This is a genomic window from Streptococcus sp. Marseille-Q8145 (assembly GCF_965112035.1).
Window position 1 is genome coordinate 173,015 of sequence record NZ_CBCOPQ010000001.1, and the last position, 57,671, is coordinate 230,685.

The 57,671-nt window shown below is 40.2% G+C and carries 52 protein-coding genes, 1 pseudogene, 1 CRISPR repeat array, 1 riboswitch and 1 other annotated feature (2 of these 56 running past the window's edge); of the genes and pseudogenes, 4 read left to right on the forward strand and 49 right to left on the reverse strand.

Going from position 1 to position 57,671, the window contains the following annotated elements; all coding sequences use genetic code 11:
• Positions 1-656, forward strand: partial view of an LTA synthase family protein gene (locus ACWPVL_RS00930; protein ID WP_454386270.1) — the end only. The gene continues 1,546 nt to the left of window position 1, outside the view; the window shows 656 of its 2,202 coding nt (coding positions 1,547-2,202); the start codon falls outside the window, past its left edge; its stop codon occupies positions 654-656.
• A gap of 135 nt (positions 657-791) precedes the next feature.
• Here ACWPVL_RS00930 and pulA read toward each other — a convergent pair whose 3' ends face one another.
• The 5 genes from pulA to ACWPVL_RS00955 all read right to left on the reverse strand — a co-directional run bounded on the left by pulA (position 792) and on the right by ACWPVL_RS00955 (position 8,204).
• The gene (gene pulA / locus ACWPVL_RS00935) at positions 792-3,089 is read right to left on the reverse strand and encodes a type I pullulanase (RefSeq protein WP_454386272.1); all 2,298 of its coding nucleotides are present in this window, start codon (positions 3,087-3,089) and stop codon (positions 792-794) included.
• A gap of 14 nt (positions 3,090-3,103) precedes the next feature.
• On the reverse strand, positions 3,104-4,063 hold the full coding sequence (locus tag ACWPVL_RS00940; protein WP_045499540.1) for a diacylglycerol kinase family lipid kinase: 960 nt from the start codon (positions 4,061-4,063) through the stop codon (positions 3,104-3,106).
• 8 nt (positions 4,064-4,071) lie between these two features.
• Positions 4,072-6,030 (reverse strand): NAD-dependent DNA ligase LigA, encoded by a 1,959-nt coding sequence (gene ligA / locus ACWPVL_RS00945; protein ID WP_454386274.1) that lies wholly within the window; start codon positions 6,028-6,030, stop codon positions 4,072-4,074.
• Positions 6,031-6,320: 290 nt separating this feature from the next.
• Complete coding sequence (locus ACWPVL_RS00950) at positions 6,321-7,076, reverse strand: hypothetical protein (RefSeq protein ID WP_454386276.1); 756 nt, start codon at positions 7,074-7,076, stop codon at positions 6,321-6,323.
• Positions 7,077-7,688: 612 nt separating this feature from the next.
• Complete coding sequence (locus ACWPVL_RS00955; protein ID WP_148888481.1) at positions 7,689-8,204, reverse strand: QueT transporter family protein; 516 nt, start codon at positions 8,202-8,204, stop codon at positions 7,689-7,691.
• Positions 8,202-8,324, reverse strand: a riboswitch (PreQ1 riboswitch). (Overlaps the previous gene by 3 nt.)
• Positions 8,325-8,352: 28 nt before the next feature.
• Here ACWPVL_RS00955 and ACWPVL_RS00960 point away from each other — a divergent pair.
• Complete coding sequence (locus ACWPVL_RS00960) at positions 8,353-8,793, forward strand: GtrA family protein (RefSeq protein ID WP_454386809.1); 441 nt, start codon at positions 8,353-8,355, stop codon at positions 8,791-8,793.
• A 186-nt stretch (positions 8,794-8,979) separates the two neighbouring features.
• Here the strand turns inward: ACWPVL_RS00960 and ACWPVL_RS00965 are convergent, their stop codons facing one another.
• The 14 genes from ACWPVL_RS00965 to ACWPVL_RS01030 form a co-directional block, all read right to left on the reverse strand.
• Entirely contained in the window at positions 8,980-9,783 is an 804-nt protein-coding gene (locus ACWPVL_RS00965) for a hypothetical protein (protein ID WP_454386278.1), read from the reverse strand.
• Between the two features lie 82 nt (positions 9,784-9,865).
• A complete protein-coding gene (locus ACWPVL_RS00970; RefSeq protein WP_454386280.1) occupies positions 9,866-10,714 on the reverse strand; it encodes a hypothetical protein in 849 nt (282 codons plus the stop codon).
• 10 nt (positions 10,715-10,724) lie between these two features.
• Positions 10,725-11,645 (reverse strand): YihY/virulence factor BrkB family protein, encoded by a 921-nt coding sequence (locus tag ACWPVL_RS00975; RefSeq protein ID WP_454386282.1) that lies wholly within the window; start codon positions 11,643-11,645, stop codon positions 10,725-10,727.
• A gap of 45 nt (positions 11,646-11,690) precedes the next feature.
• Positions 11,691-12,548: a methionyl aminopeptidase gene (locus tag ACWPVL_RS00980; protein WP_314043450.1), complete on the reverse strand. Its 858-nt coding sequence runs from the start codon at positions 12,546-12,548 to the stop codon at positions 11,691-11,693.
• Positions 12,549-12,562: 14 nt separating this feature from the next.
• A complete protein-coding gene (gene spxR / locus ACWPVL_RS00985; RefSeq protein ID WP_454386285.1) occupies positions 12,563-13,840 on the reverse strand; it encodes a CBS-HotDog domain-containing transcription factor SpxR in 1,278 nt (425 codons plus the stop codon).
• On the reverse strand, positions 13,833-14,384 hold the full coding sequence (locus ACWPVL_RS00990) for a GNAT family N-acetyltransferase (protein ID WP_045499509.1): 552 nt from the start codon (positions 14,382-14,384) through the stop codon (positions 13,833-13,835). Before ACWPVL_RS00990 ends, spxR begins: the two co-directional genes overlap by 8 nt.
• Positions 14,385-14,417: 33 nt before the next feature.
• Complete coding sequence (locus ACWPVL_RS00995) at positions 14,418-15,677, reverse strand: UDP-N-acetylglucosamine 1-carboxyvinyltransferase (RefSeq protein ID WP_454386288.1); 1,260 nt, start codon at positions 15,675-15,677, stop codon at positions 14,418-14,420.
• A gap of 103 nt (positions 15,678-15,780) precedes the next feature.
• Positions 15,781-16,971, reverse strand: coding sequence for a methionine adenosyltransferase (gene metK, locus ACWPVL_RS01000; RefSeq protein WP_454386290.1), 1,191 nt, complete (start codon positions 16,969-16,971; stop codon positions 15,781-15,783).
• Positions 16,972-17,355: 384 nt separating this feature from the next.
• On the reverse strand, positions 17,356-17,823 hold the full coding sequence (locus tag ACWPVL_RS01005; protein WP_454386811.1) for a deoxycytidylate deaminase: 468 nt from the start codon (positions 17,821-17,823) through the stop codon (positions 17,356-17,358).
• A 102-nt stretch (positions 17,824-17,925) separates the two neighbouring features.
• Positions 17,926-18,285 carry a 50S ribosomal protein L20 gene (rplT, locus tag ACWPVL_RS01010; protein WP_005590588.1) on the reverse strand — a complete coding sequence of 120 codons (360 nt, stop codon included), beginning with the start codon at positions 18,283-18,285 and terminating at the stop codon, positions 17,926-17,928.
• Between the two features lie 46 nt (positions 18,286-18,331).
• Positions 18,332-18,532 (reverse strand): 50S ribosomal protein L35, encoded by a 201-nt coding sequence (gene rpmI, locus ACWPVL_RS01015; RefSeq protein WP_015604488.1) that lies wholly within the window; start codon positions 18,530-18,532, stop codon positions 18,332-18,334.
• A 33-nt stretch (positions 18,533-18,565) separates the two neighbouring features.
• Positions 18,566-19,096 carry a translation initiation factor IF-3 gene (gene infC / locus ACWPVL_RS01020; protein ID WP_015604487.1) on the reverse strand — a complete coding sequence of 177 codons (531 nt, stop codon included), beginning with the start codon at positions 19,094-19,096 and terminating at the stop codon, positions 18,566-18,568.
• A 16-nt stretch (positions 19,097-19,112) separates the two neighbouring features.
• Positions 19,113-19,243, reverse strand: a sequence feature (ribosomal protein L20 leader region).
• Positions 19,244-19,269: 26 nt separating this feature from the next.
• A complete protein-coding gene (gene cmk / locus ACWPVL_RS01025) occupies positions 19,270-19,947 on the reverse strand; it encodes a (d)CMP kinase (RefSeq protein WP_454386293.1) in 678 nt (225 codons plus the stop codon).
• Positions 19,948-19,956: 9 nt separating this feature from the next.
• The gene (locus ACWPVL_RS01030; protein WP_045499497.1) at positions 19,957-20,415 is read right to left on the reverse strand and encodes an SAG1386/EF1546 family surface-associated protein; all 459 of its coding nucleotides are present in this window, start codon (positions 20,413-20,415) and stop codon (positions 19,957-19,959) included.
• Positions 20,416-20,460: 45 nt separating this feature from the next.
• Between ACWPVL_RS01030 and ACWPVL_RS01035 the strand changes: the two genes are divergently transcribed.
• The gene (locus tag ACWPVL_RS01035; protein ID WP_015604484.1) at positions 20,461-20,658 is read left to right on the forward strand and encodes a ferredoxin; all 198 of its coding nucleotides are present in this window, start codon (positions 20,461-20,463) and stop codon (positions 20,656-20,658) included.
• Here the strand turns inward: ACWPVL_RS01035 and ACWPVL_RS01040 are convergent.
• From ACWPVL_RS01040 to pcrA, 22 genes and pseudogenes are all read right to left on the reverse strand, one after another.
• Positions 20,655-21,143, reverse strand: coding sequence for an EbsA family protein (locus tag ACWPVL_RS01040; protein WP_454386295.1), 489 nt, complete (start codon positions 21,141-21,143; stop codon positions 20,655-20,657). The genes ACWPVL_RS01035 and ACWPVL_RS01040 overlap by 4 nt on opposite strands.
• Before the next feature lie 70 nt (positions 21,144-21,213).
• Complete coding sequence (locus ACWPVL_RS01045; protein WP_454386297.1) at positions 21,214-23,682, reverse strand: LTA synthase family protein; 2,469 nt, start codon at positions 23,680-23,682, stop codon at positions 21,214-21,216.
• A 24-nt stretch (positions 23,683-23,706) separates the two neighbouring features.
• Positions 23,707-25,353 (reverse strand): rhamnan synthesis F family protein, encoded by a 1,647-nt coding sequence (locus ACWPVL_RS01050; protein WP_454386299.1) that lies wholly within the window; start codon positions 25,351-25,353, stop codon positions 23,707-23,709.
• Positions 25,354-25,370: 17 nt separating this feature from the next.
• A complete protein-coding gene (locus ACWPVL_RS01055; protein WP_454386301.1) occupies positions 25,371-26,579 on the reverse strand; it encodes an ABC transporter ATP-binding protein in 1,209 nt (402 codons plus the stop codon).
• Positions 26,579-27,388, reverse strand: coding sequence for an ABC transporter permease (locus tag ACWPVL_RS01060; protein WP_268735271.1), 810 nt, complete (start codon positions 27,386-27,388; stop codon positions 26,579-26,581). The genes ACWPVL_RS01055 and ACWPVL_RS01060 overlap by 1 nt, the downstream gene beginning before the upstream one ends.
• Positions 27,389-27,393: 5 nt before the next feature.
• On the reverse strand, positions 27,394-28,329 hold the full coding sequence (locus tag ACWPVL_RS01065) for a glycosyltransferase family 2 protein (RefSeq protein ID WP_314481503.1): 936 nt from the start codon (positions 28,327-28,329) through the stop codon (positions 27,394-27,396).
• Positions 28,326-29,474, reverse strand: coding sequence for a beta 1-4 rhamnosyltransferase Cps2T (gene cps2T / locus ACWPVL_RS01070; RefSeq protein ID WP_454386304.1), 1,149 nt, complete (start codon positions 29,472-29,474; stop codon positions 28,326-28,328). Before cps2T ends, ACWPVL_RS01065 begins: the two co-directional genes overlap by 4 nt.
• 171 nt (positions 29,475-29,645) lie before the next feature.
• Positions 29,646-30,890 carry a glycosyltransferase family 4 protein gene (locus ACWPVL_RS01075; protein WP_454386306.1) on the reverse strand — a complete coding sequence of 415 codons (1,245 nt, stop codon included), beginning with the start codon at positions 30,888-30,890 and terminating at the stop codon, positions 29,646-29,648.
• Between the two features lie 9 nt (positions 30,891-30,899).
• Entirely contained in the window at positions 30,900-32,201 is a 1,302-nt protein-coding gene (locus tag ACWPVL_RS01080; protein ID WP_454386813.1) for a DUF2142 domain-containing protein, read from the reverse strand.
• The gene (locus tag ACWPVL_RS01085) at positions 32,188-35,121 is read right to left on the reverse strand and encodes a rhamnan synthesis F family protein (RefSeq protein WP_454386308.1); all 2,934 of its coding nucleotides are present in this window, start codon (positions 35,119-35,121) and stop codon (positions 32,188-32,190) included. The genes ACWPVL_RS01080 and ACWPVL_RS01085 overlap by 14 nt, the downstream gene beginning before the upstream one ends.
• Positions 35,122-35,145: 24 nt before the next feature.
• A complete protein-coding gene (locus tag ACWPVL_RS01090; protein ID WP_045499465.1) occupies positions 35,146-35,925 on the reverse strand; it encodes a glycosyltransferase family 2 protein in 780 nt (259 codons plus the stop codon).
• Complete coding sequence (locus tag ACWPVL_RS01095; protein WP_454386310.1) at positions 35,915-36,274, reverse strand: DUF2304 domain-containing protein; 360 nt, start codon at positions 36,272-36,274, stop codon at positions 35,915-35,917. Before ACWPVL_RS01095 ends, ACWPVL_RS01090 begins: the two co-directional genes overlap by 11 nt.
• On the reverse strand, positions 36,274-36,990 hold the full coding sequence (locus ACWPVL_RS01100) for a glycosyltransferase family 2 protein (protein ID WP_045499460.1): 717 nt from the start codon (positions 36,988-36,990) through the stop codon (positions 36,274-36,276). The genes ACWPVL_RS01095 and ACWPVL_RS01100 overlap by 1 nt, the downstream gene beginning before the upstream one ends.
• Complete coding sequence (locus tag ACWPVL_RS01105) at positions 36,987-37,958, reverse strand: glycosyltransferase family 2 protein (RefSeq protein WP_454386312.1); 972 nt, start codon at positions 37,956-37,958, stop codon at positions 36,987-36,989. Before ACWPVL_RS01105 ends, ACWPVL_RS01100 begins: the two co-directional genes overlap by 4 nt.
• A 26-nt stretch (positions 37,959-37,984) precedes the next feature.
• The gene (locus ACWPVL_RS01110) at positions 37,985-38,932 is read right to left on the reverse strand and encodes a glycosyltransferase family 2 protein (RefSeq protein ID WP_454386314.1); all 948 of its coding nucleotides are present in this window, start codon (positions 38,930-38,932) and stop codon (positions 37,985-37,987) included.
• A gap of 7 nt (positions 38,933-38,939) precedes the next feature.
• Positions 38,940-40,214, reverse strand: coding sequence for a lipopolysaccharide biosynthesis protein (locus ACWPVL_RS01115; RefSeq protein ID WP_454386815.1), 1,275 nt, complete (start codon positions 40,212-40,214; stop codon positions 38,940-38,942).
• Between the two features lie 71 nt (positions 40,215-40,285).
• Positions 40,286-41,140, reverse strand: coding sequence for a dTDP-4-dehydrorhamnose reductase (rfbD, locus tag ACWPVL_RS01120; RefSeq protein ID WP_454386316.1), 855 nt, complete (start codon positions 41,138-41,140; stop codon positions 40,286-40,288).
• A 276-nt stretch (positions 41,141-41,416) separates the two neighbouring features.
• A pseudogene (locus ACWPVL_RS01125) lies at positions 41,417-42,899 on the reverse strand (glucosyltransferase domain-containing protein).
• Positions 42,896-43,822: a glycosyltransferase family 2 protein gene (locus ACWPVL_RS01130; RefSeq protein ID WP_454386318.1), complete on the reverse strand. Its 927-nt coding sequence runs from the start codon at positions 43,820-43,822 to the stop codon at positions 42,896-42,898. The pseudogene ACWPVL_RS01125 and the gene ACWPVL_RS01130 overlap by 4 nt, the downstream one beginning before the upstream one ends.
• Before the next feature lie 98 nt (positions 43,823-43,920).
• Positions 43,921-45,201 (reverse strand): O-acetylhomoserine aminocarboxypropyltransferase/cysteine synthase family protein, encoded by a 1,281-nt coding sequence (locus ACWPVL_RS01135; RefSeq protein WP_454386320.1) that lies wholly within the window; start codon positions 45,199-45,201, stop codon positions 43,921-43,923.
• Positions 45,202-45,299: 98 nt separating this feature from the next.
• Positions 45,300-45,698, reverse strand: a complete 399-nt coding sequence (locus tag ACWPVL_RS01140; protein ID WP_454386322.1) for an NUDIX hydrolase — start codon at positions 45,696-45,698, stop codon at positions 45,300-45,302.
• Positions 45,695-47,983, reverse strand: coding sequence for a DNA helicase PcrA (gene pcrA / locus ACWPVL_RS01145; protein ID WP_454386324.1), 2,289 nt, complete (start codon positions 47,981-47,983; stop codon positions 45,695-45,697). The genes ACWPVL_RS01140 and pcrA overlap by 4 nt, the downstream gene beginning before the upstream one ends.
• A gap of 146 nt (positions 47,984-48,129) precedes the next feature.
• On the opposite strand from pcrA, the gene ACWPVL_RS01150 reads away from it, so the two are divergent.
• A complete protein-coding gene (locus ACWPVL_RS01150) occupies positions 48,130-49,320 on the forward strand; it encodes a cation diffusion facilitator family transporter (RefSeq protein WP_454386326.1) in 1,191 nt (396 codons plus the stop codon).
• 7 nt (positions 49,321-49,327) lie between these two features.
• Here the strand turns inward: ACWPVL_RS01150 and ACWPVL_RS01155 are convergent, their stop codons facing one another.
• The 8 genes from ACWPVL_RS01155 to cas8c form a co-directional block, all read right to left on the reverse strand.
• Positions 49,328-50,176, reverse strand: coding sequence for an amino acid ABC transporter substrate-binding protein (locus ACWPVL_RS01155; protein WP_454386328.1), 849 nt, complete (start codon positions 50,174-50,176; stop codon positions 49,328-49,330).
• 11 nt (positions 50,177-50,187) lie between these two features.
• A complete protein-coding gene (locus ACWPVL_RS01160) occupies positions 50,188-50,817 on the reverse strand; it encodes an amino acid ABC transporter ATP-binding protein (RefSeq protein ID WP_454386330.1) in 630 nt (209 codons plus the stop codon).
• Positions 50,818-50,825: 8 nt separating this feature from the next.
• On the reverse strand, positions 50,826-51,467 hold the full coding sequence (locus ACWPVL_RS01165) for an amino acid ABC transporter permease (RefSeq protein WP_125447566.1): 642 nt from the start codon (positions 51,465-51,467) through the stop codon (positions 50,826-50,828).
• 310 nt (positions 51,468-51,777) lie between these two features.
• A CRISPR array of direct repeats spans positions 51,778-54,243; the repeat unit is 32 nt; unit sequence ATTTCAATCCACGCCCCCGTGAAGGGAGCGAC.
• A gap of 146 nt (positions 54,244-54,389) precedes the next feature.
• On the reverse strand, positions 54,390-54,683 hold the full coding sequence (gene cas2 / locus ACWPVL_RS01170) for a CRISPR-associated endonuclease Cas2 (RefSeq protein WP_002930608.1): 294 nt from the start codon (positions 54,681-54,683) through the stop codon (positions 54,390-54,392).
• Positions 54,684-54,693: 10 nt separating this feature from the next.
• Positions 54,694-55,719, reverse strand: a complete 1,026-nt coding sequence (gene cas1c / locus ACWPVL_RS01175; protein WP_125387664.1) for a type I-C CRISPR-associated endonuclease Cas1c — start codon at positions 55,717-55,719, stop codon at positions 54,694-54,696.
• Positions 55,716-56,387 carry a CRISPR-associated protein Cas4 gene (gene cas4, locus ACWPVL_RS01180; protein WP_454386334.1) on the reverse strand — a complete coding sequence of 224 codons (672 nt, stop codon included), beginning with the start codon at positions 56,385-56,387 and terminating at the stop codon, positions 55,716-55,718. Before cas4 ends, cas1c begins: the two co-directional genes overlap by 4 nt.
• A gap of 1 nt (position 56,388) precedes the next feature.
• On the reverse strand, positions 56,389-57,240 hold the full coding sequence (gene cas7c / locus ACWPVL_RS01185; RefSeq protein ID WP_148887572.1) for a type I-C CRISPR-associated protein Cas7/Csd2: 852 nt from the start codon (positions 57,238-57,240) through the stop codon (positions 56,389-56,391).
• A gap of 3 nt (positions 57,241-57,243) precedes the next feature.
• A protein-coding gene (gene cas8c / locus ACWPVL_RS01190) for a type I-C CRISPR-associated protein Cas8c/Csd1 (protein ID WP_454386336.1) crosses the window boundary here: on the reverse strand, positions 57,244-57,671 show its end. 1,474 nt of this gene lie beyond the right edge of the window; the window shows 428 of its 1,902 coding nt (coding positions 1,475-1,902); its start codon lies off the right edge, out of view — the gene reads right to left on this strand; it ends in the stop codon at positions 57,244-57,246.

The following is a 57,671-nucleotide window of genomic DNA, read 5'->3' on the forward strand; positions in this document are numbered from 1 at the left end:
ACAATGCCATGTTGCAGAGAGTGCCATACATGGTCGTGATACCTGGAATGGAAAAGGGAAAAATCATCGATACCTTTGGCGGACAAATCGATATGCTGCCAACCTTGGAGCATTTATTGGGGATTGACTCCAAAAATTACCTTCAAGTCGGGCAAGACCTCCTCTCACCTCAGCACCAGCAAATCGTGGCCTTCCGCTCAACCAATAACTTTGTAACACCAAAATACACAAGTTATAGCGGCCGCATTTACAACACACAAACTGGTGAGGAGATCACTCTGCCAGACGAATCAACAACAGCTGAACTAGAAGCTATCCGAACAGCCGCAAATACACAACTGAAAATGAGCGATGCTATTCAGACAGGGGACCTATTCCGCTTTTACACAGGCAATAATCTAGGAAAAGTCAATCCTGACGATTACAATTACATCAACTCTTTGAAAGCCCTCAAGGCCATTGAGAAAGAAAAAGGCGACCAATCAACCAGTCTTTATTCAAAACGTGGCGGTGTATCTTCTGTGGATCTCTTTAATTCACCAAGTTATCGAGTACTTCACCCAGAACAATTTCACTCTAGCACTAGCAGCGAAGAGGGAACTAGCGGAGAGTCCTCCAGCTCTTCTAGCTCCTCCAGTTCAAGTGCCAGTCCCTAATCTATGAGGCTACTCAACTCTTCCTAAAACATTGAAAAATGTTGAGGGAGAGTTTTTTTATTTTTGAAGCACAAAAAAAGATTGAAGACTTAAGCTGCAAAGCCTGTCTTCAACCTTTTCTTATTTTTATTCATATTATGCAATCACTTCAAAAACGGAAGCGGTCAGATTCTCCACATAGAAGGGTCTCTTATGACGACTATTTCCGACCAACAAACGCAGGTGATCCGCATTCTCAAGGTAATATGGCAGTCCACTTGCATTAAAAATGATTTCATAATGTTTTTCATCTTTAATCTCAAAAATGACGATACCACTGCCGGCAAAGGCTTCTTTTACAAAGACATGTTTGTAAATCTCTTCATAGGTTTGATAAGAAAATTCCTTCTGACTTGTCTTTAAGCGAAGGATTTGCTTGATATAGTCAATACTCTCCTGATGTTGGCTGATCAATTCCCAATTCACTTGATTGATAGCATCGGGAGCATTGTAGCTGTTCATTGCTCTGTCACGGTCGCTAGGCAGGACTTGGCCCTCTTCGCCTGTTCCTACTAGTTTCGTGCGGGAAAATTCTTGGCCCAATTCCATAAATGCCATACCCTGCATAAGCAAGTTCATAGCTGTTGCCAGCTCAATTCTTTTGGTCCGAGTGACCTCATCATCTTCTGGGTGCAAGTCAACCAGCAAATCATGCAGGTTGAAATTATCATGCGCCTCCACATAATTAAGAACCTGAGTTGGTGTCAAATAGGAGCCTAACTCACTGCTACCCAGAATGGCTTTGGCTATGATATCTTCCGTCGCTTGTCCGCTCACATAACCAGCTTTCAGACCACCGTAGACTTCAGCACCCTTTATCGCATCGCGCTGAGTATCATTAAAGAAGCCAATTCGCGGCAGTTGATATGCATTGTCTTTCTTAGCCTTGTCCTCTGGCATCAGGCCTGTTCCCATATCCCAACCTTCACCATAAAGCAAAATCCGTGGATCAATTTTATCCATTTCTTCTCGGATGATATTCATGGTGGTGACATCATGGATTCCCATCAGATCAAAACGGAAGCCATCCACATTGAATTCTTCTACCCAATAGCGAAGTGAATCAATCATGAATTTGCGGAACATTTCATGCTCACTGGCCGTCTCGCTGCCAACTCCGGTACCGTTTTGGAAAGAACCGTTGGGATTCATCCTGTAGTAATAATCGGGAACCGTTGACTGAAAGGCTGAGTCGAAGGTCGAATAAATATGATTGTAAACCACATCTAAGGTCACAGAAATCCCTGCATCATGATAAGCCTGAATCATGGTTTTCAAATCTCGGATGGCCTGACCCGGATCATTCGGATTAGAAGAAAAACTAGTTTCTGGTGCATTGTAGTTCTGTGGATCATAGCCCCAGTTATAAGTAACTTGGCCATTTTCGTCATAGTCCTTGTGTCGGTCAGAAACCGGCTGGAGCTGCACGACATTGATACCTAGATTGCGAATGTAATCAAAAGTAGTCTGATCTCCCTGACTATTTCTAGTGCCTCCTTGACAAGCACCTAAAAAAGTCCCTCGCAAATGCTCTGCGACACCGGAACTAGGCGATTTACTAATATCGCGGATATGCATCTCATAAATGACCGCTTGATTCGGATTATCTAAACGCCAAGTTGCCTCCTTGCCTTGACATACCTTAAAACCAGCAACAGTCTTGTCCTGTTCAGCAACAATAGCTGAGCGCTTGCCATCAGGACAGGTGGCGATTGTATAAGGATCGCGCGTCAAAAAATGCTGGTTTTCAAAATGAACATGATACTGGTAGCCCTTGCCAGCTAAATCTTCTGGCACTTCCACCGACCAAACTCCGATTGTATTTTTAGCATGATCGTGCGAGTAAATCTCTCCCTTTTCCATAGAGAATTCTTTATAAACAGCTGCTTGATTATCCGAAGTTTCATAGACTAGCAATTCAACTTTTTTGGCTGTCGGAGCCCAAACTTTAAACTCATTTACTTGCCCCCGCAGACGATGCCCAAGCCAACCTTGGTAGCCCCAGCATTCATCAAAATAATCCGACCGCATGGCCACATCGAAATTATGAGGACGTCGCCGCGAATATTGGTGGCTCGTCGTCGCCGCTTGCAAGGAATAGTAGACCTGGTGATCTCCTTCAATCAACCACACCTCTGTAGGCAAATGAACTGGCAATAAGTCAATGTGGTAGTCGCAAGATTGGCTGGACCAGTCTGAACGCTTGACAATCACATGAGCCTGACTAAGAGGCTCCCAACTTTTAAAAGATAGTTCTCCCTGGATACCAAAATAATCTAGTTTAGAAAAAGGTGCTTCTTTTCCCCACTGATCTGTCTGCCACTGCCACAAATCATAAGAAAAGTAATCTCCCTTAGGATTGTGGTAATGGACAATGACTTTATAGTCTAGCATTTTCATTTATCTCTTCATTCTAATTTTTCTAAGGAAAGAGCGCTCTCATCGATTTCATCTATATTGGCGAAAAACTCCAGATGATTGTGCAAAACTTCCAATTCTACTGGTGTATCTCCTCCGTACTCACCGTCTAGATTCAACATAAAGGGAGCTTTTTTATCTAATACTTCTAGCTTCAATTTGCTGGTTTTCAGATATTCAACATTAGCATCCGTCACATGTTGGCCACCATTAATTGCTTGTATGATGAGACTAAGCATATCAAACAACTTGGCCGTTTTTACAAGAATCAAGGTGAAATTTCCATCGTCCAGTTTTGTATCTGGCGCTAGTTTTTCAAAGCCTCCGATAGAATTAGTCAAGGCTGCAAAGACAAGCGAAATCTTGCCCTCAAAAACACCATGGTCATGCTCAATCCGTACCTTACGCGATTTGGAGCGTGGCAGCATTTTGGCTCCTTCGGCTACATAAGCCAGATAGCCTAGACGGGTCTTGACTTCACTAGGGACACTGTAAGTCAGCTCTGTCAGAGTGCCTGCCGCCGCAATGTTGATAAAGTATTTACTACCATAAGCCCGGCCGATATCCATCTGAATCGTCTGGTTTTTCTCGATAATACGAGCTGCAGCCACTGGATCTCCCATGGGAATTTTCAAGGCACGCGCATAATCATTGGTCGTACCAGTTGGAATGAAAGCCAGCTTGGGGCGCACATCTAAGCCTGCAACTCCATTCACTACTTCATTGATAGTCCCATCTCCACCGGCTGCTATAACCAAATCAAAACCTGCTCTTGCTGCTCTTTCAGCTTCTCGCTGAGCAGAGAAAGGCTCTGGAGTCGTCTGGTAGGCACTGGTCTCATAGCCAACATCTTCCAAGACATCCAAGACTTCGGCAATATTTTTTTTGATAATTTCCTGCCCAGAAGTTGGGTTATAAATTAATCTTGCTTTTTTTATTTTATTTTCCATACTCAGCCTCACAAGCTATCTAGCCAGTCCTCGTCTCGAATCTCGATCCCAAGTTCTTGAGCTTTGGTTAATTTGCTGCCTGCATCGCTACCTGCCACCACCAAATCAGTCTTTTTAGACACACTTCCAGCGACATTTGCACCCAAGCTCAGCAACTTTTCTTTAGCTTGATTCCGTGTTAATTTTTGTAATTTTCCGGTCAATACGACTGTTTTGCCAGCGAGAGCGGCATCAGCTGCCACTTTCTCCCCTAGATAGTCTAGGTTGACGCCAGCTTCTTGTAATTCTTGCAGCAGAAGCTGACTGCCTTCCTGCTCAAAGTAAGAATGCAGACTCTGAGCGATAACTGTCCCTAGGCTGTCAATGGAAGATATTTCCTCTTGACTTGCCTGAGACAGCTTGATCATATCGTGGAATTTCTCCATCAAAATCCGACTAGCCTTGCTTCCCACGTGACGGATTCCCAGACCAAAGAGCAATTTCTCTGCTGAGTTTTCCTTGGAAGCTTGAATAGCAGTATACAATTTATTCGCTGATTTTTCCTTAAAGCCGTCCAAGGTCAGCAAATCTTCTACAGAAAGTCGATAAATTCCAGCCACATCCTTGACCAAGTTCTTATCAAAGACCTTTTCGACCACTGCTGGACCAAGGCCAGTAATATTCATAGCATCCCGGCTGGCAAAGTGAATCAAGCCTTCCTTGATCTGGGCTGGACAGAGCGGATTGATACAACGCAGAGCCACTTCGTCCTCGAAATGCACCAGCTCACTCTCACAGCTCGGACAGTGACTTGGTATTTCCAAAGCCTCCTCTGAGACCCGCTTAGACTCCACCACGCGCAAAACAGCAGGAATAATATCCCCCGCTTTATAGACGATAACGGTGTCTTTCTGACGAATATCCTTCTCTGCAATATAGTCCACATTGTGCAAGGTTGCTCGGCTAACAGTCGTCCCCGCTAGCTGAACTGGCGTCAAGTTCGCCGTTGGAGTCACAACTCCCGTCCGGCCGACTGTCCAGTCAACAGACAGAAGCTGGGCTTCCTTTTCCTCAGCTGGAAACTTATAAGCGATGGCCCACTTAGGTGCCTTGACCGTAAAGCCAAGTTCTTCTTGCACCGCCAGGTCATTGACCTTGATGACAATACCGTCAATCTCATAAGGAAGACTATCCCGCTCCTGAGCAATCTTTTCAATAAACTCCCAAACGGCATCAATCGAATCCGCTAGAAAATGAATCGGATTAACTGAAAAGTCCAAAGACGCCAGCTTGTTTAAGACGGCTTCCTGGCTTCTAGCCTCAGTCGGACTGGCTTCTTGGTAGAGGAAGGTTGCTAGATTGCGCTTGGCCACAACCGCTGTATCCAACTGGCGCAAGGTTCCTGCTGCCGCATTGCGGGGATTGGCAAACTCAGGCTCACCGTTCTCCTGCCGCAGCTGATTGACCGCATCAAAGGAAGCCTTGGGCATGTAGCACTCTCCACGAACCGTAATATCCAGCGGTTCTTTCAAAGTCAGGGGAATATCCTTGACCCGCTTGAGGTTTTCCGTGATATTTTCACCAACAGAGCCATCTCCCCGAGTCGCCCCTGCTACCAAGATTCCCTTTTCATAGGTCAGGGAAATAGAAAGCCCATCAATCTTGAGCTCACAAATATAGGAAACCTGGGGAAATTCCTTGCGAATCCGCTGGTCAAAAGCCATTAATTCTTCACGTGAAAAAGCATCCTGCAAACTAAAGAGAGGATACTGGTGTGGATATTTTTCAAATCCTTCTAAAATCTTCCCACCCACCCGATGCGTTGGGCTATCAGGTAGGATATCAGTTGGGCACTTTTCTTCTAACTCCACTAGCTCACGATAGAGTCTGTCATACTCGCTGTCCGATACACTTGGCCTGTCTGCCGTATAGTATTCATGGGCGTATCGATTGAGCAATTTGACTAATTCTGACATTCTTTCTTTCATACTTCTATTATAACACACCTCACCCAACAGTCCAATAGCTAAAGTAAACGCTAAGCTCAACTAAAAAAGTAACCTCAAAGGCACTTTTTAGTCTCTGATTAAACCAATCAAATACTAACCTTTGGATTTTTTAACTTTGGCAACTTTAAGAAATGAATCTTTCTCACTCTGAACATAAAAAAGTAGAGGACATCAATTATCCTCTACAGATTTTAAAATTTCATTAATCCACTACAGTTGACAAAGATAACTAACTTTTGGAATTTAGGTCATTTTTTGGAAAGTCTCTATTATAATAAATTGCGAATTTTTTCTTTTATAAATGCGTTAAGAGGATAGTGTTTATCAAGATATTCTAGGAGTGCCTGAGCAGATTCAGAGATTAGTTCGTAACCTTGCAAAAAGTAGGGTAATTGTTTGGCCTCATTTGGATAACCTTTTTCAAATCGCCTGTTGCTGTTAAAAATATCTATAAAATTAGATTTAGAAGTTTTTTCCAAATTGATTAGTTCGGTCCAAAGCTTGACGGATCTGTTTTGGATGAAATCATAAGCAGCAAATTTTTCGCCTCTCTGATAGCGACCTAGTCCTATATAGAGATTGCATAAAATTTCTCCCAACAGCCATTCACGGTCTCTATTTTCTTTTGATGGCAATCTTTGTGGTTGGCAGATTGTTCCATCAAAACCGACCTCCTTCCAGATAATCTTGCCTTCAGCGAAGGGAATGTTTACTAGTTCATGAGCTTCAAAGACAGCAAATTCACAAAAAACATCATCTTCAAATAGAACTTTATGTCCATCCACTGTATTTTGGTAGTGAAATGCAATTGGTTCTAGCTTACTTAACCAGGTTAGGTCCTGGATATAGGCATGCTTGTAGCCATCTTTTACAATAACAAAGAAGTCCAAATCTGAGTACTGATCCAATCGTTCTCTTTCTGCTCCGCAAGAACCAAGTGCCAGCAAAGCTAGTGCTTGTCTAGAATCTTTTAGAGACTGACCAATATCATCTAGTCTTTGTAACAGTAATTCTGTTTTATTCATATCGTTACCTCATTATTTCTTGTTTACAGACATTATATAGTTAATGTTTTCGAAAGTCAATTTCATCCAACACCAGACGCATACCAATATAATATGGTGTTTTTTCGGTATTTTTTTGTTATGATAAATTGAATCATTTTACGGAGGTTTTCTCATGTTATCAAGAGTTGAAAAATTTGAAGTAGTCTTTGATTAATTAGAAAGTGGTTCTTATCTTTAAAAAGTTTAAATGATTTGGAAAATACTTGAGAAGGAAAAATATATCGACTTAACCATCAATTTGCAAACGGTAAGATCTTCCCTCAAACGATGAAAATATAAATACGACCGCTCGAAGAATGGCTAATTTACCTAATTAGGCATGAAACAATCATTGCAAAATATATTTTTTAAATTACCCATAAAATGATGAGTTGAAGCGAGTTATTCAAAGTCATATGTATTTCTGATATTTAAAAAAGCGATCTGAGACTCAATCTATATATAAAATTAGGACTGCTAAGTAAAGTGTGGACATTATACCACAATACACAAAATCTTCCTCTATTTGTTCCGAATTCTTCCTAGAAAGCAAAGGACAGAAAAAGAGCGGAAATTCCGCTCTCTGCTGTCTTATTTTGTCAAATCAATCCTTTTCGCAATCTGGTTAATAATGATAGCCCCAACTATCAAGGAAGCAAACTCTCCAATAGCCGTTGTAAACCAAGTCAGGAAGAATGGCAAGCCCTGTAAGAAATACAACTCTGCTGCAATCGTCACCATCGAAATTGAGAAGAAAATCGCAAAATAGAAGTGATCCAAACGAAGCAAATCTTTAATCAGGTATTGATTCTTATAGCGACTAAAGAGGTAGACACCCAATGATAGGAAGACTAAAGTTGACCAGCCGCCGACAAAGACATCAATGATTCCAAAACTATAGAGATTGGCAATCATACAGCCGATGGTCACTCCCATAATGTATTTACGATTATAAAAGGCCATAAAGTTCATCATTTCAGAAATTCTGAACTGGTAAGCACCATAGCTGATAGCATTTAAAGGGGGCGTAATCGTAAGGGCCACATAAATAGCAGCAACAATGGCAATCTGAACCAAATCACGGACTGATAAGTTTTCTTGTTTCATGTTTTCTCCTTTAGCGCATGAGCGCGTGTAATATGCTTGGCGAAAGAAGTTAAGCGCCAAGGGTTGCGTCAGACGGGAAAATTATCTCCTCAAAATCGACAACTTCACTAGTATAGCATAAATCCTAGAAATGTGATAGACTATGCTTATGAAAACTTTGATTAAAAAATTCTTTGACAATGAGGTTCTATCCTACCTTTTCTTTGGTGTGGCAACCACTCTTGTCTCCGTCGTCAGTCGGATGCTCTGCTATGAACTGACAGGAAACGAACTACTAGCTACGATAATAGGTGATATTCTGGGCATTCTCTTTGCCTTTGTGACCAACGATACCATCGTTTTCAAGCAAAAAAGACAAGGCTGGCCAGTGCGATTGGTCAAATTTTTCACAGCCCGGCTGGCAACTATGGCCTTGAACTTGCTGTTAACCTTTATCTTTATCACTAGCTTCCCGCAGATTATTGGTCAATTCGTCCACAACGATATTAAGATGGTCAACACCATTGAAACTTTGATGGCTCAAGTACTGATTATCGTTCTCAACTACGTCTTCAGCAAGATTTTTGTCTTTAAAAACAAGGCAAAATAAGAATAGAGCAGCTATTTTCACCTATAAAAATAAAACTGGACCAGATATTTCTGATCCAGATGTTTTTATTTTTAGACTTCCAAGCTGGGATTTTCAGCTGTCAGATGAGTAATATCGCCTTTGACACCAAAATAGTCCTCAATCAGAGTCTGAAGTCAAACCAGATGGAAATTTTCGGATAGATATTTATTTACTAATGCCTCGTTGCTTCTTAACATGTTCCTTATACATTTTTGACTTTTTCCCATACCATTCCTCAATGCTATAGCCATATTCCTCACGGTATTTCTCTTGATTTTTATTGACTGCATTAAGATTAAATAGTGAAGAGAATGTTGATTTACTCAATGATATTAAGATAATAATGAGAAAGATTGGAGCGATGGGTAATATAGCCAAAAGTAAATGAGCAAGTAAATTTTTAAACCCTGAAATAAGGATACCCGCAATAAAATTTATAAACCATAAAGCCAAGATAACATTTGTATATTTCTTTATTTTCTCCTTGTCAATATCAAAAACTCTAGTATATGACTTTGTTATGAGACTATAAATAATATAGACAACTGCTACGGAATAAGCTAGCCAATAAATAATCCGAATGATTAAAAAAGGAACAAAGAATTGCAAGCCTAAAATTAGTCCAAAAATGCTTAAATGAATAAGAGTGAATAAGACGAGTAAATTGAGTAAATAAGCATAAATTCTATTTCTTTTTGAAATGATATAAATAATCATATACATCGCCCAATAAACTAAAAATAAAACACCAAAAACTTTTTCTGGGATGATTAGTTGATACTCTAATTCAGTAAGCGGCTGCAAAAAAGTTATACTATTCTTACTCATGGATGTTCCTAAAGCAATCGCAAACCATGGGGCAAATATACATATAACAAGAAATAATGGCATTACAAAAATCATTACTAATATATTCCATCGTCGCGTTGTTTCTAGTGCATCATTAATATCTTTTTGTATCTTATCCATTTATTTTCTCCTATTTTGTTCAGGTTCCATTGTAAAAGGAGCTACCATCACCATAAAAATCGAGTGGGTAAGCCAGCATTGACTAAACTTCCTGATCCAACGACTCTTTGTATCTTTTCGACTCTTTCCCATACCAGTCTTCTATGGAGTAGTCAGATAACTGGCGGTAATCTTCCAAATATTTTTTGAGATAGTAGCCTTGAAAATTGTTCACACTTAAAACATACAGAAAGTAAAGGAAGGGGACAAATATTATTGGATTAATGGCTACAAAAATTGAACGAAAGGTACCATTTTGCTGAATAAGATCCGAGTTTGGGAAAAAGATACGGAAAATAACTATTAGGAATAGGATAAGCCCTCCGTACCTTTTTGCAAATACAACAAAACGGTCGAGAAAATCTGCTCCTCTATTTGAGTAAGTAGACTCTTGATACAAAATTTCGAGCGTATTCTTCTGAAAATTTTGAAATAGTCTAATAAAGTACAAAATAAAAGCAACCGTATATAATGCGCCAGATAAAATCATTCCTATTATCGTTCCTGCTCCAGCTATACCTATTACTAGACACTGCAAACAAAGAAGAAAAATCATAAAATTAGACCATACATTGAAGTAATAATATGATAGTGTTGACTGATTTTTTATTTTGGTTAGATCAATTAAATAGCCAGCAAACCCTACAAATCCCAATCCAAATAAAGCACCATTTATGAGGCTTACTTTCATAAATAAAAACTGCAAATTTTGAGAATCAACCCAAATACTAAAAAGAAAGATTAGAAATAGGATAAATTGTATTGTAACAAATCCTAAAAGCTTTCCCTCATAACCTTTTTCATTGAAATCCTCAAATGAAGTTTTGATATACTGATCTGTCACTAAGTTCATACTTTCCTCTAACGAGGCATTAAAAATTGTTTGTTTCATATTTCACCTATTATACATCTGTATTCTTATCTGCATGTCCTTCGTCATCAAATCTCAGAATAAGCTCACCACTACGGCTTTCAAAGTGCGATACGAAGCGGCTTTGGATGCTTGCATTGAGGACAGCACCGACGATTAGCACCTTGGCAATCAGGATAAACCAAAACATGATAATCACAACCACCACTGAGCCGACAAAACGCACATCTAAAAAGCGATCCAGGTAAGCTTCAATATAAACAGTAAAAAGGTTCATGAGGCTATAAATAATAACCAGAACCAAGGTCGCACCCGGTAGTACATAGCGGATTTTAGGAATCTTCACATTGGGTAAAGAAAAATAAAGCAGAATCAGCGAAAGAAAGAGCATCAGATAAATCGTAGGCTCTGTCATGGTCAGCAACTGCTGGTAGAGACCACGGTCAAAGTGCCAGAAATTATAAAGAATCTCGACCAGCATTCGACCGAATAAGGTCAAAACGAGCGACAAGCCTAGTAGGACTTGCAAACCTAGACTCATGATAAAAGCAAAGATCCGCTCCCAGATAAGACCCCGCCCTTGCTTCGTACCATAGCATTTATTAAAAGCCTTTTGCAGAAAAGTCATGCTCTGGGAAAAGGTCCATAGGGCAGATAGGATAGAAATACTCAGCAAACCTGTCGATGGCTTGGTCAGCACATCGCGAACAACCTTGGCGATTGTCAGATACAATGACTCTGGCAGTATGTCTCTCAGCGCAACCAATAGCTCATCTGGCCGAATTTGAAAATAGGGCAGAATATTCGCCGCAATCAATAACAAGGGAAAAATCGAAATCAGAAAATAATAGGCCACAGCAATGCTGGTAATATCTGCCTCCGACGCCTGATAAAAATGGAAAAAAGCTCTGAGAAATTCATTTTCTCTTATCTTTTTGATGAATCCTGTCACATCTCTCTCCTATTCAAAAAGACTGGGACAAGCCCAGCCCTCTACTTAATAAGTCCCTTCTTCGCCCTGGCTGGTTAGAATCACAGGGCCATCTTTGGTAATGACAAATTGGTGCTCGTATTGGCAAGACAGACCGCCATCTAGGGTTTTATGTGCCCAACCGGTCTCAAAGTCTGTGTCAATTTCCCAAGTACCTGTATTGATCATTGGCTCAACGGTCAGAACCATTCCCTCCCGCAAACGCAGGCCACGTCCCGCACGGCCATAATGCGGCACCATTGGCTCCTCATGCATGGTTGGACCAACCCCGTGACCAACCAAATCACGCACCACTCCATAGCCATGACTTTCAGCATATTCTTGAATGGCTGCACCAATGTCTCCAATGCGATTGCCAACTTGTGCGGCTGCAATTCCTCGGTAGAGACATTCCTTAGTCACATCCATGAGTTGCTGCGCTTCTGGACTAATCTGTCCAACAGCATAAGCCCAGCAAGAGTCTGCGACACCACCACGGAAGCCTTCTGTATATTGCTTCATCTGCTCTACGTTGTTAAAGTCCAGCTTAGATACATCCAGCTCAGCCTTGTCGACTAAGCCAACAACCATGTCCACACAGATGATATCACCTTCTACCAATTTTTGATGGCGAGGAAAGGCATGGGCCACCTCATCATTGAGAGAACAACAAGTCGCATAAGGATAATCCATGATGCTGCCCTCTACGCCAATCTGAAGGGGCAAGGCATTGGCTTCTTTACAGCGCTTGCGGACATATTCTTCGATGTCCCACATGTCAATACCTGGCTTGATCAAATCTCTCAAGCCGATATGAACAGAAGCTAAGAAATCTCCACTCTTGTCCATTAAATCAATCTCACGTTGTGATTTTATAGTAATCATTATTTACCTCTTTACTAAGTAATTTTTACAGTAATCGTTGCTTTGGCAACGATGAGCGAATCTAAGTAGATATCATAGTCAATCACTGCTGTCCGTCGCGTCTGATGAATAATACGTGGCCGAATCTGCAGGACATCATCAATCTGAACAGCCTGAAAGAAATAAATCATCATCTGATCGACGATTAAGCTCTGGCCATTCGTAGTCATCAACTGCTGCGTAATCCGCGTGATAATTTCCGTCAGGACGCCATTAGCCAAGACTCTATTTTGCTCCAGCATGAAGGGCTCGACAGTGAAAGAAAAAATATCCTCTTGGCGATGAAGCTTTTGACCCACCTGTTCACTGAAGGTCGGTAGACTGGAAATCTGTGAACGGCTCATTTTCTCCATAATATCCCGACGTGTAATCACTCCAAGGAGAGTCTGATTGCCACGCACTACCGGAATCATCTCAAAATCTTCTGCAATCATGCGCTGACTGATATTGGCAATATTTGCTGAAAGACCAGTCATGAAGATTTTTCGGGTCATAACCTTATCCAAGGTAGTCAAAGGAGACTTATCTCCCGCATCCCGCATCGTCACGACCCCAACCAGCATTTGATGCTGATTGACGACTGGAAAACGACTGGTACGGTTACGACGAACCAAGTCCAGATAGTCACGAACGGTATCTGTGTCATGTAAGAAACCATATTCGTGACTAGCCCTATAAACCTGCTCTACTGTCAAAATATCTGTTTTAATCTGGATATTGGACAGGGCGCGGTTAATCATGGTCGCCACTGTATAGGTATCGTGCTTGGTTCTTAGGACAGGAATGTCAATACGATTGGCCAATTTTAAAACCTCTTGATCGACTTCAAAGCCTCCCGTTACTAGCACGGCATTCTCATTTTCAAGAGCTAAAATCTGAATCTGCGTCCGATCCCCGACAATAAGTAGACCGCCTTCGTTTAAGTAACGTAGAATATTTTGCTCGGTCATAGCTCCGATGGAGAACTTGTTAAATTCTTTTTCCAGTCCCTTTTCGCCGGCAAGCACCTCTGATCCAGTAATATCCGCAATTTCCTTGTAAGTCAGATGCTCTAAAACAACCTTTTTCGACTTCACGCGGATAGTCCCACTTCTGGGTCTGGTCTCGACAATTCCTCTATTTTCAGCTTCCTTGATCGCTCGGTAGGCCGTTCCGTCGCTGACACCCAAGTAATTTGAAATACTCCGAACGCTGACCCGCTTGCCAATTGGAAGATTTTCAAGATAAGCCAAAATTTCCTGGTGTTTACTCATTGAAATCTCCTTTTTCGTAGCGATATTCGGTGTAATCTCTCATCTTTCTCGTATAGCGGTCGCTCCCCTTAAACTGACGGAAGAGCTTAAAACCAGCTTTCAGTGCAACTTTCTGACTAGCAATATTCTCTTCATGCGTAATGATAGTCAAACGCTTAAAATCGAATTTCGTAAAGGAAAGAAAAACTAATTCACGGACAACTTCGGTCATCAGGCCCTGTCCCCAGTAGTCTTTCCTCAAAAAATATCCTAGTTCAGCTTCTTTTTTTATCTCATCCATTTTCTCAAATTTAATGGAACCAATCATTTCATTCGTTTCTTTATCACAAATTGCCCAGATTCCCAAGGGATTTTTCATAAAATAATTGGCGATGACATATTCACTTTCCTGCAAGCTACTTTCAGTCGGAAAAATAAACTCGGTATTATCCGGATTGGAAGCAATTTTATAAAGGGATTCTGCATCTCCAAAAAGAATTGGGCGTAAAAATGAATGCTCCGTTTCAATGAAAGAAAAAGCTGCTAACTGTGTCCACAAATTCATAGGCTTCCCCTATAAAAAATAAGCGATGAACGCTTATTCTTCGATGAGCTGGATGTCAGCACCCAGACTTCTTAATTTTTCAATAATATTGGAATAACCGCGTAAAATAAATTCAATATTGGTAATCTCTGTTCGGCCTTGAGCCATCAGACCAGCAATCACCAAGGCTGCACCCGCACGCAAATCCGTTGCCTTCACAGAAGCACCTTGCAGCTGATTTGGTCCTTCATAGACGATCTGATTGCTAGCAGTCGAAATTTTACCAGTCATCTTTGCTAACTCAGCGACATGATTAACCCGTTTCTCATAGATAGTATCAACAATTTTCCCATGGCCATGAGCTGTCAGCAGAAGTGGAGTGATCGGCTGCTGCAAATCCGTAGCAAAGCCAGGATAAGGCGAAGTCTTGATGTTAATAGCTTTTAATTCCTTCTGCCCTTCTACAAAGATGCTGTCTTCTGAAATGGTCATGCGCACACCCATCTCCTCTAGCTTCGCAATGAAACTTTCCAAATGTTCATAAAGGACATTATTGATCTGGACACCTTGTCCAATTGCTGCCGCCAAAGAAATATAGGTCCCAGCCTCAATCCGATCCGGAATCACTTGATGGCGCGTTCCATGAAGGCTGTCTACACCTTCAATTGTGATAATGTCAGTCCCAGCCCCACGAATATGAGCTCCCATATTATTAAGCAGCGTAGCTACATCGATGATTTCTGGCTCACGTGCCGCATTTTCAATCACCGTACGCCCCTCAGCCTTGACTGCTGCCAACATCGTATTAATCGTAGCACCGACACTAACGGTATCCATGTAGATACTAGCTCCAGCCAAGCGCTTACCACCCGTTGACAATTTCATATAATTGCCTTCCATGGTCATATGAGCGCCCATCGCTTCAAAAGCTTTGAGATGGAGATCAATCGGACGAGGACCAAGGTCACAGCCCCCAGGAAGGCCAACTGTCGCTTCTCCAAAACGCCCTAGTAAACTTCCATAGAAATAGTAAGACGCTCGCAGACTATTGATTTTACCAGATGGCATCGGCATATTCTTGATGTTTCTAGGATCAACTTCTAAGCAATCGCCAGACCGCTTGACAGTCGCTCCCATGATTTCCATGATTTCGATGAGGCTATCAACATCCGAAATCGCCGGTACACCATCTAAAGTAACAATATTATCAGCTAAAATAATAGCTGGGATAAGGGCCACAACACTATTTTTAGCACCATTAATAGTCACCTCTCCTTTTAAAGGGCGACCACCATTAATTACAATTTTTTTCATGTTTTAAAATTTAGCTCTTTCACGGTATTACTCTTTATTATATCATAGTTTTATCCATTTTCCTAGACAAAAAAGCCCTCAGTTTAAACCGAGAGCTACTATTTTATTGCAAAGCCGCTTGGAGTGCAGCCACCTTGTCTGTGCGTTCCCAAGGAAGATCGATGTCTGTTCGACCCATATGACCGTAAGCAGCCGTTTGACGATAGATTGGTCGTTTCAAATCCAACATTTGGATAATCCCCGCCGGACGCAAATCAAAGATCTGGCGGACAGCGTTCTGAAGTCTGCTTTCAGAAACTAAGCCTGTTCCAAAAGTATCAATGCGAACTGAAACTGGATGAGCAACTCCAATAGCATAGGCCAACTGCACTTCTACTTTTTTAGCCAAACCAGCAGCTACAATATTTTTAGCGATATAACGAGCCGCGTAAGACGCAGAGCGATCGACCTTGGTTGCATCCTTACCAGAGAAGGCGCCACCTCCATGGCGAGAATAGCCACCATAGGTATCCACGATAATCTTACGGCCTGTCAAGCCAGAGTCTCCTTGAGGACCACCGATAACAAAGCGGCCAGTAGGATTGATAAAGACCTTAGTCTGACCATCCAAGTATTCACTTGGAATCACTTGAGCAATGACCTTTTGGATGACGTCCTGATGAATCTGCTCATTGCTGACTTCAGGATCATGCTGGGTAGAAATAACTACTGTATCCACACGCAATGGGCGATCATTTTCATCGTATTCGACCGTAACCTGAGACTTGGCATCTGGTCGCAGATAAGACAATTCACCTGACTTGCGCATTTCTGCCAAGCGACGCACCAGTTTGTGACTGAGAGAAATAGGCAATGGCATGAGCTCTGGTGTTTCATCCACAGCAAAGCCAAACATGAGACCTTGGTCACCAGCCCCAATCAAATCCAGCGGATCTTTTTGAGCATTTCCTCGAACCTCAAATGCTTCATTGACCCCTTGAGCAATATCTGGCGACTGTTCTACCAAAGATGGATGGACGCCAACTGTCTCTGCAGAAAAGCCATAATCTGTATTGGTGTAGCCAATCTCTGCGATGGTATCACGAACCACACGGTTAATATCTACATAGGCTGTAGTCGAAATTTCACCAAAAACATGAACCGAGCCTGTATAAACGGCTGTTTCGGCAGCCACATGAGCCTCTGGATCCTGAGTTAAAATAGCATCCAAAATAGCATCGGAAATTTGGTCTGCAATCTTATCGGGATGCCCCTCCGATACAGACTCAGACGTGAAAAGTTTACGTTCTGACATAAAAATGTCCCCCCTAATAAAATATTAAACAAATAAACAAACTCCAAAATGATTGCAAATCATCTCGCCCACGAGTTACGACGCGAAAGAAACAAAAACGATACCTTTTTATTTCTGAGCTAGTAAGGCGCATAGGGTGACCGCAATATAGCGGCAGCAGTAGAATGACGAGCGGCTTTGGAGCCGTCATTGTTTGCGAGTTACAAAGTACTGATAGAAGTTTCCTACCATCTTATCGGGACTATATAACCTCTCCATTATATCATGATTTTTAGAATTATGCTGAATCATTTTCAAAAGAAAAGCTATAGTTCAAAACTATAACTTTATCATTTAGATTTATTCGATCTAAGCGGATTATTAGTGCTAAATATTTCAAGCAAACTATACCAACTCCGTCTGAGCAATGGCCTCTTTCACATCTTCTATCGGCAAATGTACCAGTTCCACTTCTTTTTCCTTGTAAAGGTACTGAGCATAATCATCTATCCGATATTGGTTGATGTAGACCACGCGCTTACAGCCAACCTGAAGCAGTTGCTTGGTACAGTTTAAACAAGGAAAATGAGTCACATAAGCCGTAAATCCCTTAGGAACACCCCGCTCCGCTCCCTGCAAGATAGCATTGACCTCTGCATGCAAGGTCCGTACACAATGACCATCAATGACCAAACACTCATGATCAATACAGTGCTCCGTTCCTGAAACAGAGCCATTATAGCCGGTCGATATAACCTTATTATCCTTGACTAAAACCGCTCCAACCTTGGCGCGTTTGCAGGTCGAACGATTGGCAATCAAAAGAGCCTGTGCCGCAAAATATTCATCCCAAGCTAACCGATTTGATATCATCATTCACTCCTCCATCCATTCTCACTATATTATACTAAAACACTTGGTGATTGTCACCCTAACAAGAAAAAAGCTGAAACATCGTTTCAACTTTTTATCTTCTTATTTAGCAAGTTTAGCTTTCGCTGCATCTGCAAGAGCTGTGAAAGCTGCTGCATCGTTCACAGCCAAGTCAGCTAACATTTTACGGTTTACTTCGATCTCAGCCAATTTCAAACCATGCATCAATTGTGAGTATGAAAGTCCGTTCAAACGAGCTGCCGCGTTGATACGAGTGATCCACAATTTGCGGAAGTCACGTTTTTTCTGACGACGGTCACGGTATGCATAGTAGTAAGAGTTCATTACTTGCTCTTTTGCAGTACGGAACAAGATGTGTTTTGCTCCATAGTAACCTTTAGCTAATTTTAAAATACGTTTACGACGTTTGCGTGATACAACGCCACCTTTAACACGTGCCATGTTTTATTTCCTCCAAATATTTCCTAGATAATTGTCACAAAGTCTCTTATTTAAGACCTGTAAGCATTGCTTTGATACGTTTGAAATCTCCTGCAGAAACCATTGATGCTTTACGAAGATGACGACGTTGTTTCTTAGTTTTTCCGTGGAAACGGTGAGAAGTGTAAGCACGGAAACGCTTCAAGCCACCAGAACCTGTACGTTTGAAACGTTTAGCTGATGCGCGGTGTGTTTTTTGTTTTGGCATGATAAAATCTCCTTTTTCTAACTTTCTGACAGTTTATTTTTTGTCACTAATCGGTGCCATTTGCATGAACATTTGACGTCCATCCATCTTAGGCTTTTGCTCAATGATTGCAACATCTTGAGTTGCTTCAGCAAAGTCTGCCAAGACCTTAGCCCCGATTTCTTTGTGGGTAATCATCCGGCCTTTAAAGCGAATGGATACCTTAACTTTATTTCCTTTTTCAAGGAACTTGCGTGCGTTACGAAGTTTTGTATCAAAGTCCCCTTTATCAATGGTAGGACTGAGACGTACTTCTTTCACAGTGACAACGCTTTGTTTTTTACGTTGTTCTTTCTGCTTTTTCTGATACTCAAACTTGAACTTGCCATAGTCCATAATTTTCGCAACAGGTGGTTTAGCTTGTGGCTGAATCAGGACCAAATCGACATTCGCTTCATCCGCAAGAGATTGCGCTTCGCTAAGCGGTTTAATACCTAATTGTTCGCCGTCAAGACCGATCAACCGAACTTCACGCACACGAATTTCATCATTGATGAATAAGTCTTGTTTTGCTATGGTTTTCACCTCTTTTTTTATTTTTCGAGAAAAACAAGTGCGGACCTGCTAACGCAAACCCGCACTACATGATAGTATTTCATCACTGAAACTGAATCCTGTAGAGCCAGACAACGTTAGTCGCAAGGCGAGAAGTTCTCACTTCTGCTTTTCTCAACTCTACTATCATACCAAGTTTCTTTTTATTTGTCAATGATTTTTTTTGCATTTTCTTCAATAAATTTGACAACTTCTGCAATTCCAATACCTGTCGTATCAAAATGGATGGCATCAGCCGCTGGTTTCAAAGGTGATACTTCGCGATGACTATCCTTGTAATCCCGCTCCGCTATTTCCTTTTTGAGCGTTTCCAAATCAGCTGGAATCCCTTTTTCAAGATTTTCCTTGTAGCGGCGCTCTGCTCTTTCCTCAACCGAAGCAACTAGAAAAATTTTCAGTTCCGCATTTGGTAAGACGACTGTTCCAATATCCCGTCCATCCATAACGATACCGCCTTGTGCAGCAATCAACTGCTGAAGGGCCACTAATTTTTCCCGAACCTGCGGAATAGCAGAAACCCAAGAAACATTGTTGGTTACTTCATTTTCTCGAATCGGATGGGTGACATCAACATCTCCTACAAACACTAGCTGCTCACCATTTTCAGAACGACCAAAACTAATCGAATAAGTCTCGAGCAAAGCTACGATCTCATCTACATCATTTTCAGTCAAATGATTTTGTAAAGCTAGGTAAGTGGCTGCACGGTACATGGCACCCGTATCCAAATAGGTATAATTAAAATCTTTGGCAATAATCTTTGCAACAGTGGATTTTCCACTTGACGCAGGTCCATCAATCGCAATCTGAATCTGTTTCATAACCCGCTCCTACTGAATCTTAACAATGTCACCTGGGTTGGCATACCAAGAACCAGTAGACATGTGCGACGGATTTAATTGCTCCAATTTTGCAATAGAGATACCTGCACGCGCTGCAATCGCAGCTTCTCCTTCACCAGGCTGAACAGTCAAGGTACCTTCTGAAGACTGAGTTGGCTTTTCTTCTGATTCACTTGGTTGCTCTGATGGAGCTGGTTGTTCCGCACTGCTACTTGAAGATGCAGCTGCATTAGAAGTACCATAAAATCCATCCATAACGGTCTTTTTATTACTTCCACCAGTAGATAGGTAGGCGAAAAAGAGTGCCATAGCAATGACCATCACTAGAAAAATAGCTGCTAATATGGTCAGCCAGCGATCAACTCGACTCGCCTGACTTTTCTTTCTGCGATTCAATTTCTCTGCTCCATTATCATATACATCTGCTTCCCATGGTTCTTTTTCCATGACTTCCTCCTTGAGTTTTTCTAAAAATCTTATTACAATATGAGTATGAAAGTTACACTCATTCCCGAACGTTGCATTGCATGCGGACTCTGCCAGACCTACTCAGATCTTTTTGATTACCACGATAATGGCATTGTCAAATTTTATCAAGACGACCAGCTCTTAGAAAAAGAGGTTGCTAGTCAGCCTGAAATCCTCGAAGCTATTAAAAACTGTCCAACCCGAGCCCTACTAAAAGATTAATGTTTCTTGGCTTGGTCACCATAGTAGACTTCAAAATAATCTAGAAGAGTCAGATTGTCTACTAATTCCACTTCGCCTTTAAAATGCTCATTTAAAGCTAGAGCATTGACAAAATATTTTTTTGGCCACTTCCGCATACAGAAAGTTCTGCTGCGACTCTTCCCTGTAAAATGAAGGGTGATAGACGTCTTCGTCACTTCTAGCTTCTCAATCGTTGAAATGTCAATCTTGATTGGCGTGAAAGGATTTGCCGTGATAATGCGCAAAATACCCTCATCATAAATCGTGAAATATCTATGCACACCGATAGCCAGTAAGACCATAAACAAAAAGAATGAAAAGAGGACAAGAGTCGGAACACTGGAGCTTTCGTACATCAAGGCCAGTCCTATAAAAATTGGAATGACTGACAAAGACCAATAAATCACCAACACCGACATTTCTGGTTGCCAATGATAGCGTACTTTCCCAAAAATCTTTATCATATCTTCACCCCCTTACTACTAGTTTAGCATAAAATAATAAAAAATAGAATTGGTAAACCTATTCTATTTTTTATTTTGCTGGTACAGCAAAGAAATCCTTCGAAAGATATCCTTTTCCACCAACCATATCATACTCGATCAATTTCAAATCATCTGCAATTTCCTGAGCTGATGAATCCAGTGCTTTCTTGTCCACACTGGCTTTATGGAGAACCTCAGTCAATAAGGCGTAGTAAGGAGATACTTTCGAATTGGTCTGCTCAAGTAGCAAGGCTGAAAAATCACTAGAATTAACCAAAGGATAGTTCAACTTAGGTGTCTCATAATTGCTCCAGATAAAGTAATCGGTCAAATATTGATTTTCGGGATGATCCTTAAAAGCTGATTGAGGATATAGACCTGGCAAGTGATCACCATAAAAAACTACTGTTATCTTTTTATCAATTTTAGAAAGCTTATCTAGAAACTCCTTGGTCGCATTGTCTGTGTGGTAGAGCATCCTTACATAGCTGGATAAGGATTTATTTCCTGCCTCCGTGAAACCTGAGTAACTAGCAGACATGTAAATCGGATTAACTTCCGTCCAAGGCATGTGGTTTTGCATCGTCATAACTGAGAAAAATTGACTTTGGTCTGTTTTTAGACGATCTAAGACTTGAGTATAGGTCGTTTTATCACTATAGTTTCCACCAATATGATCTCCCTGTAATCCTTGAGTTCCATAATGAATAAAGGTATTATATCCCAGATCTTTATAAATGATATTTCTGGAATAATTACTTGGTGAAGCTAAATGGATCACTGTACGATTTTGAGAAGAATAGGAATCACTGATTGCCGGAAGCTTATTCATCTTCGGTACAACTTCCGTATAAATGACTGAGACAGAAGGCGATAGGTTATAAAACGGTAAACCAGTCAGCGTTTGGAACTCCATATTCGCAGTTCCACCACCATAGCCATCTGATTGCATCAACCCACTGGTAGTCTTAGACATGATTTCCTGAATATTTGGAATCGGATTCTGTGACATAGATACACCAGAAATCCGTGCTGGATCAGAAAAGCTCTCACTAAGAACATAAATGACTGTCTGTTCTTCTATTTTCTGCTTACGTTCCTGATTGATAGAATCAGCTAGTGCTCCATATTTCTTTTCTAATTCTTGAATTTTTTCTTTAGAATATCCCGCCGGCTGAATCATAGGCTTATCAGATAATTGAGTAAACCAAACAAAAGAGACCGACCGCATTTGGGAATTAACTGTATTACCAAACCAAGTCAAATCATGGTAATTATTCAAAATAGATAAAACTGGAATATTATCAGCAACTTTGCCATTCTCTTTCGAAGAGAATATCTGTAAAACACCTAAGAAAAAAATAATAGGAAAAATCAGTGAAATAAGTTGAATTTTTACCATGGCGATTATTTTTCCAGGTAAAATTTTCCTACGGAAAAACCAATAGAAAAGACCAATAGCTACCGCACTAGCAATTGCATAGATTCCATAATTACCGCCAAGAAAATCAAATAAGAGCTTCGGATCTTTTAACCAAGTAATATCACTTGGTAGAATTGGTTCTTGTCGATATTGAAATTTCAAGCTGCTGGCAATTGTTGAACTAACACCTATCGCCAATATGATAATTGTGGGTAGAAAAATTTGATTAAAAGCAAGATAGATAAAAATAAATAGTGCAAAAAAGACTGCTATCTGAAAGAGACTTGCCCCAGTAAATAAATGAAGTTCTAAAACAGAAACATCCGCTCGAATACTATTTTGGATAGTGTAGTTAAAGATAACAGAAAAAGCTGCGCTACTTAAGACTGCGACTGAAAGGCTTCCTTTATTTCTCGAAATATCTATCAACCCCTTTACCGCTAAAAAACTAGGAATTGAAAATAAGAAAAAGAGTAAAATAATAAAACCAATTAACTTAAAAATAGAATCTTGAGAAATTTCAAATCCGCTATCTGTAAGATAAGTCATTAACAAAGTCTGTTGCTGAAAAATAGTTGTTATCTTACTATCTGTTAACGAGAAGAGAAGAAAAGATTGGGACAAGAACAGTGTCTCTAGAAAACCGCTATTAAATTCATCAACAGTTAAAAAGCTTCGGGAATGATATTTTTGTAGAGAAGAAAAGCGGTTAATGAGATAAGCAAATAAAAATATTAGCAGTAAGTAAGGTAAACCGTTAACTTCTACAAAGTGATTACTGAAGATATTCTCTGCTTTAAAATCAAAATCATTCACATGCTGCGTCACCGTCAGCAAATAAGAAAACAGGGTGTAGATTCCATAAACGAGAAAAGACCAGACTAATAATTTTCGATTTAGCAGTTGGGCAACAATCTGACCTACACCAAATAAAACCGCCATTAAAACGAGAAAAACCAAACCGAGGCTGGCATAATTATCTAACCCCTTATTTACTTGAAATAAGAATAAAGTCGCAACAGCTATGGAATCCAAAACTAAAAAACTGATAAGCAAATAAGAAATCTGCTTATAATAATTGACTAAAAATTTCATTATTCTTTCTACAGAAACTATTATCTAACTTTTTAAAAGGTTCGATAAATACTTTCTAACTTTTTTTGCTAGGCTCTTATGAGCCAGTTTTCCTTTCTGCTGGATTAATTGTTCTGCTTCTCTTTGCAAATCTAATAGAGCAGGCAATGGGGTTTTAGGCATGATTTTAAAATCATAGTCCTGATCCCAAGCCAAATAAACCAATAAACTTTCTAAAACTTGAGGTTCTATTTGAGCTGATAACTGGTACTCATTTTGAAAAAGACCAGTCAATACGGAAGGTTTAAACCAAAAAAAGCCACCATACACTCTGGCAAAAACAGGATGTTGTTCAAAATCAAACGGTTTCTGGCAATGGAGTTTTTGCCAAATTGCAGCCATTTCTTTCCGAAATATTTTTTGCTCAAACAATCCATATCTGACTAAACTTGGAAGATCTGGTATAACGAGCCCAAGCTTATCATCTTGTTCCAAGACTTTAATACTAGCATTGGCATTTTCAAACATCATCTCCATCAAATCTCTACGCATCGCTTTATCGAGTTGAGGCATTCCATCTACTAAAATTGCAGTAGAAATATGCCCAACGGAAGCAAATTGCAGCAAGAGTCCACTCTGTTCAAGCATCGCCTGCATAGGATTCTCTTCTTTCCCTAGAAGAACTTGATAACGGTCTGATACAATTTCCAAGAGCTGAGTAAAGATTTTTTCGTCAGCTGTCGTCACCACAAATTGGTATTGTAGAGGAAGAATTTCCCAATTTTCTTTAAATTGCTCGAAGACTTGAAGATCTGTTACATGAATATGAAGAGCTACCGGCTTTTCTGGCGAGTCATTCTTATCATCTCTCGAAAGCTGCTTATCCTGCAAAAGGCAGGGTACATCTGGACCAACATATTCAAATATATGCTCAGAAATTAAAGAAACAGGATAAGAAGTTCTCTCTTTGATTTCTTCCAGCAGATACCCCGCAGAAAAAGGATTGCCACTGATCGCTTTCACTTTCAAAAAGGGAACCTTTTTCTCAAGAATAGTAAAAGGCTTATAATAAGTAAAATCTGGATGGATTAAATCTGTTGCCTCTTCTAGACGAGTATCAAAGGCAGCCTGATAGGTAAATCCTGCCTCTGTAAAATATTGGGTGAATTTCGTCTCGTAGTGGTCAATCACATCTTGAACATCAGTAAAATCTTTTACTTTTGTCCAAAATTCTTGAAAAGAAATTGCCCTCAATATCTGCTGTTTAAAGGTAACAAAATAGCTCTGCAGATGTTCTTCAAAATACTTTGTTTTTCGAAAGTTGGTCATGCCCCAAAAATCAACCTGAGTATCCGCCTCAAAACGCTTATAAATAGGCTCTAAATCCCAGAGCGGACCAAAACAAGTATCATTCATCAAAGTCAGAGAGTCATAGTTTTTGAGTTCCTCAAAACCTACGGCGCTCATTCCATCCCGCCAAGCCGCGAAATCATAGCCTTGATTGTCCCGTTCCAACACATTACTTATCCCAAATTCGTCGTGCAACTTTTTCTTACTTGCTTCTTCGATATAACTATTTGAAATAAAAAGGATTTTGGAAAACAGGGGCTTGAGCTGTTCTAATTGGTAGAAGACATGATTACTCACGCGCTTATATTTATTAAAATGAACATAAAGTAATATTCGTTCCATGAAAACACCTTATCATTTTATTGAGAGATTTCCCAGACCCCATTACGCTGAATCAATCCCGTTGCTGAGTCTTTTGCAGAGATATCGTCATCTTCAATATCCCGTCGGCTGATAATAATGACCGGAGTATTCTTAGAATCTGCAAAGGCTAAAATCTGATTCTCTTCATCACGCACAGAAACTTGCAATTTCAATTTTGCATGATTGATTTGAGAAAGATGGCATTTGTATTTAAGTGTCTTCTTTCCTGTTCCTTCTGTCAAATTATCCATTGAATTATCATTATACAACCAAATGGTTCGGTCGATATCAGTCAGTGAAAAGGCTATGTAGGTTGGCATATCCTGATTGACTTGATAGCTAATTTCAAATTCAATTTCTTGATTTGGTGCTGTCTGAGGAGAGCTTAGTAGACGAACCTCTAAATCAGAAACTGCCTCAGATTCCTTTTCAGCGACATAATCTTCGTTCATGGCTTTGGTGTCAGTTGCATTATCTAAACTGTATTGGTTGGCTACATCATCTGGATTTCCGACAACTTTGACTAAACCATTTTCAATCAAAACAGCTTTATTACAATACTTTTTGACAGCATTCATATCATGAGTTACTAAAATAGTTGTCTTTCCCGAATGCTTCCGTTCCATGAAATAATCATTACACTTACGCTGAAAAGCTTCATCCCCAACAGCCAGAACCTCATCCAAAATCAGAATGTCTCCTTGAGCCTTGATTGCCACAGAGAAAGCCAAGCGAACCTGCATCCCGCTAGAATAATTTTTGAGTTTTTGATTCATAAACTCACCCAGCTCAGCAAACTCCACGATATCATCGTACATGGCATCTACTTCTTCAGTTGAGAAGCCCAGCATGGCACCATTCATATAGACATTTTCGCGGCCGGTCAGCTCTGGATTGAATCCAACACCTAGCTCGATAAAGGAAACCAACTTGCCATCAATGGTCACTGTGCCCTTTTCGGGAATATAGATCTCTGAAATGATTTTCAAAAGGGTTGATTTGCCCGAACCATTACGGCCGACAATCCCATAAAAATCTCCCTTTTCCACTTCAAAGGAAATATCCTTAAGAACGTTCTGCTCTTTGTAACCTTTGATTCCTCGAAAGCGGTTAACTAGGCTTGTTCTTAAACTTTGTGTTGACTCTGTTGGCAGTTTAAAAAACTTACTGACATGGTCAACTTTTACTGCAATATTATTTGACATTATAAAATCTCCGCAAATCTCTTAGCATTTTTATTAAAGATATAATATCCAAGCCCAAATATCACTACTGGCAATAAATAAGGAATCAGAGCAATCCAGTAATGGTCCATCAAATCCCAGCCCCGAGTACTGCCTGAGAAAACGATAAAATGGCGAAGATCTTGAATAATCTGAGCCATTGGATTCAGCATCATCAGCTTAGCGACCAAAACATGCCCACCCTTCAGTATATAAGTCAATGAATAAATAATCGGTGTCGCATACAGGCCTGCCTGCAAAACCACTTCCCAAATGGGTCCAATATCACGATATTTAACAAAAAGTGTCGCCAACATAAAGGCAAAGCCAGCTGAAATCAAAACTAATTCCAGAAACAGCGGGATAATAACCAGCCATCCTAGCGTGATTGACACGCCATTAATCAGTGCAAAAGCAAAAACGACCATTAAATTGATAGCATAGTTGATTGCTGCACCAGTGATAGCTGAAAAAACGATAATTGATTTAGAAAAATTCAGTTTTCGCAGTAAGTCCCCTCGCGCAACAATGGACATCATGCCCATATTGGTCGCTTCTGAGAAAAAGTTCCACGTCACCATCCCTAAGAGAAGCGATACTGCATAATGAGGCGTTCCGTCATCAAAACGCAGGAAACGAACGAAAACAAGATACATAATGGTAAAAAGCATTAAGGGTTTTAAAATCGACCACAAATGCCCAATGAAACTGCCTTGATAACGCAATTTGAAGTCTGTTTTAACCAATTCTCTCAAGAGAATCCAATTTTTTTGGCTAAAATAATCTAGCATGCATATTACTCCTTATAAGCAAATTTTGTGAGAATAAGTGTCGTGAAAACTAAAGTATGAAAGGCACGATTTTTTCTGTAGCCATACTTTCGAATCCGTCGCAGTCGCTCTGCAAAAGGAGCTTCCATGATTGTCACAAAATTTTCAATAATTTCTCTATTTTCAGTTGTCAGAGGCTGGCTGAGAAGGTTGCGGGCCTGAGTCTGACTGTCTTTTATTAATTTCCAATATTTAGCAAATAGACGGCTAGGATGAATCCAGTTCTTCATCCGCTTGCGTAAAGTCCGGGCTCCTAACACATTATTGGAATGTTGGCGGTAGAGTTCCCCTGGCTGATCTAGATAAACGAGTTGCCCAAAAGCCGAAGCCAACAAGCCCAGATACCAATCGTGCATAAGCAATTCATGCTCCTCCTGCCCTGTCCACAAATCAGCCAGAGCGCGGTTGATCATCGAAACGCCACCTGTCACCGTATTTTCCGTCAGTTCCTGAATCAATTTTGTATTAGCATGATCAGACTGCGTTCGAATCATACTTTCGTGAACAACATTTAGCTCCTGATCCACCACTTTTAAATCCATATAAACCAACAAAGGTACGGAAGCATCATAGTTTTCTGCTGCCGCCAACTGAATCGCCAACTTATCCGGCAACCAGACATCATCCTGATCGCTAAAAAAGTAAACATCCGAATCCTGATACTTAAGCAAGCTATGAAAACTCTTAATGACACCCAAATTTTGAACTTCTTCCGGATTGATAAAGAAAATTCGGTCATCCTGACGGCAAAAATCCTCAATAATCGCTCGCGTTCCATCACTAGAGCCATCATCTCGAATCAAGAGCTGCCAGTCCTTATAAGTTTGGGCTTGAATACTTTCAATCTGCTCTGCCAGAAACTGCTCACCATTATAGGTAGACAGAAGAATAATCACTTTCATGATAAAAATAGCTCCTCGTATTCACCTACAATTTTTTCCCAGGTGTAGTTTTCTTTCATATTTTCTTTGGCTGCTTGACCTAGCTCAGAAAAATCAAGCTGACCATCCACTTTGTCAATCAGCTGGGCCAACTGCCCCTCTTCTTTTTGCCAATACAAAGCTGTTTCTTGGGCTACTTGATGGTTGAAGTCCACATCCAAAACTAAATTGGCATCAGTCTGAGCCAGAGCTTCCAGAAGCCCGGGATTAGTTCCACCGACTTCGTGTCCATGCAAGTAGGCAAAAGCTTTATTGCGGATATATTTGAGCAGTTCCTGATCATAAACAGTCCCGACAAACTTAATCCGAGAATCCTTATCAAAACCCGTTTTTTGCTTAAGCTCTTCATAATAAGGATTTCCCTCATGATTGCAGATAATCAGCAAGTCACGTTGGGTCTTGGATTTCATAAATTCCCGAATGATGGTCTCGTAGTTGTTTTCTGGCACAAAACGTCCAACAATCAAATAATATTCCTTTTCTCTGCTCTGCCATTTCTCAAAAAAATCACGCACGCGAGCATCCTGAGAGTCAAGAGACGATAGCTGGAGATCTGTCCCATAAGCAATGAAAGCTGTCTTAGACCAAGGATAGGATTGTTTTATATAGCTCTCAATGCCTTGGTTGTCCGCAATGACCAGATCAGCATGCTTGGTCATAAGCTTCTCGGAATATTTAAGATAGGCTTGAACTGGCTTAGCCCACTTAGCCCGCTTCCATTCCAGACCATCCGGATTGATAAAGAAAGTCCCGCCTGCTTTATGAATTTTATGCGCAAAAGGCGCCACAAAGGCTCCGATCGTATTACCCAAAATATAAAAAATTGGACGCTCAATCTGCTGCTCTTGCACTAGCTTTAAAGAATAATTGATAGCCATCATATCATAGGCGATCACTCGAGCCGGCCCCAACTTAGGAGCCTTAACGGTGAAGCAATCCACTCCCTTGTAATCAAAATGATGAAAAGCTTCATCATCCGACAAACAAGCTACATGATACTGGATTTGGGAAGAAACCTTATTTTCTACTAATTTTTCAACAAACGTTTCAAATCCGCCATATTTAGCAGGAAGTCCGCGACTTCCGATGATGAAGACATGTCTCATGCTTTTCCTCAATTCAAAGATTTACAATCTAGTCTATTATATCATTTTCTTGGTGATTTGTGGGCTACAGAGAAAAAAGTCGAATAAATCATAATATCGCCTAAGCAAAATTATTATTTGATTCGACTTTCATATCATTCGTAGTAGGCTACTACCACTTAAAAAGATTCTTTAACTTTTAAAACAACTTATTTTTTTCTTTACTTTGTTCAAGAGAGTGCTTATTGGCGAAAGGGAAGGATTCGGTTCAAATAAAAAGTTTATGTGTCGCAAAGAATGACCGCTATTAGTGCCAGACTGAGCGATTGCCTCTAAGATGTCATGATAAACACTGGAAACCTTGTAAAGATTCTTTACTCTTTCTATGTTATCTAAAGAGCGCTTCTTCAAGTATTCGAAATTCTCTAAACATTGCTGGATTTGATTTGTTAATTCATCTACATTTCCCGTAGGATAGAGTTGGCCTTCCTTGAACATTTCATAAGCTGACAGATGGCCTGGATTATCTGATAGGATGGTTGGCAAGCCATTCATAATGGATTCTATGTAGACTAGACCAAAGGTCTCCATAGCAGATGGAAATACTGCTATATCAGCTGTTGTTGCTTCAGCCCAAGGATTATCATGATATCCTAAAAACTGGACACCTTCTAACTGATGTTCATCTATATAAGAGTCACACTTATTCTTATATTCATTGTCCCAAGCCCCAATAAAGACTAGTTCTGGTCTTGGCTGAGAGAGTTTTGCATAGGCTTGAAGGAGTTCTAGTTGATTTTTTCTCTCTGTCAGACGACCAACTGACAGGATACGACATTCATTTCCAGCAAGTTTTTGCTCCTTTTCAACTTTGATCTCAGTAAAAGGGGCAAAGGAACGAATTTTTCTATGAGGGAGAAGCTGGGTTAATCTTTTTTGCAGAGAACCTGTCACCGCAAAAATCTCCTTGGAATATTCATCTACAAAATCAATTTTCTCTTTATAATAACCAAATTCTCCTTCAGGAAATTCATGAATCAGCCAGAAATGCGGAATATTTTCACAAGCTGCTGCCACCGCTCCTTGAAACATATTAACTGTATTTGTAATGACCAAGTCAATATGGCTATCTACCATTAACTTTCTCAGCGCAGCAATATTTTCTTGGTAAGAATTTACCCTCTCTTCATGAGTCCCAGGAAGACCACCTGGCGCATCCTCCCACCACCATTTAATGGATGGTAGAGCAATGGTTTTAACCCCTTCTTTTGCAAGAGTAGAAATATAGTCTTGCTGGACTTGGACATGATAATCTGGTATCGCATTGATAACATGATAGCCCTCTTGAACCAAATACTTCATCAGATGGAAAATAGAAATCTCTGCCCCATTATCCAAAGTTCCAGTCGGCGAAATGAATAAAATATTTTTCTTCATAGCTTATCCTTACCAATTCCAATAGAATGGAATCATTAAATAGATTGAAATTAAAAAGTTAGCTGACAAAGTGCCTATAAGCAAGTTTTTAACTGCCCGCTCCTGAATCTCCAGCTTGCCGATATTCGCAAGTACGGGTAAGAAGAGAATTAGGAAAGGCGTGAAATAGCGGCCCTGAGTTCCAACGGATATCTGAGCACCTTTTCCTAAAACAATTGGAGTCCACTCTAGATACATGATGGTGACAACGGCAATAACCTGCAAAAGGAAAAGATAAGCGGAGACCGTTGCATAAGATTTCGTCATAAAATCCTTCTTAGACTGCAAAAAAATGATAGTCAGTACCGCTACATCAAGAAAGATTAGCCACAGGGGCAACTGAATGGTGAAATTACCCAAAAATCCAAAGAGACCAATGGTCAATACGGTATTGAGGTCACCGTTCATGCGCTGTTTAAACAAGGTGTTAAGCAGAACCCTACTATAGTAGAAGAGCCCTCCTTGATGACGAAAAAGCAAATGCAAGGCTAAGAAAACAGCAACAAAAGCCAAACCGTAAAAAACATAGCGATGACGACCGATAAATGCCTTGGTCGCAAGAAAAGGCTTGTTCAAAACAGCTAAGAATCCTTCCATTTCAAAATCAATGAAAGGCAACAAGCCTAGCAATAAGACATTGTTCAGTTTGGTTGCAAAGAGTCCGACGGATATGGCCAAAAGCTGGATGAAATTCTTATTGGTAAATCTCTTGCTGGAAGCAATATTAGTGAAAAAACCAATAACTAGCATAAGCTCCAAGTAGTTCATTACATCGTAGGAGAGAGAAGCTGCCTGCTGAACCATAATCGGCAAAAGTGAAATGAAAAAGAGAGCTTTTTTGCCGTACTTAAAATACTTAATCAGGAAGTAAACACCCAAAATATAGGCTAGGCCGTTAAAAAATCGCCCCATCATGATAATAACTCCCACCGATGGATAGATAAACGATCCCAAGGTCATGCCAATGAGCTGCGGTAAAAAGGAAAGAGTTTTGAGATTAATCCCCAAAGTAAACTCTTCCTGAGACAAATCCAATTTTTCCGTAAAAAGCTTCTTGTACTCTCTTGGAGAAACATGCGGTTCCGAAGAGATATTTTCCATCCACTTGTAGGTTTTCTCTGTCGGTTTATGGAAAATCTCCCAAGTCATGCGGGCGTGATTCGTTTCATCCGGAACACGGTTGATCGGTTGAACCACCATAAATGTCATGACAAAGACCGTCGCAAAGACCAAAAAGATATTTTCTATTTTCATCGTCTTACTTCTTTTCAAAATCATTCACCATTTCATCTTTACTATCTAAACTGCAGTTTTCAAGAACAAAATCATAGGCATTTTCTGCTAATTCCTGACGTAGGTCAGACGAAAGAATCAAACTCTCTAACTTTTCTTTCCACTCCCCGTCTTTAGCTAAAAGTCCAGTTTCCCCATCTTTAACCATATCAGAGAAGGCTCCAATATGACTAGCAACTGTAGGAACTTTTACTAAGGCAGCCTCCATCCATTTGATTTCAGACTTAGCCCGGTTAAAGACCGAGTCAACCAGCGGCGCTAAATTGATATCTACCCTACTAATCAGCTGGGGTAAATCCTTCCAGTCCACATAGTCATGTACAACGATCTGCTGTTGATACGGCTTCATATCCTCTGGAATATCCAAATGTCCGACGATATGAAGCTCCACATTCTTGTAGACTTCAAGCAAGGATTGGATGGCTGGTTTTATCAATTCAAAATTTTCATTGTGACTGATTGAGCCTGAAAAATAGCCAATCTTGACTTTTGAATCCTGCTGACTATAATCTTTGATAAAGTGAGAACTGATTTCAATCAAGTCACTGGAAGCTCGATTTCTGTTTAGCAACACCTTATCTTTATATTTGAGCAGCTCTTCCTTTAGTTGGAAAGTCGAAGTAATCGCTCCATAACAGGCAGCTAGCATCTTGCCATAATTTTTGACACCCGCATCATAGTTGCCCTTGTCCTTCTCTGACAAGCCCTGAGTATAGCTCAGCTGATCTGTATAAACTGTATCAAAAACCAAATCATCAATGTCAAAATAAACTGGTTTTTTATCTCTTTTAGCTGTATCGCACAAGAATTGAAGTTGATAAGACCATGGAGCCCGATAGATAATAATATGACTTGCATATCGAGCCTGAGAAATCTCAAATTCTGATACATTTACTACTTTGACCGTGAAGCCGTTTTTTCGCAACTGTTCTGCTTTGTTCAGCACTCGGTAACGTGTACATTGAGGAATGATATTTTCAACTCCATCTATAATCAAGATATACTGTTCTCTGGAGATTGATTTGAATTTTTGTACAATGTTTTCCAATATTTCAACTGGATAATCTGTTTCCATTTGTACATAATTGAGCAAATCAGGTATTTCTGTTCGTCTTTCCAGTCCCTGCCAACGGAATTGTTGCGCATTATAATTTTGTAATGAGGTGTATTTAACCAACGGACTACCAGCCCTAAGCATTCTTAAAGGATGAATATACATAGCACTGTCTTTGTTTTCAGACACCAAAGCATCATATCGATAACCCAAATCTGCGAAATACTTAGTAAAAGTTGTTTCGTGTTTCCCAATAGCCTTATCGCGTGAATCCGTATCGGTTAGGTTATTCCAATAGTCGAAAAATTCCTCTGACCGAAGCAATAAAGGCTCAATGACAAGAAAATAAGACTGCAGATGTTCTGGAATATAGCCATATTGATTGAAATTTGTAGCATCTTCCTGCACTTCACCAAAGGAAATCCCCCAGAAATCGAGATTTCTATCCGCCATTGTTTGGAAGACTTCATTCAAATCTCTCATTGGACCAATATTCGTATCATTGACTAACAGAAGCTGAGAAGAAGTTTGCAGCTTTTCCTTACCAATGGTCAAAATACCTTCCCTAAATGCTGCAGCATCGTAACCAGTATTATCCCTTACCAGAACTTGTCCATATTGTTCTAAGACAGATAAATCCTCTGATTTCAATCCTCCATTTACCACAATCAGCGTTTCATCTACCAAAGCAGCTAATTTCTCTAAAAACAGAACCTTGTAGCGCTGAAGATTCTCTTCTGCCTCAAAAATGACGTAGATTAGGCACTTTTTGCCAGCCACTTGTTGAAGCTGTTTTCGCTGAGAATTCCGTAAAACTCGATAATAATAGCTTTTTGGCGAGTTGATATTTCTTTTTATGGTAATGCACTGACGCTTCATTTGAGATAGGACAGTTCGGATATTCCGCGGATTTTTGACAATCTGCCCTACCTGCTTAATTGGAGTGACGATAGCATTCCCAACACGATAAGAGAGCGAGTTACGTAATTCATCAATGTCATCCTGATATTGATAAATCAATTCGCTATCACGTTCCCAGTTTCCCTTTATCTCTTGGACATAGTCGGATACCTGATTCATATGCTGAATCAAATCACCCAGTCTGCCATCTAGAATATAGATATTTGCAGACAAAGCTTGATAAATCTCATCTGGCAACTGTTTCACATACTTACGCAAGATTTTCAGATACATTTCATAATGATATCTCGTAGAATCCCGTTTAGAGATTGATTCCTTATCAAAGACCCGGTAATTCAGCTTTGTTTTTGTATCATAAACAGGTTTCGCACCTTGGTTGATAATCAAGTTTAAGAGAAAATCATAGTCTTCCAGTTTTTCACGATTCAGTGCTTCATCGTAATAAATACCATCAGCAACCGAACGACGAATGAGAGAACAGTTGGAAATAAAATTCTCCGTTAAGAAAGCCACCTTGTCATAGGGACGTGATTTAAGGTAAACTTCTTTTTTATCAGGGTCATACAAATCCCCATAGACAATATCTGCTTCCTCTTGCAGCATGGTTGTATAGAAGCTCTCAACGTAGTCAACATCTAGGAAATCATCACTATCCACAAAAATAAAATAAGTTCCTTGAATTTGCTGCAAAGCCTTATTTCTTGTCTTGACGACCCCCATATTTTCATGGCTTTCAAACCGCGTCGGAAAAGGGGAATCTACCAAAGTTTCTTGGATAATCTGGGCGGACTTATCAGTGGAACCATCATCCAATACCAGTAACTCAATATTTTGATAGGTCTGCCCAAAAATACTGCGCAAACACTGTTCAATGTAGTTTTGATGGTTGTAACATGTTACAACAACAGATATTAAATCTTTCATATACCTTCCTTGTAAATAACTCTATTAATTTGAGTTGGCATCTTGACTCTTCATATATGCTTTGTTTATCAGATTAGCCACCCACTTAGGCCAGAAAAGCTGATACATGAACAAATCTTCTTTGGTCCTAGTATTATCTGAAATAGTCTTGGTTGTTTCCGACTCTCCATGAATCCGGTGGCACATGAGTTTCTCAGAAATATAAGCAAATCGCCCCTTATAATCACTAATCTTGTACCAAGCATACCAATCCAGACTCACGCGCATTTCCTCATCAAATCGAAAATCCCTTAATGCCTCTAAATTGTAAGTCACAGCCGGACAGGAAATGGGATTGCCAAAAGCTAGAACCCGATTTCTCCAAAAACGACTGGATGGCATTAGGTTCAAGGTTTTAAGCATGAGAGTCTTGATTTTCAAATTAGTATTAGCTGGAATCTTGACTCCATTTTTCTCTTCAAAATAGTCTGTATAAGCAATGAGAATGTCTTTAGACTGCTCTATTTTTTGCATCACTGCTTCTAGATAAGTAGGTTCATAATAGTCGTCTTGGTGGGCAATGGTAGCATAAGAAGTCTCAGCAAAAGAGAGTGCATTATTCCAGTCCTTACCGATACCGCCGCCTTCTTTCGTATAAAAAGGAATTTGATACTTCTGGCAAAGCTGCTTGATTGAATCCAGCGGTGTTGAACTATAACAGATAATCTTTGATGACAAGGTTTGATCTTGCAGAGACAGGATGCAAGCTTCTAAGAATTCACTTTCGCCATAGGCACAAATCACCCAAGTATGGTTATTTTTCATCTTTTTCACTCTCTAACTTAGACATTTTTTGCTTCATAATGGACAGTTCTTGCACCAACTGCTTGATTTGTTCCTTTTGCTTGGAAATGGAAATAGTATGTAAAAAAACAATAACCAGCAAGAAAAAAATGGCCAAGGACATCACAAAGTTTGATGTCAGCTCAAAGCCCAACAATTTGGCAATAGAAACTGGAATCCGATCAAAAACAGAGATAATAATCAGCACGAAGCCAATAACAATCCACATAAAGGCTTGCTCAAACAAAATATTATTTTGATTGATATTCCGAAAGACAAAATACAGGAATAGAACTGAAGCCACTAGCATAACAATAGACAAAATGGACATTATTCACTCTCTTTCATAAAAGCAGCAATCAAGATTGAAGAGCAAACTTCAATCATATAGCGAATGGACTTAATCGGAGTAATCGATGAGACTCCTCCTGCACGTTCAAACATATTGGCTGGTGCTTCCACCACTTTATATTTCCGCTTCAAGATATGGACGATTGATTCTGGTTCAGGGTACTTGATAGGATAGCGCGCAGCGAATTGTCGAATAATGTCTCGATTGGCCAAACGATAGCCTGATGTGGTATCCAGAATCCTTTTACCAGTTGTTAATTTAATAAAGGCTGAGATAATAGTAATGCCAAATCGCCGCATAAAAGTCGTCTGAAATTCTGAAGACTTGTCACCGATAAAACGAGAACCAACAACCAAATCCGCCTGCTGACGACGAATAGGCTCCAGCAAAGCATCCAGCGACTCAATATCATGTTGACCATCTCCATCAAACTGTACGGCCACATCATAATTATTCTCAAGAGCATACTTATAGCCGGTCTGAACAGCTCCTCCAATCCCTAAATTCATAACCAAATGAATAGCATTCAGATGATGGTTGTCCAAAATCTCCTTGGTTCTGTCAACTGACCCATCATTGATAACTACGTAGTCTAAGTCAAAATCAACTTTCTTCCGATATTCTACAATGCTCATAACCGTATTTAAAATACTTTCTTCCTCATTATAAGCAGGAATTATCATTAAAACTTTCAATTATCTTTCTTCCCTTTACAATAAATTTTAGCAAATAATGGAACTAACCTTAACTTCTCCAAGCTCAAAAAAACAATAAGTGAAATTTTAGTCTGAAACCTTTCTCCCTGAACCTTCTTAGACAAGGGAGAGATGGTGCTGATGAGTTTATTCTCTTTTAACCATTCCTTAATCCTAATATACTGATGAATAAACTCCTGATTGGATGAGGTTCTCCCAGAAAACAGCAAATACCAAACATAATATCTTTTCAAGTAATATACTTCTAGCTCAGATGGATTCCCCAGCTCTAATATTTTTGAAAAAAGAACCAAAATATCAATTTTAGGAGAAAAACCTCTCTGAGAGGTGTTAGAAACACTCTGATTATTGTAATACCAATTATATCCTTTATAGTCTAACAATCCTATTTTATCTGTTGTCTTGTAGGCAGCTAGGTTAAAAATGATATCTTCTCCTATACCATAGTCAAAAAATTCTAGATTGTTCGTTTTCAAGAACTCCGTCCGATAGATTTTGGCCCAAGGAGCCATTATAATATACTTAGACCACTCTGACTGCTGTATATCTTGACTAAAGATAATCTGGTTATCCTGATTGACACGTTTGTACCCACCAATAACTAAGTCTAGCTTTTTCTCATGGATAGCCTGATAAAAAGTTTCAAGGTAATCACTATCAACAAAATCATCATTATCCATGAACATAGTATAGTCTCCCTCAGCTAGAAGAATCCCTTTATTTCTAGTTACTGCTACTCCTTCATTTTGTTTGTCAATTACTCTTACAAAACTATACTTCAATTCATATTCTTTCAAAATATTTAAAGAATTATCTTTTGAACCATCGTTCAGAAGAATGATTTCAAAATTCTTAAACGATTGGTTCAACAGAGAATCTACACAGCGTTTAATCCCGTCTTGTGCATTATAAACTGGAATAATAACTGAAATGGCTGGTTTAGACATATTTTTCCTTTCATAACTAATCCACTCTATTTATAAAACTTTAATAAAACAGGAAATAGCTTTATTGAAAATTTTAGCCCCAATAAATTGGCTAATAGACCTGTTAATTTAAATGCTCGGTTCTCTATATACTTTGCATACTTTAGCAAATACTTATACTGATAAAGCAACTCTTTAATTTTAAAATTATCAATGTATTGATTTACATAAGGTAATATAGAAATATATGAGATTGCAAAATAGATATTTAAAGCTTTTTGAATTTCAACTGAATAGTTTTTAAAGTCAGAAAGTCCCGTCCTGATTCCTTCAAGAGTGTCTTGAACATTTTTTTCTTTCACGACATTAGTCAAACTTCCTTTGCGGTTCTGTCGATACATGTATTGAGTACTATTAAGAATTGAAAATTTCTTTGTCATTTTTAAGATCTGAGAACAATATAAACTATCCTCAGATACCATTCCCTCTGGAAATTTCAGGCCGTTTTGAAATAATTTTTTCGATACACATTTATTCCAATTTGGACCATTAAATATTCCAAAGCAAGTAGCTTTTAAAATATTTTCCTCAAACATAGATATAGGGAAATCTAAAATTCTATCATCATAAAAATAACTGTAGCCAAAAACGATAACATCATCAATGCATTCTGTAGTTATTTCATCAAGTTGATTCAAAAAGTGCTGATCACTCCAAAAGTCATCACCATCTAAAAACAATAAGTACTCTCCCCGAGCAGACTCAATACCTGTATTTCTTGCTTTTGAAGCTCCACCATTTGTTTGATTTAACACCCTTACTTTATTGGTATTCCCCACAGACAATTTATCAGCGACTATTGCAGTAGTGTCAGTTGACCCATCATTTATGATTAAAATTTCATAATCTTTAAATTCTTGAATTAAGACACTCTTAACACATTTTTCTAAATAATCCGCCACATTATAGGCAGGTATAATAATTGAAAATTTCATAAGTTCCTTATTTTTTCCTTCTCAAAAAAGTATATGGATTCGTCATAAAATAAATAATTAGCGAGACACTCAACCAAGCAATCATAGAGATAAGGAAAGACAAAGAGGCTCCAAAAATTCCGTATTGGGATACCAGTGGCTCAGCTGTAAGAATGGATACAAGATATCCCGCTAAGAATGAAATGACTAAATAATGATGTTTTCTAAAAACAGTTAAAATATTATCACATACTGTAGAAAACGTACTAGCAATGCCACCCAACAACAGTATAAAGAAACTCATTTGATATTGATTCAGATTGGTTCCATAAACAATATTTAAAACAGGTATGGCAGCAAGAGCTCCAACAATAGAAATTAATATACTTGTTCCCCATAAAATCTTAAATAAATTATTTTTATACGTAATAAAATGAGAAATTTTATTCTCTTCCTTGAAAATTGCTAGCTGTGTAATCATTGGGCGTAAAAAAACAATCATTAGATTCATTGCAAAAATTGGAGTGAATAAAATACTAAAGTCTCTCTGTACTCCCGCTTCAATCAATCCCCTATTAAAAATGTCGTTTAATGCATACTTAGGTTGGTTATAGATCGAAACTAATAGAAAAGCATTTATAAATAAAGGTAAGCAGTCCTTTAAAATACTATAAATATCTTTGAATTTTACTGTAGAGATATTAATACGATGAAACAACTTAGATTTTGGAAAATCAAAAAAAAGAACTACAATGAAAGAGGTGAGTGTTTGAAAAACAATAGATAAAAGAAGATTTTTAGAAAATAATAACAGAACAGCAAATGTTATTGTTGAAATTATATTTCTAAAAAATAATGATTGTCCAGCTATATCTAATCGTTCTTTCTGTTGGAACAAGCCTTGAAACACATCCGATAGCGCCTCACTAACTCTAAAAAATGATACCCAAAATATAATCCAAAAATTTTCATAAGTCGAAGGATTTAAAATTAAATAACCTAACAAAATTAGTATCATTAAAATATTAGTTAGAAATCTAGTAGTCAAATATGCATCAAAAGAATATTTTTCTTTAATATCCGTTGCTTGAAAATCTCGTACTTGAAACCCTGCAACAATAACTAGCAAATTTGCAATTGCGTAAGCAAAGCTATAAAGATCAGCTGATTCACTAGATAAGGTGCGAGTAACTATAAATAATAAAATAACAGATACAGCTGCTGAAGATAAACTCCCGAGCATATTCCAAAAGAAAATTTTTGGCAATGATCGTACTTTCAATTTGATAGAACTCTCTTTCAATGTAAATAAAACTATACCCAATTATACCATAAATTCCCCTTAAAAAAAGCAACCGCAAGGTTGCTCAATGTTTATTTTCTTACTTCCTGCTTGTAAAACTCTTTCAAAGCATCCTGCCAAGTTGGAATGACAAATCCTGTAGCCTTGGCCTTGGCCAAACTCATAGTTGAGTTGAAAGGTCGCTTAGCCTTGGCTGGGAACTTGCTAGAATCAACCGGTTGAACTTCCACATCCGTATCTTTGAGAATTTCCACGGCAAAGTCATACCAAGTTGTGTCCTCTGATGCGTCATTAGACAGATGGTAATAACCAAATTCCTTTTGATTTTCAGCCAGATAGGTCATAAATTCAGCCAGCGTACGAGTCCAAGTTGGACGGCCATGCTGATCATTAACTACGGTCAGAGTTTTATGTGTCTTAGCAAGATTTTGCATGGTAAAGACAAAGTTTTTACCGTAGTTGCCAAAGACCCAGGCAGTACGGATAATGTAGAAACGACTAGAATATTTCTCAACTAGCTCCTCGCCCATGCGCTTGGTACGACCATACTCGGTCTGTGGATCTGGTAGATCGTCTACTTCCCATTCCTCTCCGACAGGCTTTTGTCCGTCAAAGACATAGTCTGTTGAGATGTAGACCAAGGTTGCTCCGTGTGCTTCTGCAGCTTTTGCCACATTTTCGGTCCCGGTCACATTGATGGCATAGTCCAGCTCTTTTCCTTCGTCCTCAGCCGCATCAACTGCAGTATAGGCTGCGCAGTGATAAACCAAGCTTGGCTTGACTTCCACAAAGACCTTGTCCACCATTTGGGCATTGGTAATATCCATTTCTGCCACATCAACAGCCACATACTCCTCATTGCGCTCATCCAAAAGATAGCGGAGTTCTGTACCCAGCTGTCCATTTGCACCTGTAATTAAAATCATTTGTCTTTCCTTTCAGATCATAAAAATTCGATGAATTTATTATACCAAAAAAAGCAGAAAAAATCTGCTCGATCGAATCATTATCGGAAAATCTCTTCAGTTGGAACACTAAAGAATAGTTTCTTGTTCCTTTTGATACTCTGTTATATAAATGCTACAATAATCCGCAAGTAATAATGAATACACTTATCATCAAATGCAATAGAGTATAGAGAAATCTACAGTATACAAATAAAATTAAAGTTTTCTTCATTCTCCTATAAGACAGGAAATATTCTATTTCATGATAACAAATAATTCATTGTTTTTAAGATAGATATTATATAACTTTGTTTCCTCAAGTAATGTATACTTTTCACTACTAAAATCCAAATTAGAAGTATCAATTAATTTGAAGTCGACATTTAAGTTAGTTATACTATTAAATCTCATCGTCATATCCCAAGACACATTCGTATTTGGCATAATCAAACTTTTTAATATTGGATAAACAGAAGCTGTATTACTAAATACTGGAGAATCAGAAAGAAATCGATTCACATTAATAACTGTTTTTTCTGGTTCAACATACTTATTCAGGGAGGAGGCTAGCAATATGCTCTGCGATTTGAACATATCATTTTGTTGTTTCAAACTGCTCACGTAAACAAAAGAGAAAGAGAGGAAATAGAAAACTAATAATCCAGAAACGAGAGACTTAATCCCATGTAGAATCTTACTCTTTTCAATACACTCTAAGCTAACAATTAAGATAATTGCTAAAAAAATACCGTAACCATATTCATATCTTGGCCTCATAAGATAATAAGGATTAGACAAAATCAAATAAGTTCCATAACTAAATACACTTCCTAAAATTAACCAGATCAGCATATAAATAAAGTTTAAAACAGACTTTGTTTTTGATAAGCGAACCACACTAATAGTCAAGAGAAGTATAGCAATTATACTTAGTAAGATCCAGATAGTTGAACTTTGTAAAAATATATTTTTCAAATATCCCTTAGCATTCAAAACGATTATTTTAAGAATTCCTAATCCCTTTGGAATATTAGCTTGATCGACAAAAATGGGAGGCTTAATAAAAATTTGTATACGATATAAAACCAATCCAACCATATAAGACAAGATTGAAATAACAATTTTAGGAATTTCTTCTTTAAACCGACTTCCTTGCAATAATTCTAAAAATATTAGCGTCATGGTTACCATAATGTACACTCCTGAAGAAGCTTGGTAGGAATTGCACATTAAAAATATACCAACAACTGACGTGATTCCAAATATTTTTTATTATCCCAGAAAATAAACGGAATGATTGAAACCAATATACTTAAAGTCATAAAGGGATTATCAAACCTAAAGCTTAATGGTTCTAAAAACCATGGGTTAATTCCTATAATGGTTGAAGCACATGCAGTTACAAAAGTTATCTTATTTTAGGATATAAGACAAATAATAAAACCAAGCTAGCAAGAGATAGAAGACAAGCTGATAGAATATGAGTAGTTAATCCTAAATCTGTCAGATGCTTCCCACCTTGTATTAAACGAGCAGAATACTCACTTAAATATCTTGAATAATGCTCAGAAAATCCTGAATAACCTTGTAATTGTCTTCCGATATCATCAATGTAAGGATATTCAGCCAAACCAATATTTATATTGACAATCGAATAAATAATAAAAATTAAAAGTGCAGAAAATTTATTTAAAAGAAAATAATTTTTAAAATCTGAAAAACGGTTTTTGAAAATCACTTACTCTTCTCCTTAATCACATAAATTGGTCGTTTCTTGGTTTCCATGAAGATTTTTCCGATGTATTTACCTAGGATACCGATGGTCAACAGCTGGAAACCTCCGAGAAGGAGGATGACGGTCATGAGGGACGGCCAGCCAGATGTCGGGTCCCCAAAAACCAAGGTACGGATAATAATTACCGCCATCAGGATAAAGGCTAAAATCCAAGACAGGATGCCCCCTAAAAAGGCGATGTTGAGCGGTGCATCAGAGAAATTGACGATACCTTCCAAAGAATAGTTGAAGAGGGACCAGAAATTCCAAGAGGTCTTGCCAGCCACTCGTTCAACATTTTTGTATTCCAAGTATTCGGTATTGAAGCCTACCCAGGCAAAAATTCCCTTGGAGAAACGATTGTACTCTGAAACTTCCAGAATAGCGTCTACCATTGGGCGGCGCATCAGTCGGAAGTCACGTGCACCATCTACCATCTCGACTTGGCTAATCTTGTTAATCAACTTGTAAAACAAATTGGCAAAAAAGCTTCGGATTGGCGGCTCTCCCTCGCGAGTAGTCCGACGGGTCCCCACACAGTCCAGCTCGGGATTCGTGTCCAGTATTGCTTTCATCTCAATCAGAAGCTCGGGCGGATCCTGCAAATCTACATCCATGACCGTCACTAAATCTCCACTCGCCTCTTGCAAACCAGCATAAAGTGCTGCTTCTTTTCCGAAATTGCGAGAAAAGGACAAATAATTCACATCTGGACAGCGACTGCTGAGCTCACGCAAAACAGCCAAGGTCCGGTCCGTCGATCCGTCATTGACAAAAATATATTCAAACTGGTCACGGATTTGATATTTGATCGCTTCCATAGCCTCATGAAACAGAGGAATAGATTCTTCTTCATTGAAGCACGGAACAATCACTGAAATTGTCATATTGATTACCTGCTATTTTTTAATATCTTTCATTATACCAAAAAACTAGGCGAAAACCTAGTTTAAATCATATTTACTCTGTCTAGAAATATTAAAAATCAAATAGATTCCAAGGCTATTCTCAAATCCTCTATCAAGTCATCCACGTTTTCTAGGCCGATAGAGAGTCGGATTTGATTTGGTGTAATGCCTGCTGCCAGCTGAGCCTCTGGCGACATCTGACCATGAGTCGTTGTAGCTGGATGGACGACCAGGGACTTAGCATCAGCTACATTGGCCAAGTCGGAGAAAATCTCTAGGCCGTCAATAACCTTACGAGCTTCTTTCTCCCCACCTTTGACATTAAAGGTGAAGATAGAGCCCACGCCTTTAGGGAAATATTTTTCTGCCAAAGCGTGGTAAGGACTGTCAGCAAGCTTGGGATAATTTACCTGCTCAACCTTGGGATGTCCCGCTAGGAAATCTACAATCTTCTCCGCATTGGACACATGGCGCTCTACTCGCAAAGAGAGAGTTTCCAAACCCTGCAGGAAGAGAAAAGCATTGAAGGGGGACATGGCTGCGCCCGTATCGCGCAAGAGCTGAGTCCGCACAGCAGTGACAAAGGCTGCTGCTCCGACATCGCGCGTATAGCTGATGTCGTGATAGCTCGGGTCTGGGTCAACGAACTGCGGAAACTTGCCAGAAGCTTCCCAGTCAAATTGACCACTGTCCACAATCACACCTCCGATGCTGGTTCCGTGACCACCAATAAACTTGGTCGCAGAATGCACCGCAATGTCCACACCATGAGAAAAAACATTGATCAGATATGGTGTAGCAAAGGTATTGTCGGAAATCAGCGGAATTTTATGGGCATGAACCAGCTCTGCTAAAGCATCAAAATCAGGAATATTAATCAGCGGATTGCCCAAACTTTCAATCAGAACCAACTTTGTATTGTCCTGAATGGCTGCTTCTACTTCAGCCAGATTTTCAATATCGACAAAAGTCGTGGTAATGCCATAGCGAGGCAGGGTTTCCTTGAGCAGATTAAAGGTGCCACCATAGATAGTGGAAGCTGCCACTACATGGTCGCCAGCATGCGCCAAGGCTAGAATGGTGTAGGTAAGGGCCGCCATACCAGAAGCTGTTGCTAGAGCTCCGACTCCACCTTCCAAAGCCGCAATCCGCTCCTCAAAAGCAGACAGGGTCGGATTGGTAATCCGAGTGTAGATATTTCCCGGTTTGCGCAGGGCAAAGAGATCTTCTCCCTCTTGAGTATCGTCAAACACATAGGAAGTTGTCTGGTAAATAGGCAGAGCGCGCGACTTTGTTGTCGGGTCCACTGTTTGTCCGGCATGAAGTTGCAGGGTTTCAAATTTAAATTCACGTGTCATAAGGTCACCTCACTATAGTTATGTGATAAGTCTACCACTAAACGCCTCACTTGACTAATAGAATTTCCTTATCAAAAGAAATAAAGAGAAGCTATATCTTATAGCTTCTCAGATATAATCTCAAAAGTCGCTTGATTGCTGGGCCAGTACAACTGCGACGAAACTTTGTCTAAAGCTATCCACTGAGCTCCCACATGCTCATCAGAAATCCGGATTTCCTTCTGTTCTGTCAGAACTAGAAAGAGATCTTTGTGGATGGTCAGATTTTCATCAATCTTTACCGTAAAATCTCCAAGACTAGTCAGATTTGAACAAGCTAAGAGCAAGCCGGTCTCTTCTTTTATTTCACGAAGACAGGCTTCTTCTGGACTCTCACCACTCTCAATCCCACCAGTAATGGGCTGCCAAAAGGAAACTTTCTCAGCTTCCACTTTCAATAGCAAGATTTCTCCATCCTCTGGATGGTAGATCCAGGCTTCAATCGACCGCCTCATCATGATTTTTTCTCAATCGGTGCTATGCTGGCCAGCACTTTCTTCAGACCAACTTCTGGGAAATTAATCTTGAGCTCTTGACTGTTTCCGCTACCAGAGACTGCCAGAACAGTCCCATCGCCCCATTTCTTGTGGTGGGCAATATCTCCAATAGCCCAAGCAACTTCCGGCTTAGATAGCTGGTTCTGACCGCTCTTGCCAAAAGGCAGGCTGCCTGTAGAAATCGAACTTGGTGCTGCCTGACGTTTCCGCTCTTGTAGAGCCTGGGCCAGACTCATGCCCTGACCGAATTTGCTAGTATCGCTGTTGGTATAACTAACCTTAAAGGAGCTGTTGGCTGGTCGAGCCAGTCCCTGATAGTTTAGCAAGTCTGAACTGATTTCTCTCAAGAAGCGAGTCGGCTGATTGTAGTTGGTACGACCATAAAGCAGACGGGAATTGGCATTGGTCAGATAGAGAATTTTTTCTGCTCGGGTGATACCGACATAGGCCAGACGGCGCTCCTCTTCCAGCTCATCCTCATCTTCAGATGCTCGGCTCAGAGGGAAGACATTTTCCTCCATACCAACCAGAAAAACGACTGGAAATTCCAATCCCTTGGCTGCGTGGAGGGTCATCAGAGTTACTTCAGAACTCTCCTGATCTCCGTCGTCTGTGTCTGCGATCAAGGCTAAGTCATTGAGAAAACGGCTGAGCTTGTCCAGACCTGTCTCATCAGTAGGATTGTCTGGATTTTCGTCAAAGTTCTTGGTTACAGACAGGAATTCTTCAATATTTTCAATCCGTGCTTGGCTTTCCAAGGTTGCTTGAGCTGCCAAAGCGGCTGAGTAACCTGTTTTTTTCAGAACAAGCTCGACTAGTTCAGTCACGCTATAGTCATCCAAACGATCCCGCAAGTCGAGTATCAGATTGGCAAACTCATAAACTGCCTGAGCCGCCTTACCCTTGACTGGCGAAAGCATGATATTGGCTGACGCATCCAGCAAAGAGATTTCTTGAGTAGCCGCAAAATTCCGAATCTTGTCTACCGTTCCTGGTCCGACACCACGCTTAGGCTCATTGACCACGCGCTCATAGCTGATATTGTCGCTAGGATTAGCAATGAGATTGAGATAAGAAATGACATCGCGGATTTCCTTGCGGCTGTAGAACTTAGTGCCGCCCACCATGGTGTAGGGAATATTGGCCTTGAGCAGGGCTTCCTCCACCGTCCGTGACTGGGCATTGGTCCGGTAAAGAACTGCAAAATCCTTATGACTGTATCCTTCTCGGCTCAGCTGATCAATAGTTCGGGCGACAAAGAGAGCCTCGTCCTGCTCGTCATTAGCACGATAGTAGACAATTTCCTCACCGTCTTCGTTTTGGGTCCAGAGATTTTTAGGACGGCGGTTGCGGTTGTTTCGGATGACTTCATTAGCCGCCTGAAGGATGGTCTTAGTCGAGCGATAGTTTTCTTCAAGCAAAACAACTTTGGCTTCTGGATAATCCTTTTCAAAGTCTAGGATATTCTGCATATCGGCTCCCCGCCAGCCATAGATAGACTGGTCAGCATCTCCGACCACACAGATATTCTTAAAGCGAGAAGACAAGAGTTTGACCAGCTGGTACTGGGCGTGGTTGGTATCTTGATACTCGTCTACATGGATGTACTGGTAACGTTGCTGGTAGTAGGTCAGGACATCTGGATTCTGGTCAAAAAGCCGCAGGGTCAGCATGATCAAGTCATCAAAGTCCATGGCCTCAGACTGGCGCAATTCTTTCTGATAGGCTGTGTAACACTTAGCCACAATCTCTGTATACATATCACCAGCTAGATTTGCATAGGCCACCTCGTCAATCAGGTCGTTCTTGGCATTGGAAATGGTCCCTAGAATGGCGCGCTCATTCCACTTTTTAGGATCCAGATTGAGGTTTTTGAGAATCCGTTTCATCAAAGTCCGCTGCTCTCCTGGATCAACAATGGTGAAGTTGCGGTTGTAGCCAATATGATCTGCTTCTCGTCGCAAAATGCGCACACACATGGAGTGGAAGGTAGCGATTAAGCAATCTTGGGTGGCTGGATTGAGCGCTGCTGCTCGTTCTTTCATCTCCCGCGCCGCCTTATTGGTAAAGGTAATGGCTAGGATATTCCAAGGATTGACCAGCTTTTCATCAATCAAATAGGCGATGCGGTGGGTCAAGACACGAGTCTTTCCTGAACCAGCCCCCGCCATAATCAACAAGGGGCCTTCTGTCGTCTGGACCGCTTCGGCCTGACGGTCATTCATACCGTTTAATAAGGGATTCATCTTCTATCCTTTCAATATAACATCAAACTGAAAATCAATGCTTCCATTATATCAAAATTCGAGCGAATTTGTTATCGAAAAGGCAACTACCTCATTTGAAATCCAAGTGTGAAAAAGTTATAATAATAGTTTAGAAAGGGGCAACCATGAACAATCATCCAAGCGACAATCTCAAACTTGCCGAACGAGGCGCTCTCCTAGCAATTGCCACCTACATTGGCCTATCCATTACAAAAATCATTGCAGGTGCAGCACTAACATCCTCCAGTTTGACAGCAGACGGTTTCAACAACGTCTCCGATATCGTTGCCAATCTAGCGGTCCTAATCGGCCTACGCATGGCGCGAAAACCAGCGGATAAGGACCACCGCTTTGGCCATTGGAAGATTGAAGATTTGGCCAGTCTGATTACCTCTTTTATCATGTTTTTTGTCGGCTTCAATGTCCTCATTGATACGGCTCAAAAAATCATTAACAAGGAAGAAACCTTGATTGATCCTGTGGGTGCTGTTGTAGGGATTGTATCGGCCATCATCATGTTTGGTGTCTATCTTTACAATAAAAATCTAGCCAAAAGAGTGAAATCCAAAGCTCTGGATGCGGCCGCCAAGGACAATCTCTCGGATGCTATCACTTCTCTGGGCACTTCTGTTGCCATTATTGCCAGCTCCCTGAAATTCCCTATCGTTGATAAGCTAGCAGCCATCGTTATTACGTTTTTCATTCTAAAAACAGCCTATGATATCTTTATAGAGTCCTCCTTCAGCCTGTCAGATGGCTTTGATCAAGACCTTTTAGACGATTACAAGCGCGCTATCCTGGAAATTCCTAAAATCACACGCGTCAAATCCCAGCGTGGCCGGACCTATGGTAGCAATATCTATCTGGATATTATACTGGAAATGAATCCCGACCTCTCCGTCTTTGAAAGTCATGAAATCGCTGATCAGGTAGAGGATATGCTCAAGGAAGACTTTGGCGTCTTCGACATTGATATTCATATTGAGCCAGCTCCGATTCCTGAAGATGAGATTCTGGATAATGTTTATCAAAAGCTCCTGATGCGTGAGCAATTAGTCGACCAAGGTAGTCAATTGGATGCACTTCTTTCTTCTGATTTTGTCTACATTTCCCAAGATGGTTGCCAGCTAAACAAAGAGGAATTTCAACTAGAGAGAGCCCAAACTTCTCCTATCAAAAATTTAGAAATTACATCCGTCAGCCAAAAAACCAAGCTGATTCGCTATCAAATCGGGGAGGTCATCCATACTAGCCTCTGGCGCCGCCACGAAGTCTGGCAAAATATCTTCCACCAAGAAACACGAAAAAACAACTAGTTTTCTGCTAGTTGTTTTTATATGCTTTCACTTGGTCTGTCGCAATATCCTCTCCAAACCACTTTTCAGCGATTTTCTGAAATTTTCCCTCTTGATATAATTTTCCAAAAGCAGTATTTACTTTTTCAACTAAAGTACGGTCCGCCTTTCTAGCCCCGACCGCAAAGTCCTCGCTCTCAAATCCAACGGAAAAGACTGAATACTGATCTAAAATTCCTTCTTCTGTCAGATAATAATTGGCATAGACGCGGTCAATCAAGAGACCATCAATCCGGTCGTTTTGCAAGTCAATCAGCGCCTCGTTAAAGCTCTGATACTGAGTCGCTGTATGATTTTTAACAATGGTTTTCAAAATTTCAGGATTGCTTTCAAACGCTACGTAGCCAGAAGATCCTGCTTGAGCACCCAATACTTTTCCTACCATATCACTGGCCTGTGAGATATGAGAGGATTTTTTGCTGACCAAAACCTGCTCATTTTTCATATAAGGAATGGTAAATTCTACCTTTTCTCTTCTCTCATCCGTCGCGGAGTAGCCATTCCAGATAAGGTCAATCGTGCCGTTGGTCAACTCTGTTTCTTTCATATCCCAATCAATCGGCTGCCATTTCACCTTAATTCCATATTCCTCAAAAACAGCATTGGCCAAATCAATGTCAAAGCCTGCATAAGTGCCATCTTTTTGCTCAAATCCCATAGGGACAAAGGTATTATCAAAACCAATTGTAATCTGTTTTTTCTCCTCATACTTGCTCCAGTTATCCAAGCTGGGATCGCTGACATTGGAACTACAAGCACCGAGCAGAAAAGTTAGGATCAAGGTCAAACAGGTCAAAAGAATATTCTTTAGTTTCATTCGGACCTCCCTTATTTTGGTGTGACTTTGAGAATAGAATCCGCAATGTTTTCCGCAAACTGCAAATCATGTGTGACTACAATTTGTGTCATCCCCATTTCCCGATTTTGGAGGATGAGTTTTTCTACTTCCAAGCGTAAGGCAGGATCCAAGGCAGAAGTCGGCTCATCATATCCGATAATTTCTGGGTTGATCATCATAGCACGAGCCAAAGCGACCCGCTGTTTTTGCCCGCCTGACAGCGAATAAGGATAGGCCTTGGCATGCTCATACAAGCCTAAACGGGCCAATAAGCCCTGCGCCTTCTCTTCAGCTTCTTCTTTGGAAATGTTCATTGTATGTATTGGTGATAAGGTCAAATTTTCCAAGACAGACAAATGAGGAAAGAGCTGAAAATCTTGAAAAACGAAGCCTAAAAGATTGCGCTTTTCAAGTTCAGTGACATCCAAAATCTCTCCATTATTAATCACTTGTCCCGAATCAATTGTCTCCAAGCCTGCCAGCATACGCAGAAGGGTCGTCTTCCCTCCACCAGAAGGTCCAACAATGGCCAATACTTGCTTTTCAGGCACAATCAAATTAAAATCCTTTAGAATCTGCTTATCACCAAATTTTGTACTAATATTTCGTAATTCTAACATAATAGCACCTACTTATAATAACTAAATTTCTTTTCGACCTGCTTAGCAACCAGCGTAGCCAGACCGATTAAGAGTAAATAAATCAAGCCTGCAACAAACATCGGTGCCAGACTTGCATCTCGGTTGGCCGCTGTACGACTGGCCAAAATCAAGTCTGAAATGCCTAAAGCATAAACCAAAGAGGTATCTTTCACCAAAGTCATGACCTCATTAAATACGCTTGGTAGCACAATTTTTACGACCTGCGGCAAAATAATCAGGCGAATCGTCTGAACTGGAGTGAATTTCAAAACTTTCGCAGCTTCATACTGTCCAGTCGGAATAGAAGAAATTCCTCCGCGGAAGATCTCCGCAAAATAAGCCGCATAGTTTAATGTAAAGGCAATAATCGCTGCAGGAATCCGATCCAGCCGAATGCCTATACTTGGCAAAACATAGTAAATAAAGATTAACTGCAATAAAAGCGGCGTCCCACGCATAATCCAAATATAAATATGAAGCAGCCATTGCAGGGGCTTCAAGCGAATTTGCATCGAAAAAGCCAGCATAATTCCCAAAGGAATCGAAAAAACCAAGACCAAAGCAAACACTTGCAAGGTAGTTGCTGCTCCACTTAGAAGACTAGGTAAAATTTCCAAAATATAGCTCATTCTCTTCCTCCTAAATAAATATTTTACCATTATAGCAGAATTTTAAAAAAATACAACCAGAAATTACAAAAAATTTATAGTAAGAAAATCGAGATCAAACAAAACTAAAATCCGACTCTCCTTTCAAGAATCGGATTTATTTGACTATGGGGAACTTCGTGTCGTTTTGGAACCATTCGAAACAGCACAGCTCTAAAACTGACAAATAACCTTCCAACCAAAAGGAGAGGTTAGCTCTTTGTTAATTACAGTGGCTTCATGAAAAAACACATTCTGGGAGGGAGCGACAGACAACAAGTCTGTCAGCCAATGCTTAATCCACGTCCCCGTGAAGGGAGCGACCGACTGTGTTGCTAGTCTCGTCAACCACCTTCTGATTTCAATCCACGCCCCCGTGAAGGGAGCGACGTTTAAATGTAGGGGATGAAATCCCTGATTATTTATTTCAATCCACGCCCCCGTGAAGGGAGCGACGTTACATTACAAGGTTTGTTAGGATTTGGGATAATTTCAATCCACGCCCCCGTGAAGGGAGCGACTAGACATTGGCTAGTACCTCCAATCTTTCCAAAATTTCAATCCACGCCCCCGTGAAGGGAGCGACGGGAATTTCAACCACTCTCAGGGATAAGCCTTTGGAATTTCAATCCACGCCCCCGTGAAGGGAGCGACACACCACCCAATTCATCAAACGAAATGATGTGAATTTCAATCCACGCCCCCGTGAAGGGAGCGACAAGAGTGTTTTGTCAAAAATGATAATCAGAACCAATTTCAATCCACGCCCCCGTGAAGGGAGCGACAAACAATTATTGAGCAAGGGGTTAGTTTTGCTGAATTTCAATCCACGCCCCCGTGAAGGGAGCGACTGTGCAGGTGTTTGCTAAGGACACCCAAAAGGAATTTCAATCCACGCCCCCGTGAAGGGAGCGACGCTCGGCTTATGGGCTTGAGCGACAAACAAATCAAGATTTCAATCCACGCCCCCGTGAAGGGAGCGACTCAAGGTATTCCAGGTAAGCCAGGGGCAGACGGTAATTTCAATCCACGCCCCCGTGAAGGGAGCGACCATACTGTCCGCTATGCTTGGGGGAATAAGACTGATTTCAATCCACGCCCCCGTGAAGGGAGCGACGAAACCATCAAGCGAGCTAATGGTCTGGATGTAATTTCAATCCACGCCCCCGTGAAGGGAGCCCACAAACTGCCCTACAATGCGTTGTAATTTCAATCCACGCCCCCGTGAAGGGAGCGACGGTATATGCTGGGGAATCCGGTCGAGTATAAGAATATTTCAATCCACGCCCCCGTGAAGGGAGCGACGAAGGGCGAACTCACACTCGCAAAGAGCTGGAAATTTCAATCCACGCCCCCGTGAAGGGAGCGACTTGAGAAAATAGCGAAAGTGACACAATATACAAAATTTCAATCCACGCCCCCGTGAAGGGAGCGACGTGATATTGAAGCCTTTAAAGGACGGGTTGTGTTTATTTCAATCCACGCCCCCGTGAAGGGAGCGACGATTTTGGTCGGGGACTTGGAGGGGACTTTTTTAGCATTTCAATCCACGCCCCCGTGAAGGGAGCGACCATTATCAAGATCGCTGCTGAAGATTGTGGCATTATTTCAATCCACGCCCCCGTGAAGGGAGCGACTGATTGAGATGTCGATTGCAATCGCAGAGGGTAAATTTCAATCCACGCCCCCGTGAAGGGAGCGACGTGGCTTTGGCTCACTTTACTTGCTTTCAGAGCGTATTTCAATCCACGCCCCCGTGAAGGGAGCGACGGTACCAAGTACTAAAAGAGCAAAAGAAAAAAGCATTTCAATCCACGCCCCCGTGAAGGGAGCGACTCTAGCGATAGCAACATTTTTCTCGCTAACCAAATTTCAATCCACGCCCCCGTGAAGGGAGCGACATTAACGCCGACTGGGGAACAGTTATTCAAGGGATTTCAATCCACGCCCCCGTGAAGGGAGCGACTAGAGCGATAAGTATTGTCATTATGTTTGACAGTATTTCAATCCACGCCCCCGTGAAGGGAGCGACGTAACAATTACAAGAGATGATTTCTTGCTTAGAGATTTCAATCCACGCCCCCGTGAAGGGAGCGACGAGAGCTTGCTTGCCCAGCATGTGCCTCCTGATATTTCAATCCACGCCCCCGTGAAGGGAGCGACTATCATGCAAACTGGAGTACGCCAACTCACAATCTATTTCAATCCACGCCCCCGTGAAGGGAGCGACCTTTTGGCCAAGCTTCAGCTCGTACCGATCATAAATTTCAATCCACGCCCCCGTGAAGGGAGCGACGATGTTGATCGTTACTGGACTGCCAATAATGCCTATTTCAATCCACGCCCCCGTGAAGGGAGCGACCACTTGCTATCACGCGTGATGGCGGAATGGAACAATTTCAATCCACGCCCCCGTGAAGGGAGCGACGCCGTATAGCGTAAGATTTTAAAAGGAGAAAATATATTTCAATCCACGCCCCCGTGAAGGGAGCGACTCAAGCGATTGGCCACAAAAGACACACATTCGCATTTCAATCCACGCCCCCGTGAAGGGAGCGACCTACGAAATCTACAAATTAGCTTATGAAGATATAATTTCAATCCACGCCCCCGTGAAGGGAGCGACGAGTGCCTGATGGATCGGTTACTGCTTTTCCGATATTTCAATCCACGCCCCCGTGAAGGGAGCGACTCATGGAGCTTACGCGTCAGTTCTTCAATTTCCAATTTCAATCCACGCCCCCGTGAAGGGAGCGACAGCGCGTAGTTGCACTGTTTTAGGCAAAAATTATCTTTCGAGGAAAGTAAACTCTTCTAGAATTTCGAATTTTTGCCTTATTTTTGTTTATTTTTTGCGCGAAAGTCCTGCTTTTTTCTGAGTAACATCCATTCGCACTAGACTATTTAAAGGAGTAATACCCCTATATCAGGATCATAACTTGTATCACGTCCAATCGTTTCTAGACGATTTTGCCAGTTTTTTCCTAGTAAATAAAAACGAATACTGTCGGACTCAGTGTCAATTATACTCAAAAGCTTAGCTTTTATTTCTACAAATTCTGCAGGAGTTACTGAGCATTCAAAAACTGAATTCTGAACGCGTTGCCCATAATCAACGCATAATTTTGCCACATGACGTAATCTTTTCCTGCCTTGCGCAGTTTCAGTATTCACATCATATGTTACTAATACCATCATAAACCGGCTCCTATATTAAAAACGGTGGATAGGATTCCAATTCTCCACGGATTGTCTTGGCCAATAACTGTGCTTGGATATAGGGCAGTAACATCAATTTCACTTTTTCTTTAGTGAAAGGATGTTCTACTTCCTGATGTTTCCGCTTTTGCCAGGCTTCAATAAAAATTGCACGCCCTTTTTCAGTTAATATGACACTTCCATTTTCCTTAAAGTCAAAATGTTTTTTGCTTAACTGAGCTTTATTTATCAAAGAAAACACAAATCTGTCAACTATATAAGCACGAAATTCTTCGACTAAATCCAATGCCAAGCTAGCACGACCTGGCCTATCCGTATGAAAGAAGCCAACATAACTATCCAGCCCTACTGCTTCCAAAGCAGATTGGCATTCATATGTTAATAAACTATAGCCAAATGATAACAAAGCATTGACACAATCTAATGGAGGGCGTCTAGTTCGCCCATTAAACTGAAAAGTCTCCTTATCAGTTAATACTAAATCATTAAAAATACGAAAATATTGGTTTGCTGCCTGACCCTCTATTCCTAAAAGAGAATCCTTGTTTTCAGCTGCTTGAACCTGTTCCAAGGCCCAAGTCAATTCCGTATTCACTTCTTCAAATAGTTGGCTATCAATCCGATCGCGATGATCACGCTTAAAACGTAGTAAATATTTTCTAGAATTTGAAATTTTAGCAAGAATAAAATGTTTTGCATATTCTAGAGATTGTTCTTCATCAGCCAAACGATAATGCTGCCTTCTTAGCAAAACATTCCCATTTGTTTGCCCAACAAATCGACCGCAAAAGCGTCCTTGCGGGGTATGGAAGGACAAATTAATCTGATTCTCAGCACAGAGTTCAATCAAAGAAGGAGACGCTCCCAAATAAGAAAAACAAACAATGCCGTCAATAATTCGATACGGGAAACGACTGATAACTTTACCTTCTTGCTTGATAACGATATTATCTCTTTCACGGGTTAAATAAAAATTATCTTGAGTCAAATATAGAGTATTAAGTAGCTTTTTCATAAGCTATCCTCACTTTTTAATGCTTGGAAAATGTAATTGTCAATATTGCGCGCCTTTTTACTCAAACGCGGCATGCAAATATCAACTAAGGAGCATAACTGACAGTTTTTAAAATATTCAGCTTTTGGAATAAGCTTTTTGTCATAATATTCATGCATTTGGCAAGCTAACTCGGCTACTTCTTTTCGTAAATCAGAAGTGATTTCTATTCGCTTCTTTTGATTCACACTATGGTAATAAAGATAGCCATACTCGATTGCGCACCCAAGAGTTTCTTCAAGACAAATCGTTTGAGCAACCAGCTGAACAATATCCCGAGTATCTCTTTTTGGTTTTCCACGCTTATATTCAATAATGACAGGAAGCCATTTGCCACGTTTCCCTTTTAGCGGAACTCCTTTTTCATCCTTATGGAATTCAACCACATCCAATATCCCATAGAGACCAAGCTCTTTTGATGAGACATGCATAGCTCGTGAGGTTATGACATCCTTTCGCTTTTCTTTAATATAAGGATTATCCGCCTTTTGATGCAAAATCTGCCCATGAGCTGTCGCTTCGTTTTCAGCCCACTGCTGCTCAATATGAATCAAACTCCATTGGCGCTTGCAGAATTGGAAATGCTGAATACCAGATAACATCAAATAGTCACTTTCAGCATAAACCATTTTACAGTCCTTCTAAGATATCAACTTTCAATCCTTTAGCTTCATATTCTGCTAATTTTTCTTGATTCAGATGAATGCGGTAGTCATCGTAACTATCTTTATCCTGTTTTTCTTTGTCAAATTCAATCAAATCAAAAACACGCGCACTAGAAACATTTCCTAGCTTATTAGAATGAGTAAACCAGAAGACTTCCCTCACGCGCATAGAACCTTCTGGACGTGCAGAAGAAGCATCGTTTTCAAAAAGACTAACGAGCACTTCCTTAATAACTTCAGCATCTTCGTTAGAGAATCCTGTTTTTTCAGCAAAATTTGGATTAATCGAACCTTTGATGACATAGACACCATAGTCCACAAAATGCTTGGTTCCCATCGTATCAGATGAACGTCCACCTGCTTTTTTAGGTTCGACACCGTTTGTGCTTCGAGTAATCTGTAAACTAGAGATGATGATTGGATCCAAAGATTTAGCCATGCTGACAGAAACCGGTCCACGAATAGCAAACGAGCGATCTTTTAGATAAGTGAACACTTGACCAAACGAACGGACATCCATCCATAATTGATTGGCTTTTTCATTAATTTCTTCATCTGATTCTTTTCCTGTAAATTGAGTCTTAAACCGTTTCTCAAGTGAATTAAGCCCATCCTCAATGCGATCATTTGCTTGTACAAAGATGGTATGGCCAAAATCCTGCATTCGATTGCGGATTTTGCGTTTGATGGCCACATCGCTGATTAAGCCTTGATTGGCTGCGTTTGTTCTTGGCATATTTCCTGACAAGGGGTCTCCATTTGCATTAGCTTCCCTTACCTCAACTGTTACCATAAAATCAATCTTGTGTTCCAACATCTGCTATTCCTCACTTTCATTTTTTTCTTGTTTTGTATAAAAGAATTGCTTTTCAGCATAGTAACCAAAAATAAATTGATAATCCAAGGGATCATTGATATCCTTCTTTGCCATTAGGGGGCTGAGTAATTGAATAATTTCTGCTCGCTCTTTGTCTAATTTGTGAAAGATTCCATGAGCGTTTAATTTCACAGCCTCTTCATAAGGCTTGATTTTATTTGTTAAATTCATCATTAACTTAGCTGGCTGGCTGGTATAGGCATTCCAGTACCTCTCGGCATTTGTTATCCTATTAGATTCTTTCTTGTCCTTATTTGGATTCTCGATTTCATATTTTTTCGATTCCATCAATTCAAAAATAGCTAATAATCTTCCGAAGAGATAAGAACGATTAGTATTTTCGTGATCTAACATTGGTTTAAACTCCCTTC

What these genes read in the sequence shown, in the direction of transcription:
- ACWPVL_RS01075 (WP_454386306.1), bottom strand. Translation starts at nt 30,890, where the DNA reads ATGAAGAAAAATATTTTATTCATTTCGCCGACTGGAACTTTGGATAAT.
- cmk (WP_454386293.1), bottom strand. Translation starts at nt 19,947, where the DNA reads ATGAAACAGATTCAGATTGCGATTGATGGACCTGCGTCAAGTGGAAAA.
- cas4 (WP_454386334.1), bottom strand. Translation starts at nt 56,387, where the DNA reads ATGGTTTATGCTGAAAGTGACTATTTGATGTTATCTGGTATTCAGCAT.
- ACWPVL_RS00980 (WP_314043450.1), bottom strand. Translation starts at nt 12,548, where the DNA reads ATGATTACTATAAAATCACAACGTGAGATTGATTTAATGGACAAGAGT.
- metK (WP_454386290.1), bottom strand. Translation starts at nt 16,971, where the DNA reads ATGTCAGAACGTAAACTTTTCACGTCTGAGTCTGTATCGGAGGGGCAT.
- rplT (WP_005590588.1), bottom strand. Translation starts at nt 18,285, where the DNA reads ATGGCACGTGTTAAAGGTGGCGTTGTATCACGCAAACGTCGTAAACGT.
- ACWPVL_RS01135 (WP_454386320.1), bottom strand. Translation starts at nt 45,201, where the DNA reads ATGACACGTGAATTTAAATTTGAAACCCTGCAACTTCATGCCGGACAA.
- ACWPVL_RS01050 (WP_454386299.1), bottom strand. Translation starts at nt 25,353, where the DNA reads ATGGAACGAATATTACTTTATGTTCATTTTAATAAATATAAGCGCGTG.
- ACWPVL_RS01105 (WP_454386312.1), bottom strand. Translation starts at nt 37,958, where the DNA reads ATGTCTAAACCAGCCATTTCAGTTATTATTCCAGTTTATAATGCACAA.
- pcrA (WP_454386324.1), bottom strand. Translation starts at nt 47,983, where the DNA reads ATGAATCCCTTATTAAACGGTATGAATGACCGTCAGGCCGAAGCGGTC.
- cas1c (WP_125387664.1), bottom strand. Translation starts at nt 55,719, where the DNA reads ATGAAAAAGCTACTTAATACTCTATATTTGACTCAAGATAATTTTTAT.
- pulA (WP_454386272.1), bottom strand. Translation starts at nt 3,089, where the DNA reads ATGCTAGACTATAAAGTCATTGTCCATTACCACAATCCTAAGGGAGAT.
- ACWPVL_RS00955 (WP_148888481.1), bottom strand. Translation starts at nt 8,204, where the DNA reads ATGAAACAAGAAAACTTATCAGTCCGTGATTTGGTTCAGATTGCCATT.
- ACWPVL_RS01110 (WP_454386314.1), bottom strand. Translation starts at nt 38,932, where the DNA reads ATGAAATTTTCAATTATTATACCTGCCTATAATGTGGCGGATTATTTA.
- ligA (WP_454386274.1), bottom strand. Translation starts at nt 6,030, where the DNA reads ATGAAAGAAAGAATGTCAGAATTAGTCAAATTGCTCAATCGATACGCC.
- cps2T (WP_454386304.1), bottom strand. Translation starts at nt 29,474, where the DNA reads ATGAGACATGTCTTCATCATCGGAAGTCGCGGACTTCCTGCTAAATAT.
- ACWPVL_RS01030 (WP_045499497.1), bottom strand. Translation starts at nt 20,415, where the DNA reads ATGGAAAAAGAACCATGGGAAGCAGATGTATATGATAATGGAGCAGAG.
- ACWPVL_RS01160 (WP_454386330.1), bottom strand. Translation starts at nt 50,817, where the DNA reads ATGTTAGAATTACGAAATATTAGTACAAAATTTGGTGATAAGCAGATT.
- ACWPVL_RS00950 (WP_454386276.1), bottom strand. Translation starts at nt 7,076, where the DNA reads ATGAATAAAACAGAATTACTGTTACAAAGACTAGATGATATTGGTCAG.
- ACWPVL_RS01155 (WP_454386328.1), bottom strand. Translation starts at nt 50,176, where the DNA reads ATGAAACTAAAGAATATTCTTTTGACCTGTTTGACCTTGATCCTAACT.
- ACWPVL_RS00965 (WP_454386278.1), bottom strand. Translation starts at nt 9,783, where the DNA reads ATGGATAAGATACAAAAAGATATTAATGATGCACTAGAAACAACGCGA.
- ACWPVL_RS01045 (WP_454386297.1), bottom strand. Translation starts at nt 23,682, where the DNA reads ATGAAATTTTTAGTCAATTATTATAAGCAGATTTCTTATTTGCTTATC.
- ACWPVL_RS01065 (WP_314481503.1), bottom strand. Translation starts at nt 28,329, where the DNA reads ATGAAAGTGATTATTCTTCTGTCTACCTATAATGGTGAGCAGTTTCTG.
- ACWPVL_RS00970 (WP_454386280.1), bottom strand. Translation starts at nt 10,714, where the DNA reads ATGAAACAAACAATTTTTAATGCCTCGTTAGAGGAAAGTATGAACTTA.
- ACWPVL_RS01005 (WP_454386811.1), bottom strand. Translation starts at nt 17,823, where the DNA reads ATGATATCAAATCGGTTAGCTTGGGATGAATATTTTGCGGCACAGGCT.
- rfbD (WP_454386316.1), bottom strand. Translation starts at nt 41,140, where the DNA reads ATGATTTTAATTACAGGTGCAAATGGACAGCTGGGTACAGAACTCCGC.
- ACWPVL_RS01040 (WP_454386295.1), bottom strand. Translation starts at nt 21,143, where the DNA reads ATGATAAAGATTTTTGGGAAAGTACGCTATCATTGGCAACCAGAAATG.
- spxR (WP_454386285.1), bottom strand. Translation starts at nt 13,840, where the DNA reads ATGAGTAAACACCAGGAAATTTTGGCTTATCTTGAAAATCTTCCAATT.
- ACWPVL_RS01165 (WP_125447566.1), bottom strand. Translation starts at nt 51,467, where the DNA reads ATGAGCTATATTTTGGAAATTTTACCTAGTCTTCTAAGTGGAGCAGCA.
- ACWPVL_RS00995 (WP_454386288.1), bottom strand. Translation starts at nt 15,677, where the DNA reads ATGAAAAAAATTGTAATTAATGGTGGTCGCCCTTTAAAAGGAGAGGTG.
- ACWPVL_RS01130 (WP_454386318.1), bottom strand. Translation starts at nt 43,822, where the DNA reads ATGACAATTTCAGTGATTGTTCCGTGCTTCAATGAAGAAGAATCTATT.
- rpmI (WP_015604488.1), bottom strand. Translation starts at nt 18,532, where the DNA reads ATGCCAAAACAAAAAACACACCGCGCATCAGCTAAACGTTTCAAACGT.
- ACWPVL_RS00990 (WP_045499509.1), bottom strand. Translation starts at nt 14,384, where the DNA reads ATGAATTTGTGGACACAGTTAGCAGCTTTTTCTTTCATTGAAACGGAG.
- ACWPVL_RS01060 (WP_268735271.1), bottom strand. Translation starts at nt 27,388, where the DNA reads ATGCTAGATTATTTTAGCCAAAAAAATTGGATTCTCTTGAGAGAATTG.
- ACWPVL_RS01090 (WP_045499465.1), bottom strand. Translation starts at nt 35,925, where the DNA reads ATGAAAAATAACCATACTTGGGTGATTTGTGCCTATGGCGAAAGTGAA.
- ACWPVL_RS00960 (WP_454386809.1), top strand. Translation starts at nt 8,353, where the DNA reads ATGAAAACTTTGATTAAAAAATTCTTTGACAATGAGGTTCTATCCTAC.
- ACWPVL_RS01140 (WP_454386322.1), bottom strand. Translation starts at nt 45,698, where the DNA reads ATGATGAGGCGGTCGATTGAAGCCTGGATCTACCATCCAGAGGATGGA.
- cas2 (WP_002930608.1), bottom strand. Translation starts at nt 54,683, where the DNA reads ATGATGGTATTAGTAACATATGATGTGAATACTGAAACTGCGCAAGGC.
- ACWPVL_RS01150 (WP_454386326.1), top strand. Translation starts at nt 48,130, where the DNA reads ATGAACAATCATCCAAGCGACAATCTCAAACTTGCCGAACGAGGCGCT.
- ACWPVL_RS01095 (WP_454386310.1), bottom strand. Translation starts at nt 36,274, where the DNA reads ATGTCCATTTTGTCTATTGTTATGCTAGTGGCTTCAGTTCTATTCCTG.
- ACWPVL_RS01055 (WP_454386301.1), bottom strand. Translation starts at nt 26,579, where the DNA reads ATGTCAAATAATATTGCAGTAAAAGTTGACCATGTCAGTAAGTTTTTT.
- ACWPVL_RS01085 (WP_454386308.1), bottom strand. Translation starts at nt 35,121, where the DNA reads ATGAAAGATTTAATATCTGTTGTTGTAACATGTTACAACCATCAAAAC.
- cas7c (WP_148887572.1), bottom strand. Translation starts at nt 57,240, where the DNA reads ATGTTGGAACACAAGATTGATTTTATGGTAACAGTTGAGGTAAGGGAA.
- ACWPVL_RS01035 (WP_015604484.1), top strand. Translation starts at nt 20,461, where the DNA reads ATGAAAGTTACACTCATTCCCGAACGTTGCATTGCATGCGGACTCTGC.
- ACWPVL_RS00940 (WP_045499540.1), bottom strand. Translation starts at nt 4,063, where the DNA reads ATGGAAAATAAAATAAAAAAAGCAAGATTAATTTATAACCCAACTTCT.